Origin of the sequence: Mycolicibacterium duvalii, assembly GCF_010726645.1 — a bacterium.
GTDB lineage: Bacteria > Actinomycetota > Actinomycetes > Mycobacteriales > Mycobacteriaceae > Mycobacterium > Mycobacterium duvalii.
Genome location: NZ_AP022563.1, coordinates 2,279,961 through 2,335,277, shown reverse-complemented (window position 1 = coordinate 2,335,277; position 55,317 = coordinate 2,279,961). Strand labels below are relative to the sequence as shown.

The 55,317-nt window shown below is 69.1% G+C and carries 64 protein-coding genes (2 of these 64 running past the window's edge); 45 read left to right on the top strand and 19 right to left on the bottom strand.

Features of this window, described 5'->3' with window-relative positions:
- From cobA to G6N31_RS10980, 3 genes are all read left to right on the top strand, one after another.
- Nucleotides 1–352, top strand: partial view of a uroporphyrinogen-III C-methyltransferase gene (cobA, locus tag G6N31_RS10990; RefSeq protein ID WP_098001971.1) — the final stretch only. The gene continues 857 nt to the left of window position 1, outside the view; 352 of the gene's 1,209 nt are visible here — the last part of the coding sequence; the start codon falls outside the window, past its left edge; it ends in the stop codon at nt 350–352.
- Nucleotides 353–385: 33 nt separating this feature from the next.
- Entirely contained in the window at nt 386–2,017 is a 1,632-nt protein-coding gene (locus tag G6N31_RS10985) for an MFS transporter (protein ID WP_098001970.1), read from the top strand.
- A 91-nt stretch (nt 2,018–2,108) separates the two neighbouring features.
- Complete coding sequence (locus G6N31_RS10980) at nt 2,109–3,863, top strand: proline--tRNA ligase (RefSeq protein WP_098001969.1); 1,755 nt, start codon at nt 2,109–2,111, stop codon at nt 3,861–3,863.
- Between the two features lie 4 nt (nt 3,864–3,867).
- On the opposite strand, the gene G6N31_RS10975 is transcribed toward G6N31_RS10980, so the two are convergent.
- On the bottom strand, nt 3,868–4,335 hold the full coding sequence (locus tag G6N31_RS10975) for a ferritin-like domain-containing protein (RefSeq protein WP_098001968.1): 468 nt from the start codon (nt 4,333–4,335) through the stop codon (nt 3,868–3,870).
- On the bottom strand, nt 4,332–4,871 hold the full coding sequence (locus tag G6N31_RS10970; protein ID WP_098001967.1) for a hypothetical protein: 540 nt from the start codon (nt 4,869–4,871) through the stop codon (nt 4,332–4,334). The genes G6N31_RS10975 and G6N31_RS10970 overlap by 4 nt, the downstream gene beginning before the upstream one ends.
- A gap of 139 nt (nt 4,872–5,010) precedes the next feature.
- Here G6N31_RS10970 and rimP point away from each other — a divergent pair, with 139 nt between their 5' ends.
- The 8 genes from rimP to G6N31_RS10935 all read left to right on the top strand — a co-directional run bounded on the left by rimP (nt 5,011) and on the right by G6N31_RS10935 (nt 12,996).
- On the top strand, nt 5,011–5,538 hold the full coding sequence (gene rimP, locus G6N31_RS10965) for a ribosome maturation factor RimP (RefSeq protein WP_098002054.1): 528 nt from the start codon (nt 5,011–5,013) through the stop codon (nt 5,536–5,538).
- A gap of 3 nt (nt 5,539–5,541) precedes the next feature.
- Entirely contained in the window at nt 5,542–6,597 is a 1,056-nt protein-coding gene (gene nusA, locus G6N31_RS10960; protein ID WP_098001966.1) for a transcription termination factor NusA, read from the top strand.
- A complete protein-coding gene (locus G6N31_RS27770) occupies nt 6,540–6,896 on the top strand; it encodes a hypothetical protein (protein ID WP_353961774.1) in 357 nt (118 codons plus the stop codon). Before nusA ends, G6N31_RS27770 begins: the two co-directional genes overlap by 58 nt.
- A gap of 8 nt (nt 6,897–6,904) precedes the next feature.
- On the top strand, nt 6,905–7,246 hold the full coding sequence (locus G6N31_RS10955; protein ID WP_098001965.1) for a YlxR family protein: 342 nt from the start codon (nt 6,905–6,907) through the stop codon (nt 7,244–7,246).
- Nucleotides 7,247–7,373: 127 nt separating this feature from the next.
- A complete protein-coding gene (gene infB, locus G6N31_RS10950; protein ID WP_163722138.1) occupies nt 7,374–10,094 on the top strand; it encodes a translation initiation factor IF-2 in 2,721 nt (906 codons plus the stop codon).
- A gap of 60 nt (nt 10,095–10,154) precedes the next feature.
- On the top strand, nt 10,155–10,685 hold the full coding sequence (gene rbfA / locus G6N31_RS10945; protein WP_098002053.1) for a 30S ribosome-binding factor RbfA: 531 nt from the start codon (nt 10,155–10,157) through the stop codon (nt 10,683–10,685).
- Nucleotides 10,645–11,658 (top strand): DHH family phosphoesterase, encoded by a 1,014-nt coding sequence (locus tag G6N31_RS10940; protein WP_098001963.1) that lies wholly within the window; start codon nt 10,645–10,647, stop codon nt 11,656–11,658. The genes rbfA and G6N31_RS10940 overlap by 41 nt, the downstream gene beginning before the upstream one ends.
- An 18-nt stretch (nt 11,659–11,676) precedes the next feature.
- Nucleotides 11,677–12,996 (top strand): MATE family efflux transporter, encoded by a 1,320-nt coding sequence (locus tag G6N31_RS10935; RefSeq protein ID WP_098001962.1) that lies wholly within the window; start codon nt 11,677–11,679, stop codon nt 12,994–12,996.
- Between the two features lie 12 nt (nt 12,997–13,008).
- Here the strand turns inward: G6N31_RS10935 and G6N31_RS10930 are convergent, their stop codons facing one another.
- Nucleotides 13,009–13,626: a class I SAM-dependent methyltransferase gene (locus G6N31_RS10930; protein WP_098001961.1), complete on the bottom strand. Its 618-nt coding sequence runs from the start codon at nt 13,624–13,626 to the stop codon at nt 13,009–13,011.
- A 44-nt stretch (nt 13,627–13,670) separates the two neighbouring features.
- Nucleotides 13,671–14,429, bottom strand: coding sequence for an enoyl-CoA hydratase (locus G6N31_RS10925; RefSeq protein ID WP_098001960.1), 759 nt, complete (start codon nt 14,427–14,429; stop codon nt 13,671–13,673).
- Nucleotides 14,430–14,474: 45 nt separating this feature from the next.
- Here G6N31_RS10925 and G6N31_RS10920 point away from each other — a divergent pair, with 45 nt between their 5' ends.
- Both G6N31_RS10920 and G6N31_RS10915 read left to right on the top strand, forming a co-directional pair.
- A complete protein-coding gene (locus G6N31_RS10920) occupies nt 14,475–14,741 on the top strand; it encodes a DUF2277 domain-containing protein (RefSeq protein WP_163722136.1) in 267 nt (88 codons plus the stop codon).
- A complete protein-coding gene (locus G6N31_RS10915) occupies nt 14,738–15,286 on the top strand; it encodes a DUF1802 family protein (RefSeq protein WP_098001958.1) in 549 nt (182 codons plus the stop codon). The genes G6N31_RS10920 and G6N31_RS10915 overlap by 4 nt, the downstream gene beginning before the upstream one ends.
- Here G6N31_RS10915 and G6N31_RS10910 read toward each other — a convergent pair.
- Nucleotides 15,275–16,912 carry a CocE/NonD family hydrolase gene (locus G6N31_RS10910; protein WP_098001957.1) on the bottom strand — a complete coding sequence of 546 codons (1,638 nt, stop codon included), beginning with the start codon at nt 16,910–16,912 and terminating at the stop codon, nt 15,275–15,277. The two genes, G6N31_RS10915 and G6N31_RS10910, sit on opposite strands and share 12 nt — an antisense overlap.
- Before the next feature lie 10 nt (nt 16,913–16,922).
- Nucleotides 16,923–17,546, bottom strand: coding sequence for a TetR/AcrR family transcriptional regulator (locus G6N31_RS10905; protein ID WP_098001956.1), 624 nt, complete (start codon nt 17,544–17,546; stop codon nt 16,923–16,925).
- Nucleotides 17,547–17,593: 47 nt separating this feature from the next.
- Here G6N31_RS10905 and G6N31_RS10900 point away from each other — a divergent pair, with 47 nt between their 5' ends.
- Nucleotides 17,594–18,721 (top strand): sulfotransferase family protein, encoded by a 1,128-nt coding sequence (locus tag G6N31_RS10900; protein ID WP_098001955.1) that lies wholly within the window; start codon nt 17,594–17,596, stop codon nt 18,719–18,721.
- Between the two features lie 19 nt (nt 18,722–18,740).
- The gene (locus tag G6N31_RS10895; RefSeq protein WP_098001954.1) at nt 18,741–19,805 is read left to right on the top strand and encodes a DUF7064 domain-containing protein; all 1,065 of its coding nucleotides are present in this window, start codon (nt 18,741–18,743) and stop codon (nt 19,803–19,805) included.
- 28 nt (nt 19,806–19,833) lie between these two features.
- On the opposite strand, the gene G6N31_RS10890 is transcribed toward G6N31_RS10895, so the two are convergent.
- Nucleotides 19,834–20,409 carry a DUF3558 domain-containing protein gene (locus G6N31_RS10890; RefSeq protein WP_098002052.1) on the bottom strand — a complete coding sequence of 192 codons (576 nt, stop codon included), beginning with the start codon at nt 20,407–20,409 and terminating at the stop codon, nt 19,834–19,836.
- A 153-nt stretch (nt 20,410–20,562) separates the two neighbouring features.
- Here G6N31_RS10890 and pptH point away from each other — a divergent pair, with 153 nt between their 5' ends.
- From pptH to G6N31_RS10870, 4 genes are all read left to right on the top strand, one after another.
- Complete coding sequence (pptH, locus tag G6N31_RS10885) at nt 20,563–21,507, top strand: ACP phosphodiesterase PptH (protein ID WP_098001953.1); 945 nt, start codon at nt 20,563–20,565, stop codon at nt 21,505–21,507.
- Nucleotides 21,504–22,181: a 4'-phosphopantetheinyl transferase PptT gene (gene pptT, locus G6N31_RS10880; protein WP_098001952.1), complete on the top strand. Its 678-nt coding sequence runs from the start codon at nt 21,504–21,506 to the stop codon at nt 22,179–22,181. Before pptH ends, pptT begins: the two co-directional genes overlap by 4 nt.
- A gap of 65 nt (nt 22,182–22,246) precedes the next feature.
- Nucleotides 22,247–23,086: a tRNA pseudouridine(55) synthase TruB gene (gene truB / locus G6N31_RS10875; protein ID WP_234815177.1), complete on the top strand. Its 840-nt coding sequence runs from the start codon at nt 22,247–22,249 to the stop codon at nt 23,084–23,086.
- Between the two features lie 22 nt (nt 23,087–23,108).
- Nucleotides 23,109–23,528 carry a CBS domain-containing protein gene (locus G6N31_RS10870; RefSeq protein WP_098001951.1) on the top strand — a complete coding sequence of 140 codons (420 nt, stop codon included), beginning with the start codon at nt 23,109–23,111 and terminating at the stop codon, nt 23,526–23,528.
- Between the two features lie 13 nt (nt 23,529–23,541).
- Here the strand turns inward: G6N31_RS10870 and G6N31_RS10865 are convergent, their stop codons facing one another.
- A complete protein-coding gene (locus tag G6N31_RS10865; protein WP_098001950.1) occupies nt 23,542–23,973 on the bottom strand; it encodes a type II toxin-antitoxin system Rv0910 family toxin in 432 nt (143 codons plus the stop codon).
- A 13-nt stretch (nt 23,974–23,986) separates the two neighbouring features.
- The gene (gene mntR, locus G6N31_RS10860) at nt 23,987–24,697 is read right to left on the bottom strand and encodes a manganese-binding transcriptional regulator MntR (protein WP_098001949.1); all 711 of its coding nucleotides are present in this window, start codon (nt 24,695–24,697) and stop codon (nt 23,987–23,989) included.
- A gap of 80 nt (nt 24,698–24,777) precedes the next feature.
- Between mntR and G6N31_RS10855 the strand changes: the two genes are divergently transcribed.
- From G6N31_RS10855 to bla, 6 genes are all read left to right on the top strand, one after another.
- Complete coding sequence (locus tag G6N31_RS10855) at nt 24,778–25,752, top strand: bifunctional riboflavin kinase/FAD synthetase (RefSeq protein ID WP_098001948.1); 975 nt, start codon at nt 24,778–24,780, stop codon at nt 25,750–25,752.
- A gap of 143 nt (nt 25,753–25,895) precedes the next feature.
- Nucleotides 25,896–26,165, top strand: coding sequence for a 30S ribosomal protein S15 (rpsO, locus tag G6N31_RS10850; RefSeq protein ID WP_098001947.1), 270 nt, complete (start codon nt 25,896–25,898; stop codon nt 26,163–26,165).
- Nucleotides 26,166–26,185: 20 nt separating this feature from the next.
- A complete protein-coding gene (gene lppU / locus G6N31_RS10845) occupies nt 26,186–26,701 on the top strand; it encodes an LppU family putative lipoprotein (RefSeq protein ID WP_098001946.1) in 516 nt (171 codons plus the stop codon).
- A 340-nt stretch (nt 26,702–27,041) separates the two neighbouring features.
- Entirely contained in the window at nt 27,042–29,330 is a 2,289-nt protein-coding gene (locus G6N31_RS10840) for a polyribonucleotide nucleotidyltransferase (RefSeq protein WP_098001945.1), read from the top strand.
- A complete protein-coding gene (locus G6N31_RS10835; RefSeq protein ID WP_098002050.1) occupies nt 29,308–30,657 on the top strand; it encodes a M16 family metallopeptidase in 1,350 nt (449 codons plus the stop codon). The genes G6N31_RS10840 and G6N31_RS10835 overlap by 23 nt, the downstream gene beginning before the upstream one ends.
- A 29-nt stretch (nt 30,658–30,686) precedes the next feature.
- Entirely contained in the window at nt 30,687–31,574 is an 888-nt protein-coding gene (gene bla / locus G6N31_RS10830) for a class A beta-lactamase (protein WP_098001944.1), read from the top strand.
- Here bla and G6N31_RS10825 read toward each other — a convergent pair.
- Nucleotides 31,557–32,117 (bottom strand): DUF4334 domain-containing protein, encoded by a 561-nt coding sequence (locus G6N31_RS10825; protein ID WP_098001943.1) that lies wholly within the window; start codon nt 32,115–32,117, stop codon nt 31,557–31,559. The genes bla and G6N31_RS10825 overlap by 18 nt on opposite strands.
- A gap of 43 nt (nt 32,118–32,160) precedes the next feature.
- On the opposite strand from G6N31_RS10825, the gene G6N31_RS10820 reads away from it, so the two are divergent.
- A complete protein-coding gene (locus G6N31_RS10820; protein WP_098001942.1) occupies nt 32,161–32,538 on the top strand; it encodes a YchJ family protein in 378 nt (125 codons plus the stop codon).
- A gap of 3 nt (nt 32,539–32,541) precedes the next feature.
- Here G6N31_RS10820 and ald read toward each other — a convergent pair whose 3' ends face one another.
- Nucleotides 32,542–33,657: an alanine dehydrogenase gene (gene ald, locus G6N31_RS10815; protein ID WP_098001941.1), complete on the bottom strand. Its 1,116-nt coding sequence runs from the start codon at nt 33,655–33,657 to the stop codon at nt 32,542–32,544.
- A gap of 97 nt (nt 33,658–33,754) precedes the next feature.
- Here ald and aldR point away from each other — a divergent pair, with 97 nt between their 5' ends.
- Entirely contained in the window at nt 33,755–34,270 is a 516-nt protein-coding gene (gene aldR, locus G6N31_RS10810; protein ID WP_098001940.1) for an HTH-type transcriptional regulator AldR, read from the top strand.
- A 1-nt stretch (nt 34,271) separates the two neighbouring features.
- Here aldR and G6N31_RS10805 read toward each other — a convergent pair whose 3' ends face one another.
- Nucleotides 34,272–34,658 (bottom strand): hypothetical protein, encoded by a 387-nt coding sequence (locus G6N31_RS10805; protein WP_179964289.1) that lies wholly within the window; start codon nt 34,656–34,658, stop codon nt 34,272–34,274.
- A gap of 9 nt (nt 34,659–34,667) precedes the next feature.
- Complete coding sequence (locus G6N31_RS10800; protein WP_098001939.1) at nt 34,668–36,125, bottom strand: HNH endonuclease signature motif containing protein; 1,458 nt, start codon at nt 36,123–36,125, stop codon at nt 34,668–34,670.
- A gap of 63 nt (nt 36,126–36,188) precedes the next feature.
- Here G6N31_RS10800 and dapB point away from each other — a divergent pair, with 63 nt between their 5' ends.
- From dapB to G6N31_RS10775, 5 genes are all read left to right on the top strand, one after another.
- The gene (dapB, locus tag G6N31_RS10795) at nt 36,189–36,926 is read left to right on the top strand and encodes a 4-hydroxy-tetrahydrodipicolinate reductase (RefSeq protein ID WP_098001938.1); all 738 of its coding nucleotides are present in this window, start codon (nt 36,189–36,191) and stop codon (nt 36,924–36,926) included.
- Nucleotides 36,923–37,390: a tetratricopeptide repeat protein gene (locus G6N31_RS10790; RefSeq protein WP_098001937.1), complete on the top strand. Its 468-nt coding sequence runs from the start codon at nt 36,923–36,925 to the stop codon at nt 37,388–37,390. Before dapB ends, G6N31_RS10790 begins: the two co-directional genes overlap by 4 nt.
- Nucleotides 37,387–37,848 (top strand): flavodoxin family protein, encoded by a 462-nt coding sequence (locus G6N31_RS10785; RefSeq protein ID WP_098001936.1) that lies wholly within the window; start codon nt 37,387–37,389, stop codon nt 37,846–37,848. Before G6N31_RS10790 ends, G6N31_RS10785 begins: the two co-directional genes overlap by 4 nt.
- A 68-nt stretch (nt 37,849–37,916) precedes the next feature.
- Nucleotides 37,917–38,363, top strand: a complete 447-nt coding sequence (locus G6N31_RS10780) for a nitroreductase/quinone reductase family protein (protein WP_264033480.1) — start codon at nt 37,917–37,919, stop codon at nt 38,361–38,363.
- A gap of 11 nt (nt 38,364–38,374) precedes the next feature.
- Entirely contained in the window at nt 38,375–38,830 is a 456-nt protein-coding gene (locus tag G6N31_RS10775; protein WP_098002048.1) for a hypothetical protein, read from the top strand.
- On the opposite strand, the gene G6N31_RS10770 is transcribed toward G6N31_RS10775, so the two are convergent.
- Nucleotides 38,827–39,564: a dienelactone hydrolase family protein gene (locus G6N31_RS10770; RefSeq protein ID WP_098001934.1), complete on the bottom strand. Its 738-nt coding sequence runs from the start codon at nt 39,562–39,564 to the stop codon at nt 38,827–38,829. The genes G6N31_RS10775 and G6N31_RS10770 overlap by 4 nt on opposite strands.
- A gap of 42 nt (nt 39,565–39,606) precedes the next feature.
- Between G6N31_RS10770 and G6N31_RS10765 the strand changes: the two genes are divergently transcribed.
- The 8 genes from G6N31_RS10765 to G6N31_RS10730 all read left to right on the top strand — a co-directional run bounded on the left by G6N31_RS10765 (nt 39,607) and on the right by G6N31_RS10730 (nt 47,516).
- The gene (locus tag G6N31_RS10765; RefSeq protein ID WP_098001933.1) at nt 39,607–40,407 is read left to right on the top strand and encodes a thymidylate synthase; all 801 of its coding nucleotides are present in this window, start codon (nt 39,607–39,609) and stop codon (nt 40,405–40,407) included.
- Nucleotides 40,404–40,883 carry a dihydrofolate reductase gene (locus G6N31_RS10760; protein WP_098001932.1) on the top strand — a complete coding sequence of 160 codons (480 nt, stop codon included), beginning with the start codon at nt 40,404–40,406 and terminating at the stop codon, nt 40,881–40,883. The genes G6N31_RS10765 and G6N31_RS10760 overlap by 4 nt, the downstream gene beginning before the upstream one ends.
- A complete protein-coding gene (locus tag G6N31_RS10755; protein WP_098001931.1) occupies nt 40,880–42,082 on the top strand; it encodes a winged helix-turn-helix domain-containing protein in 1,203 nt (400 codons plus the stop codon). Before G6N31_RS10760 ends, G6N31_RS10755 begins: the two co-directional genes overlap by 4 nt.
- Nucleotides 42,083–42,093: 11 nt before the next feature.
- The gene (locus G6N31_RS10750) at nt 42,094–43,209 is read left to right on the top strand and encodes a GGDEF domain-containing protein (protein WP_234815175.1); all 1,116 of its coding nucleotides are present in this window, start codon (nt 42,094–42,096) and stop codon (nt 43,207–43,209) included.
- A 4-nt stretch (nt 43,210–43,213) separates the two neighbouring features.
- A complete protein-coding gene (locus G6N31_RS10745) occupies nt 43,214–44,110 on the top strand; it encodes a haloalkane dehalogenase (protein ID WP_098001929.1) in 897 nt (298 codons plus the stop codon).
- A 23-nt stretch (nt 44,111–44,133) separates the two neighbouring features.
- A complete protein-coding gene (gene thyX / locus G6N31_RS10740) occupies nt 44,134–44,886 on the top strand; it encodes an FAD-dependent thymidylate synthase (protein ID WP_098001928.1) in 753 nt (250 codons plus the stop codon).
- Between the two features lie 105 nt (nt 44,887–44,991).
- Entirely contained in the window at nt 44,992–45,840 is an 849-nt protein-coding gene (gene dapA / locus G6N31_RS10735; RefSeq protein WP_234815182.1) for a 4-hydroxy-tetrahydrodipicolinate synthase, read from the top strand.
- Nucleotides 45,840–47,516 (top strand): ribonuclease J, encoded by a 1,677-nt coding sequence (locus G6N31_RS10730; protein ID WP_098001926.1) that lies wholly within the window; start codon nt 45,840–45,842, stop codon nt 47,514–47,516. Before dapA ends, G6N31_RS10730 begins: the two co-directional genes overlap by 1 nt.
- Nucleotides 47,517–47,522: 6 nt before the next feature.
- On the opposite strand, the gene G6N31_RS10725 is transcribed toward G6N31_RS10730, so the two are convergent.
- From G6N31_RS10725 to G6N31_RS10710, 4 genes are all read right to left on the bottom strand, one after another.
- Entirely contained in the window at nt 47,523–48,185 is a 663-nt protein-coding gene (locus tag G6N31_RS10725) for a response regulator transcription factor (protein WP_098001925.1), read from the bottom strand.
- 161 nt (nt 48,186–48,346) lie between these two features.
- Nucleotides 48,347–49,222, bottom strand: coding sequence for an SAM-dependent methyltransferase (locus G6N31_RS10720; RefSeq protein ID WP_098001924.1), 876 nt, complete (start codon nt 49,220–49,222; stop codon nt 48,347–48,349).
- Between the two features lie 4 nt (nt 49,223–49,226).
- A complete protein-coding gene (locus G6N31_RS10715) occupies nt 49,227–50,048 on the bottom strand; it encodes a mycofactocin-coupled SDR family oxidoreductase (protein ID WP_098001923.1) in 822 nt (273 codons plus the stop codon).
- 11 nt (nt 50,049–50,059) lie between these two features.
- Nucleotides 50,060–50,374, bottom strand: a complete 315-nt coding sequence (locus G6N31_RS10710; RefSeq protein WP_098001922.1) for a putative quinol monooxygenase — start codon at nt 50,372–50,374, stop codon at nt 50,060–50,062.
- A gap of 182 nt (nt 50,375–50,556) precedes the next feature.
- On the opposite strand from G6N31_RS10710, the gene G6N31_RS10705 reads away from it, so the two are divergent.
- On the top strand, nt 50,557–53,109 hold the full coding sequence (locus G6N31_RS10705) for an FtsK/SpoIIIE family DNA translocase (protein WP_163722134.1): 2,553 nt from the start codon (nt 50,557–50,559) through the stop codon (nt 53,107–53,109).
- 20 nt (nt 53,110–53,129) lie between these two features.
- On the opposite strand, the gene G6N31_RS10700 is transcribed toward G6N31_RS10705, so the two are convergent.
- Nucleotides 53,130–53,651 (bottom strand): amino-acid N-acetyltransferase, encoded by a 522-nt coding sequence (locus G6N31_RS10700; RefSeq protein ID WP_098001920.1) that lies wholly within the window; start codon nt 53,649–53,651, stop codon nt 53,130–53,132.
- Nucleotides 53,652–53,693: 42 nt separating this feature from the next.
- On the opposite strand from G6N31_RS10700, the gene pgsA reads away from it, so the two are divergent.
- From pgsA to pspA, 4 genes are all read left to right on the top strand, one after another.
- Nucleotides 53,694–54,290: a CDP-diacylglycerol--glycerol-3-phosphate 3-phosphatidyltransferase gene (gene pgsA / locus G6N31_RS10695; RefSeq protein ID WP_098002047.1), complete on the top strand. Its 597-nt coding sequence runs from the start codon at nt 53,694–53,696 to the stop codon at nt 54,288–54,290.
- Nucleotides 54,268–54,756 carry a CinA family protein gene (locus G6N31_RS10690; RefSeq protein ID WP_098002046.1) on the top strand — a complete coding sequence of 163 codons (489 nt, stop codon included), beginning with the start codon at nt 54,268–54,270 and terminating at the stop codon, nt 54,754–54,756. The genes pgsA and G6N31_RS10690 overlap by 23 nt, the downstream gene beginning before the upstream one ends.
- Nucleotides 54,757–54,846: 90 nt before the next feature.
- Nucleotides 54,847–55,182, top strand: coding sequence for a transcriptional regulator ClgR (gene clgR, locus G6N31_RS10685; protein WP_098001919.1), 336 nt, complete (start codon nt 54,847–54,849; stop codon nt 55,180–55,182).
- A gap of 113 nt (nt 55,183–55,295) precedes the next feature.
- Nucleotides 55,296–55,317, top strand: the start of a protein-coding gene (pspA, locus tag G6N31_RS10680) for a phage shock protein PspA (RefSeq protein WP_098001918.1). Its footprint extends 812 nt past the window's final position; the window shows 22 of its 834 coding nt (coding positions 1–22); it begins with the start codon at nt 55,296–55,298; the stop codon falls past the right edge of the window.

The following is a 55,317-nucleotide window of genomic DNA, read 5'->3' as shown; positions in this document are numbered from 1 at the left end:
ACTCGCCGGCGTTCCGGTCACGCACCGCGGTCTCAATCATGAGTTCGTGGTGGTCAGCGGCCATGTTGCGCCGGGGCACCCCGAATCGTTAGTGAATTGGGATGCGCTGGCCGCGATGAGCGGCACGATCGTTTTGCTGATGGCCGTCGAACGCATCGAGCTCTTCACCGAGGTTCTGCTCAAAGGCGGCAGACCAGCGGATACGCCGGTGCTGGTGGTGCAGCACGGCACCACCAGCGCGCAACGGACGTTGCGGGCGACGCTGTCGGACGCGCCGGAACGGATCCGCTCGGACGGCATCCGGCCACCCGCGATCATCGTGATAGGAGCAGTCGCAGGCTTCGGCGCTTAGAGGATTCTTAAGATTACTGTAGGGTAGCTCGTTATGACGGCTCTCAACGATGCGGAGCGTGCCGCCATCCACCGTGATGCTGAACGCAGGGACAAGCGGGGTTCGGACCGGACCTCGGGTCGGGCCCTGCCCGCGAAGATCTCGGGTTCGGGTGAGACGGCTGGTGGCCGCGGAGGCGACGGAGCACACGTAGGCAGGACCCCGGCATGGCTGCCCTCGCGGCGCTTCATCGCCGCGGTGATCGCGATCGGCGGTATGCAGCTGCTGGCCACGATGGACAGCACCATCGCCATCGTCGCGCTACCGAAGATCCAGGACGAGCTGAGTCTGTCCGATGCCGGCCGCAGCTGGGTGATCACCGCCTACGTGCTGACCTTCGGCGGTCTGATGCTGCTCGGTGGCCGCCTCGGCGACACCATCGGCCGCAAGCGCACCTTCATCGTCGGCGTCACCCTGTTCACGATCGCGTCGGTGCTGTGCGGAATCGCCTGGGACGAGGCCACGTTGGTCATCGCCCGGTTGCTGCAGGGCGTCGGCGCGGCGATCGCGTCGCCGACCGCACTGGCGCTGATCGCCACCACCTTCCCGAAGGGGCCGGCCCGCAACGCGGCCACCGCGGTGTTCGCCGCGATGACCGGCGTCGGCTCGGTGATGGGGCTGGTGGTCGGCGGTGCCCTGACCGAGGTCTCCTGGCGGCTGGCGTTCCTGGTGAACGTGCCGATCGGTCTGCTGATGATCTATCTGGCCCGCAAAACCCTGCGGGAGACCACCCGGGAGCGACTCAAGCTCGACGCGGCCGGTGCGCTGCTGGCGACGATGGGTTGTACCGCCGCGGTGTTCGCGTTCTCGATGGGTCCCGAAGCCGGGTGGTCCGCGCCGATCACGATCGGTTCGGCGGTCGCCGCGGTGGGCTGTTTGATCGCATTCCTGTGGGTCGAGCGGACCGCCGAGAACCCGGTCGTGCCCTTCGAGCTGTTCTACGACCGCAACCGGGTCGCCACGTTCGCCGCGGTCTTCCTGGCCGGCGGCGTGATGTTCACCCTGACGGTGCTGATCGGTCTCTACGTGCAGGACATCATGGGCTACAGCGCGCTGCGTGCGGGTGTGGGCTTCATCCCGTTCGTCATCGCGCTGGGCATCGGGTTGGGCCTGTCCTCGGCGCTGGTGTCGAAGTTCCCGCCGCGTCTGCTGGTGATCGGCGGCGGGGTGCTGGTGCTCGCGGCGATGATCTACGGCTCGACGCTGGACGCCAACATCCCGTACTTCCCGAACCTGGTCCTGCCCATCACGGTCGGCGGGCTGGGCATCGGCATGATCGTGGTGCCGCTGATGCTCTCGGCCATCGCCGGTGTCGGCTTCGACCAGATCGGCCCGGTGTCGGCGATCGCGCTGATGCTGCAGAACCTCGGCGGGCCCGTCGTGCTGGCGATCATCCAGGCGGTGATCACGTCGCGCACGCTGTACCTCGGCGGGACCAACGGCCCGGTCAAGGACATGAACCCCGCCCAATTGCACGCGCTCGACCAGGGCTATACCTACGGTCTGCTGTGGGTGGCCGCGGTCGCGGTGGTCGTCGGCGGCGTCGCGTTGTTCATCAAGTACACCGCCGAGCAGGTGGCCCACGCGCAGGAAGTCAAGGACGCGATCGACGCCGGAGAGCTCTAGCCGGCAGCGATTTCGGCGTGGTTGTCGTCGCTCAGCGACGAGAATCACGCCGAAGTCGCGGGGGCAGTAGGGGGCAGTAGGGTGGTCGCCTGTGATCACCCGCATGTCCGAGCTGTTCCTGCGCACTCTGCGCGACGATCCGGCCGACGCCGAAGTCCCCAGCCACAAGCTGCTCATTCGGGCGGGCTACGTCCGTCCGGTCGGCCCCGGCCTGTACAGCTGGCTGCCGCTCGGGCTCAAGGTGCTCCGCAAGATCGAGAAGATCGTGCGCGAGGAGATGGACGCCATCGGCGGCCAGGAGATCCTCTTCCCGGCATTGCTGCCCCGGGGCCCGTACGAGGCCACCAACCGCTGGACCGAGTACGGCGACAACCTGTTCCGGCTGCAGGACCGCCGCGCCAACGACTATCTCCTCGGCCCCACCCACGAGGAGATGTTCACGCTCACGGTCAAGGGCGAGTACTCCTCCTACAAGGACTTCCCGCTGCGGCTCTACCAGATTCAGAACAAGTACCGCGACGAAGCCCGTCCGCGGGCCGGGATCCTGCGCGGCCGTGAGTTCCTGATGAAGGATTCCTACTCCTTCGACGTCGACGACGAGGGGCTCGAGAAGGCCTACCGCGCGCACCGCGAGGCCTACCAGCGGATCTTCGACCGGCTCGAGGTCCGCTATGTCATCGTCTCGGCGGTGTCGGGTGCGATGGGCGGCAGCGCCTCGGAGGAGTTCCTCGCCGAGAGTGCGGTCGGTGAGGACACCTACGTGCGCTGCCTGGAGTCCGACTACGCCGCCAACGTCGAAGCGGTCGTCACGCTGGTTCCCGATCCGATTCCGGTCGACGGGCAGCCGCCGGCCACGGTGTACGACACCCCCGGGACACCGACGATCGCCACGCTGGTCGACTGGGCCAACGAGGCCGACCTGCCGCAGTTCGCCGGCCGGACCGTGACCGCCGCCGACACGCTCAAGAACGTCCTGGTGAAGGTCCGCGAGCCGGGTGGCGAGTGGGAGTTGCTGGCCGTCGGGGTGCCCGGCGATCGCGAGGTCGACGACAAGCGGCTCGGCGCGGCGCTGGAACCCGCCGAGTACGCGTTGCTCGACGACGCCGACTTCGCCCGGCATCCCTTCTTGGTCAAGGGGTATATCGGGCCGAAGGCGCTGCAGGCCAACGGTGTTCGCTACCTGGTCGATCCTCGCGTGGTGGACGGAACCTCATGGATCACCGGCGCCGACGAACAGGGCCGCCACGTCGTGGGCCTGGTCGCGGGCCGTGACTTCACGCCCGACGGCACCATCGAGGCCGCCGAGGTCCGGGAGGGGGACCCGTCGCCGGACGGTGCCGGTCCGCTGGTGGCCGCCCGCGGCATCGAGATCGGTCACGTCTTCCAGCTGGGTCGCAAGTACACCGACGCGTTCTCCGCCGACGTGCTCGGTGAGGACGGCAAACCGGTGCGGCTGACGATGGGCAGCTACGGCGTGGGCGTGTCGCGGCTGGTCGCGGTGATCGCCGAGCAGCAGCACGACGAGCTGGGGCTGCGCTGGCCGGGTTCGGTGGCGCCGTTCGGGGTCCACGTCGTGATCGCGAACAAGGACGCCGAGGCCCGGGCGGGGGCGACCGAGTTGGCCGGCGAGCTCGACCGGGTCGGGATCGAGGTGCTGCTCGACGACCGGCAGGCCTCTCCGGGGGTGAAGTTCAAGGACGCCGAACTGCTCGGAGTGCCCTGGATCGTGGTGGTCGGGCGCGGCTGGGCCGACGGCGTAGTCGAACTGCGCAACCGGTTCAGCGGCGAGAAACGCGACCTGCCGGTGGCCGACGCGGCCGCCGAGATCGCCGCCGCCGTCCGCTGAGCCGTTACTCGGTGCCGCCGGGGAACGCGACCGTGACCGGGGTGGTGCCCAGCACGGCGCGCCACCGCGCCGCGGTGACCGCGGTCTCGATCATCGCCGCGACGCCGAACGCCCGTACCGACTCGTCCGCCGCCTGTTCGACGACGGCCCGCCACGCGGTGGCGGTGTCCTGCTCGAGCCGCACGGCGAGCTGCGCGGCTCCGGTCGGATCGTCGACGTCCATCGGCAGTTCGTAGCCGGCGGCGGGCAGCGGAGCGGCCACCCCACGTTCCTCGAGCAGCGCGATGCCCTCCTCGCGGCGTCTCCGGTGCTCGACCATCGCGTCGGCGACCAGATAGTTGATCTCCGGCCGGGAGAACGCCGAGACCATCCCGTACGCGTAGATGGTGGCGTGTTCGGTGGCCACGGCGTCGAACAGCGAGCCGTCGGCGCTGTCGCTGGGCCGGGTCGGGACCGGCTCGGACGACGTCATCGTGGCCCTGCTGCCGGTTCGAGCGCGACGGTGTAGGCGGCCGTGCAGGCGGCGGCGATCGAGGCGAGCAGCCCGGCCCGATACCCGGACAGTGCGGCGGCCGCGGATGCGGAGGTGTCGGCCGACGAGCGCAGTGCACCGGCGACGTCTTTCGCCGTCGGCGGGGCAGGAGCCGGCGTGTTCGCCGCCGCCGACGTGGCGGTGGTGATGGTCACCGATGTCGTGGGTGCGGGTTGGCCGGTCATCCGGATGATCTCGTCGGACAACGCCTCGGCGTGCGCCGCCCGCTGGGCGGCGATCTCGGTGAGCGTGTCGGCGGTCGCGCCGCGCGCGGTAGCCGCAGCGTCGGCGGCCAGGGTGCTGTCGGCCCGGGCCCGGTCCAGGGCCGTGGTCAGGTCGTCGAGGTCGGGCGGTGGAGGGGCGGTGCTGCACCCCGCCGAGGTCAGCGCCGTCGCGCTGAGCAGCGCCAACCCTGCCGCGCCGGTCAGGACCCGTCGGCGGCTGACGATCGGCGGTTGGCTCGACACGTGCCACATATTGCCAGGCGGTCGGCTGCCGGTTGGCCGCAGCATCAGTTCCGGCAGGTGCCCCCGGTTGCTGGCGTATCGTAGGCAGCGGTTCGCGGGAGAGATGCCGCAGACCGGGTCGGTGACAATTCAACACGAGGAGCTCGCCGTGGCTGAGCGGTCTACGGGATTGCCGTCGCAGGGACAGGTGATCGAACTGCTCGAGGCGGCATTCGCGCGCGCCGGGTTCGACATCGAGGACGTTGCGATCGATCCTGCCGCCCGGCCACCCCGCATCACCGTCGTCACCGACAGCGACTCCGGTCTGGATCTCGATGCGATCGCCGAACTGTCCAAGACCGCCTCGGGCCTGCTCGATGAGCTTGACACCCCGGCCTACGTCCTGGAGGTGACGTCGCCCGGCGTCGACCGGCCGCTGACCACTCCCACCCATTACCGGCGCGCGCACGGGCGCAAGGTGGAGCTGACGTTGTCGGACGGGTCCACGCTGACCGGGCGACTGGGACCCGTCGCGGGCGAAGCGGTGCGGCTGGTGGTGCGCGAGGGCGCCCGCAGCCAGTACACGGTGCGTGACGTCGCACTCGAAAGTATTGCCAAAGCTGTTGTCCAGGTGGAGTTCTCGCCGCCCAATCCGCGTGAGCTGGAGCTGGCCGGCCAATCCGGAAAGGAGGGCTAGAGCGTGAACATCGACATGGCTGCCCTGCACGCGATCGAGGCGGACAAGGGGATCAGCGTCGACGTCGTCGTCGACACCATCAAGTCCGCGCTGCTGACCGCCTATCGGCACACCGACGGTCACGAGCCGGATGCGCGGATCGACATCGACCGCAAAACCGGGGTGGTCAAGGTGATGGCCCGGCAGACCGATGCCGACGGCAACGTGCTGCACGAGTGGGACGACACCCCGGAGGGCTTCGGCCGGATCGCGGCCACCACCGCCCGGCAGGTCATCCTGCAACGCTTGCGCGACGCCGAGAACGAGAAGAACTACGGCGAATTCTCCGCGCGGGAGGGCGACATCGTCGCCGGGGTCATCCAGCGCGACGCGCGGGCCAACGCCCGCGGGCTCGTGGTGGTGCGGATGGGCAGCGAGACCAAGGGCTCCGAGGGTGTCATCCCGGTCGCCGAGCAGGTGCCCGGCGAAAGCTACGAGCACGGCGACCGGCTGCGGTGTTATGTCGTCGGGGTCACCCGCGGCGCCCGCGAGCCGCTGATCACATTGTCGCGGACGCACCCCAACCTGGTGCGCAAGCTGTTCTCGCTGGAAGTGCCGGAGATCGCCGACGGGTCCGTCGAGATCGTCGCGGTGGCCCGGGAGGCGGGGCATCGCTCCAAGATCGCGGTCGCGTCGCGCATGCCCGGTCTCAACGCCAAAGGCGCTTGCATCGGCCCGATGGGCCAGCGCGTCCGCAACGTGATGAGCGAGTTGTCGGGCGAGAAGATCGACATCATCGACTTCGACGAGGACCCGGCACGCTTCGTCGCCAACGCGCTGTCGCCGGCCAAGGTGATCTCGGTGACCGTCATCGACGAGGCGACGCGGGCGGCGCGGGTCATCGTGCCTGACTTCCAGCTGTCCCTGGCCATCGGCAAGGAGGGCCAGAACGCGCGGCTGGCGGCCCGGTTGACCGGCTGGCGCATCGACATCCGCAGTGACGACGCGGACGCCGACGGCGAATCCGATCGCCGCCCGTCGCGGTCGGACGCCGCGCGCAACGTGCCGGGGGATCACTGAGCGGGAGCGAAGATCGAGTACTGAGCGGGAGCGAAGATCGAGTACTGAGCGGGAGCGAAGATCGAGTACTGAGCGGGAGCGAAGATCGAGTACTGAGCGGGAGCGAAGATCGAGTACTGAGCGGGAGCGAAGATCGAGTACTGAGCGGGAGCGAAGATCGAGTACTGAGCGGGAGCGAAGATCGAGTACTGAGCGGGAGCGAAGATCGAGTACTGAGCGGAGCGACGATCGGGGGCGAGGACGCCACGCCGATTCGGCCAATCGCACCGGTTTTCCTTCCGCCACCGGGGTGGCGGTAGACTCAGCTGTGATCCAGCGCGAGACATCGGCTCGGATGCGCAGAAGCACCGCCCACCCCTCCGGGGGACCAGTGCGGACGTGCATCGGGTGCCGGAAACGAGAGCTGGCCGTCGAACTGCTTCGGGTTGTCGTTGTCACCGACGGGAACGGTCCGGGGAATGGCCCCGGCACTGTGACCGTTGACGCAGCGAGGACACTGCCGGGGCGGGGTGCCTGGCTGCATCCCGATCCGCAGTGCCTGCACGCGGCGATTCGTCGGCGAGCATTCGGCCGAGCGCTGCGGATCACCGGTTCACCGGACATCACCGCGGTGATGGAGCACGTCGGCGCAGGTGCCGAGGCGCCCTGATCACCCGGCCGCAGAAGAACAGGTAGCGAAGAACATGAGCACACCGTGAAGTCCCGATGACCATGCGTCATAGCTAAACCGAGGCGCGGCGCCAACCACCGCTGTCGCCTCTCGAACAGGAGAAGTAGTGGCAGGTAAGGCCCGCGTGCACGAGTTGGCCAAAGAACTCGGTGTCACAAGCAAAGAAGTGCTCGTCCGACTCAGTGAACAGGGCGAATTCGTCAAATCGGCATCATCGACCGTCGAGGCGCCGGTAGCCCGGCGCCTTCGGGAGTCCTTCGGCGGCGGCAAGCCCGCCGAGAAGGCCCAGCCCAGCGGCAACGGCGCGCCCAAGCCGGCCGCGCCCGAGAAGAAGCCCGCGCCCAAGCCCGCGGCGCCGGCTGCCCAGCAGCCGGCCGCGGCTCCGCCGCCGCGGCCCGCCCCGGCTCCGCCCACGCCGGCCGCCGCCGCACCGCCGGCCGCGCCGGCTGCACCGTCGGCTCCCCGGCCCGGTCCGACTCCGGGCCCGCGTCCGGGACCGGCCGCACCCAAGCCGGGCGCGCCGAAGCCCGCCGCGCGTACGCCGCGCGTCGGCAACAACCCGTTCTCCACCCAGCAGCCCGTCGAGCGGCCGATCCCGAGGCCGCAGGGCCCCGGCGGCCCCCGGCCCGGTCCCGGTGGTCCTCGCCCGGGCGGCGGTCCGCGTCCCGGTGTCACGCCCGGCAACATGCCGCCGCGTCCGCCCGGTGCCCGTCCCGTCCCCGGTGGCGGCCCCCGTCCCGGCGGTGGTCCGCGTCCCGGTAGCGGCCCCCGTCCCGGTCCCGGTGGCGGCGGTCGCCCCGGCGGCGGCGGTGGTGGTGGCAACTACCGCGGCGGCGGTGGCGGTGCTCCCGCCGGCGGTGGTTTCCGCGGTCGTCCCGGCGGCGGTGGCCGTCCCGGCCAGCGCGGCGGTGCGGCCGGTGCGTTCGGTCGTCCCGGCGGCGCGCCCAAGCGGGGCCGCAAGTCGAAGCGGGCGAAACGCGCCGAATACGAGAACATGCAGGCGCCGGTCGTCGGCGGCGTCCGGTTGCCGCACGGCAACGGCGAGACCATCCGGCTGGCTCGTGGCGCCTCGTTGTCCGACTTCGCCGAGAAGATCGACGCCAACCCGGCATCGCTGGTGCAGGCGCTGTTCAACCTCGGTGAGATGGTCACCGCGACCCAGTCGGTGGGCGACGACATCCTCGAGCTGCTCGGCGGCGAGATGAACTACAAGGTCCAGGTCGTCTCCCCGGAGGACGAGGACCGCGAGCTGCTGCAGTCTTTTGACCTCTCCTACGGAGAAGATTCAGGAGACGAGGGCGATTTGGAGTTCCGGCCGCCGGTGGTCACCGTGATGGGTCACGTCGACCACGGCAAGACCCGACTGCTGGACACCATCCGCAACGCCACCGTCCGCGAGGGCGAGGCCGGCGGCATCACCCAGCACATCGGTGCCTACCAGGTGACCGTCGACCTCGACGGCAACGAAAGGCCGATCACCTTCATCGACACCCCCGGTCACGAGGCGTTCACCGCCATGCGTGCCCGCGGTGCGAAGGCCACCGACATCGCGATCCTGGTGGTCGCCGCCGACGACGGCGTCATGCCGCAGACGGTGGAGGCGGTCAACCACGCCCAGGCGGCCGAGGTGCCGATCGTGGTGGCGGTCAACAAGATCGACAAGGAAGGCGCCGACCCGGCCAAGATCCGCGGGCAACTCACCGAATACGGGTTGATCCCCGAGGAGTACGGCGGCGACACGATGTTCGTCGACATCTCGGCGAAGAACAACGTCAACATCGAGGCCCTGTTGGAGGCCGTGGTGCTGACCGCCGACGCGTCGCTGGACCTGCGGGCCAACCCCGACATGGAAGCCCAGGGTGTGGCGATCGAAGCGCACCTGGACCGCGGCCGCGGACCGGTGGCGACCGTGCTGATCCAGCGCGGCACGCTGCGCGTCGGCGACTCGGTGGTGGCCGGCGACGCCTACGGACGTGTCCGTCGCATGGTCGACGAGCACGGCGAGGACGTCGAAGAGGCCCTGCCCTCGCGTCCGGTGCAGGTCATCGGCTTCACGTCGGTGCCCGGCGCGGGTGACAACTTCCTGGTCGTCGACGAGGACCGGATCGCCCGTCAGATCGCCGACCGGCGCAGCGCGCGCAAGCGCAACGCGCTGGCCGCGCGCAGCCGCAAGCGGATCAGCCTGGAAGACCTGGATTCGGCGCTGAAGGAAACCAGCCAGCTGAACCTGATCCTCAAAGGCGACAACGCCGGTACGGTCGAGGCGCTCGAGGAGGCCCTGCTGGGCATCCAGGTCGACGACGAAGTGCAGCTTCGGGTCATCGACCGCGGCGTGGGTGGCGTCACCGAGACCAACGTCAACCTGGCGTCGGCCTCGGATGCGATCATCATCGGCTTCAACGTCCGCGCTGAGGGCAAGGCCACTGAGCTGGCCAACCGCGAGGGTGTCGAGATCCGGTACTACTCGATCATCTACCAGGCCATCGACGAGATCGAGGCCGCGCTCAAGGGCATGCTCAAGCCGGTCTACGAGGAGAAGGAGCTCGGCCGCGCCGAGATCCGCGCGATCTTCCGCTCCTCGAAGGTGGGCAATATCGCCGGCTGCCTGGTGCAGTCGGGGATCATGCGCCGCAACGCCAAGGCCCGGCTGCTCCGCGACAACGTGGTGGTCGCCGAGAACCTCACCGTGTCCTCGCTCAAGCGGGAGAAGGACGACGCCACCGAGGTGCGCGAGGGCTACGAATGCGGTCTGACGTTGACGTACTCCGACATCAAGGAAGGCGACGTCATCGAGACCTACGAGCTGGTCGAGAAGGAACGCGTTTAGTGACCGACGAGCGCTTGCGCGAGGAGCGTGTGACCGACGAGCGCTTGCGCGAGGAGAATGATGGCTGATCCCGCACGGGCGCGTCGGCTGGCCAAGCGGATCTCGACGATCGTCGCGTCGGCCATCGAGTACGAGATCAAAGATCCTCGGCTCGCCGGCGTGACGATCACCGACGCCAAGGTCACCAACGACCTGCACGACGCCACCCTGTACTACACGGTGCTGGGCAGTTCTCTGGACGACGAGCCCGACTACGCGGGTGCCGCCGCGGCGCTGGACAAGGCCACCGGGGTGTTGCGCTCCAAAGTGGGCGCAAGCCTCGGTGTCCGGTTCACGCCGACCCTGGCGTTCGCCCGGGACACGGTGCCCGACGCCGCGCACCGGATGGAGGAACTGCTGGCTCGGGCGCGGGCGGCGGATGAGGATTTGGCCAGAGTCCGTCAAGGCGCCAAGCCTGCGGGGGACGCCGACCCGTATCGTCAGGATCAGGCGGTGGGGACGTCACCCGACGGCGCGGCCGGCGGGGGAGACGAGGCAGGCCGGGGGCCGGATGCTGAGGACGCTGGTGACCGCGACAGATTCGAGGACTGACGCCTCGACCGCAGCTGGGCGGATCGATGCCCGTGACGCCGTGGACCTGCTGTCCTCGGCGCGATCCGTCAGCGTGGTCAGCCACGTGTACCCCGATGCGGACACCATCGGCGCCGGTCTGGCATTGGCGCTGGTACTCCACCAAGTCGGTAAAGACGTCCAGGTCAGCTTCGCGGCCCCCGACGAGCTGCCCGAATCGCTGCACTCCCTGCCCGGCGGCGACCTGCTGGTGCCGCCAGACAAGATCCGCCGCGATGCCGACCTGGTGGTCACGGTCGACATCCCGAGCGTCAATCGGCTGGGCACCCTGGCTGAGCTGGCCGGGCCCGGCCGCGCGGTGCTCGTCATCGACCATCACGCATCCAACACGCTGTTCGGGTCGGCCAACTTCGTCGACCCGTCGGCGGACTCGACCACGATGCTGGTGGCCGAGCTGCTCGATGCGTGGGACAAGCCCATCGACGTCGACGTGGCGCACTGTCTCTATGCGGGCCTGACCACCGATACCGGCTCGTTCCGGTGGGCCACTGCGCGCGCCCACCGGCTGGCGGCCCGGCTCATCGAGCTCGGCGTGGACAACGCCGGGATCAGCCGGACCCTGCTGGACACCCACCCGTTCGCGTGGTTGCCGATGCTTTCCCGGGTGTTGGGGTCGGCGCGCCTGGTGGCCGAGGCCGCCGCCGGCCAGGGCCTGGTCTATGCAGTCGTTCCGCACGACGAGTGGTCGGCGGCGCGCCCCGAGGAAGTCGAGAGCATTGTCGACATCGTCCGCACGACGCAGCAGGCCGAAGTTGCGGCGGTCTTCAAAGAGATTGCGCCGCAACAGTGGTCGGTGTCGATGCGGTCGAAGGCGCTGGACGTGTCCGCCGTCGGCGCGACCTTCGGCGGCGGCGGGCATCGGCTGGCAGCCGGGTACACCGCCACAGGAACGGCCGACGACGTCGTCGCGGCGCTGCGCAGTGCTCTGGGCTGATCGCGGTCCGGCGGCGCCTTGACCGATTCCACCTCGCCGGCGACCAGCCGACGGATCGCCGCGCTGGCGTTCCCGGCCCTCGGGGTGCTGGCCGCCGAGCCGCTGTATCTGTTGTTCGACCTCGCCGTGGTCGGCCGTCTGGGTGCGCTCAGCCTGGCCGGACTGGCGATCGGAGCGCTGATCATGGGGGTGCTCAGCTCACAGCTGACGTTCCTGTCCTACGGCACCACCGCGCGCGCGGCCCGCTTCTACGGCGCGGGCAACCGCACCGCCGCGGTGCAGGAGGGCGTGCAGGCGACCTGGCTGGCAATCGGAATCGGGACCGCCGTCGTCATCGCGGTCCAATTGACGGCCGTTCCGCTGGTCTCCGCGCTCGCCGCCGGCGGCGACATCGCCGATGCCGCGCTGCCCTGGGTGCGGATCGCCAGCCTGGCGGTACCCGCGATCCTGGTGGCGGCCGCGGGCAACGGATGGATGCGCGGCGTACAGGACACCGTGCGCCCGTTGCGCTACGTGGTCTTCGGCTTCGGGGTGTCGGCGGTGCTGTGCCCGCTGTTGGTGTACGGCTGGCTGGGTGCGCCCGAGCTCGGGCTGCCCGGTTCGGCGCTGGCCAACATCGTCGGGCAGTGGTTGGCGGCGCTGTTGTTCTTCCGGGCGCTGATCGTGGAGCGGGTCGCACTGCGGCCGCTGCCGTCGGTGCTGCGCGCCCAGGTGGTGATGGGCCGCGATCTCGTGTTGCGCACCCTGGCGTTCCAGGCGTGCTTCGTCTCGGCCGGGGCGGTGGCCGCGCGCTTCGGGGCCGCGGCGGTGGCCGCCCACCAGGTGGTGCTGCAGCTGTGGAATTTCCTTGCGCTGGTGCTCGATTCGCTGGCGATCGCGGCGCAGTCGCTGGTCGGCGCGGCACTGGGCGCCGGCCAGTTGCCCCACGCCAAGTCGGTGGCGTGGCGGGTGACGGTGTTCTCCGCTGCGGCCGCCGCGGTACTGGCCGCGATCTTCGCGCTCGGCGCGCCGGTGCTGCCGGCGATCTTCACCGACGACCGGACGGTGCTCGACGAGATCACGGTGCCGTGGTGGTTCCTGGTGGCGCAGTTGCCCGTGGCGGGCATCGTCTTCGCGGTGGACGGGGTCCTGCTCGGCGCCGGGGATGCGACCTTCATGCGCAACGCGACCGTGGCCAGCGCGTTGCTGGGCTTCCTGCCGCTGGTCTGGCTCTCTCTGGCGTTCGGCTGGGGTCTGCTGGGCATCTGGGCCGGGCTGAGCACGTTCATGGTGTTGCGCCTGATCTTCGTCGGCGCACGCGTGCTCTCGGGCCGGTGGCTGGTTCCGGGCACGGGCTGACCAGGAGCCCGGTCAGGGCCGGAACGCGCTGACCGCCCACACCTCTCGGCGACCCAGACGCTCGGAGTCCACGGCCACCTCGGTGAAGCCCGCGGTGCGGCACAGTTGCGCGAACGCCTGTGCCTGCGCGGCGGTCCAGCCGTGACTGGCGAACCCGGTGGCGTCGGGACTGACCTGCCGCTCGACCGCCAGCAGCCGGCCGCCGGGCGCGAGCACCCGGTGCGCTTCGGCCAGGCCGGCGCCCACATCGGGCCAGTGGTGCACCGTGGCCAGCGCCCACACGGCGGTCGCCGACGCGTCGGGCAACGGCAGCGCCTCGGCGCCGCCCTCGCGCAGCGTGACGCCGCTGCGGCGCGCGAACATCCGGCCCACCCGCAGCATCGACGCCGACGGTTCGACGCCGGTCGCGCGGGCGCCGCGGCGGGTCGCCTCCCGTGCCGCGGTGCCGGGGCCGCATCCGACATCGACGACGTGGTCATCGGCCGTCACCCCGGTCAGCTCGACGGCCAACCGGCCCGAACGCCGGCCGGTCACCGCGAAGACCAGCGCGCACAGGATTCCGAGGACGCCGCTGAAACCCGGGTGGTCCGCGTGATGGTTGACCACCGGGGCGGCGGGTTCGTCAGTCATGTCTCGACTGTGCCGGGTGGCACCGGGGGGCTGTCAACCGTCGATCAGCGGACCTGGGAACGACCCCGCTCGATCACCGCGCTTCGGCTTTCGGCGATGTCGTCGCCGGTCGCGCTGCTCATCCACTCTCGCGCCGCGGCCGCCTCCTGCCACAGCGCGGCGCCGTTGGCCGCCTCGTCGATCTGGTGATACGAGGCCAGCAGCGCGCGCACCGCCTTCTGGTTGTTGCCGACGATGGAGGAGGCGACCTGGCGGGCGGTGTCGAGGAGCTGGTCGTGCGGGACCACCTGGGTGACCAGCCCGCAGCGCAGCGCCTCGTCGGCCGACAGGTAGTCGCCGGTCATGCTCATCCGGCGGGCCATCCCGACGCCGACCTTCTGCGGCAGCCGTACCGACAGACCCCAGGTCGGCAACAGCCCGACCCGCGCGTGGGTATCGGCGAAGCGGGCTCGCTCGGACGCGATCAGGATGTCGCAGTACAGCGTCAGCTCCAGTCCGCCGGTCACAGCGGGTCCGTTGATCGCACCGATCACCGGCTTGGTCATCGGCGGCCACTTCGGCGAGATGTCAGGTAGTTCGGTGGTGTCGCCGAGTTCCTTGAGGTCCAGGCCGGCGCAGAACACCGGGTCGGCGCCGGTGAGGACCACCACGTCGACATCATCATCGGTCTGGGCCTGCCGCAGCGCGCCGAAGAACCGGGACCGCAGCGCGGCCGAGAGCGCGTTGCGCGCTTCGGGCCGGTTCAGCGTCAGTGTCCGGATGCGGTCGCGGGTCTCGATCAGCAGGATGTCGTCGTGGCTCATCCGCTCACCGTATCGGCCAGCGGTGGGCGGCCTATCGTGGATCCCATGTGCCGAAACATCACCGAGCTGCGCGGTCTGCAGCCGGCGGCCACCGACGAGGAGATCGAGGCCGCCGCGCGCCAGTACGTCCGCAAGGTCAGCGGCATCACCCGCCCTTCCGGTGCGAATGTCGACGCGTTCGAGGCCGCGGTCGCCGAGGTCACCGAGTCGACCCGGCGACTGCTGACCGGGCTGCAGCCGCGCAGACAGCCACCGAAAACCGTTCCGCCGCTGCGCCGTCCCGAGGTGCGCGCGCGGTTGAACATGGCATGACCACCCCGGCGCTCAAGGAGTGGAGCGCGGCGATCCACGCCCTCCTCGCCGGCAGGCAGACCGTGCTGCTGCGCAAGGGGGGCATCCACGAGAAGCGGTTCGAGGTGGCCGCCTCCCGTTTCCTGTTGTTTCCGACCGTCGCGCACAGCCACACCGAGCGGGTCCGGCCCGAGCACCGCGACCTGCTCGGGCCCGCAACCGCGGACAGCACCGACGATGCGATCGTGCTGCGGGCCGGCGCCCGCGTGGTCGCAGCAGTCGAGGTGCAGCGGCCGGCGAATCTGGCCGCGATCGCCGGCCGGCACATCTGGACCGAGGAGTCCGTGCGCACCGATCGGCTGGATTTCCGGCCGCGGCACCGATTGACCGCCCTGGTGGTGTCTGCCGCGCCGTTGGCGCCACCGGTGCGGCTGTGCCGAACCGCCGACTACCGCGGGTGCGCCAGTTGGGTGACACTGCCCGTCGACCCGGTGTGGGGCCCGCCGGTGGTCGCCGACGCCGACCTCGAGGACATCGCCGGGGAGCTGCGCGCCTCAGTCGGCTGACGGGGGGCGCGGGCCGGCGGGCAGGACCAGCCGGGTCGCCGCGCCGAGGTGCACCGTATGCCGCGCGGTCCGGTAGGTGGTTGCTTCGGCCACGGGTTCCCCGGTGCCGAGGTTGCGCAGAAATCGCGGGTGCGACCCGCCGGCGATGAGCACCCGGATCCGCGAGCCCTTCGGGAACGTCCACGCCACCGGGTCGAGCTCGATGCGCACGGTGCCGCTGTCGGGTGCTGATGCCAGATAGCCGTCGCTGATGTTGCGGGATTCGCCGTGCCGGTCGACCTGGCTGATCCGGACGAACAGGTCGTTGTGCGGGTTGGCGCACGAGTGCTCGACCTCCAGCGCGGGTGCGCCGACCACGAAGAGGTCGGCGGCCAGCGGCGCGCCGGTGAACGTCAGCACATCGGCACGGCGGGCGAGTTCGGTGTCGTCGCGGTAACCGCCGGCCGGCGACAGCAGCCGCCCACCCACCGTCGGTGTCGGGTCGGCCGGGTTGTAGACGAAGGTGGCCGTCTCGCCCGCGGCCGGCGCCGCGGGCGCGAGCCGTCCGCCGGGCTGCGGATGCAGCACCTGGGTGGGCATCACCGGCGGCCACTCGGCCATTTCCAGCCAGCCGTGCCCGGCGAGGTGTACGCGCACCGCGGCGCGCCGTTGCGGGGCCGCGTCCGCTAGGTGGGTCGCGAGCCAGTCCAGTGACTCCCGCAGCACCGTCGGTGCGGCCTTGGTCATCATGTCGCCGTGCGTCCACGGGCCGACGGTGAGCCCGGTGGGGACCCCGCGGCCGGTGAGCATGCGGTAGTGCTCGAGGGTCTGCTCGACGAACAGGTCCTGCCAGCCGCTGAGCAGCAGCACCGGCACCTCCGCGCGGTCGAGGAGATCGCGCAGATACAGCTTGGCCCAGAACGGGTCATCGGTGTCGGGGTGCTCGAGCCATGACTCGAACCACGGCGCGCCGTCACCGAGCAATGCGCGGCTGGCGGCCCCCAGCGGCAGCTCCAGCGACGCCTTGGTGACGCGGCGCTGGGCGCCGGCCTGGCGTACCAGTGTGCGCAGCCGGTTCGGGTCCTCCTGCCGTCCCACCAGATCGCTCCAGCCGAGGAAGTCGTTGAGGCCGAAGGATCCGGTGCCCCACCGCGGTCCGCTCACATCGTCGGGGCCGACGGTGATCACCGCGGCGCGCAGCTCGGGTGGCGGGTCGGTCAGCAACGCCCACTGGGTGAACCCGAGATAGGACAGGCCCATGGTGGCGAAAGTGCCGGTGAACCACGCCTGGTCGCGCAGCCAGGCTGCGGTGTCGGCGCCGTCGGCGACCTCGTTGACGAACGGGTCGAACTGTCCGTCGGAACCGAACGTGCCGCGCACACTCTGGATCACGACGTGATAGCCGCGCGCGGCGTACACCGATCCGAACAGCGCCGAGAACGGATATCCGCGACCGTAGGGGCCCCGCACCAGCAGGGTGCCCGCCGGCTTCGCGGTCTGCGGAGCGTAGTGGTCGGCGATCAGTTCGACACCGTCGCGCATCGGCACCCGCAGTGACTTCTCGACGTGGAAGTCGCAGGCCGGCGGCGGCAGATCCAGCACGCGGCTGAGGGTGTGGCGGGCCAGCCGCGAGATTCGGGAGCTCACCGCAGCAACATTACTGGCCGGTGGCGGGCCCTTCGCCGGCGTGGACGGCGGCGATGATCCGACCGGCCAGCCAGGTCAACGACTCCGCTGCGTCGGCCGGGGAGAGTTCCCATGCGTCGACCAGACGTTCGTAGGCGGGCAGGTTCCACAACACGTCGAGCAGACCCGCGACCGCGCGTTGGCGCTGCTCCGGCCAGTTGGATGCCTCCGCGCCAAGTGCGCGCAGCAACGCCCGGCGCCGACGTTCGTCGGCTCCGGCGAACACCGGATCGTCGGGCCGGCGCACGGTCCGCTCGACGGTGAAACGTCGCAGCGAGGCGAAGAACCGGTCCGTGATGTCGGTGAGGTTCGTGAGATCGACGGCCTCGTAGTCGATTCCGGCTTCGTCTTCCAGCCGGCGCATCACCGCGTCGTGCAGCTCGCGTTCGGTGGGGAAATGGCGGTAGACGGTGCGTTCACCGACGCCGGCCCGCTCGGCGACGGCGCGGAAGGTGAGAGCGCGCCAGTCCCAACTCCGGTACTGGTGTACCAGTTCACTGCCGGCGGTGACGATGCGTTCGCGCGTCTGTTCGGCCTGCCTGCGCCGCGTCGGGCTCTGGTAGGTCCGGGCCGTTTTCCTTGACGTCTCGTCCATATTAGTGGCAGTGTACTGTCTCGAATACTTCCGGAAGGAGGTGCAGCGTGGCATCGCCGGACGAGTTGATGCGGACCGCAAGGGATGAGACCGGTCTGGACGACTTCGGGGACGAGACCTTTCGGGAGGGTCTCGAGATCCTGGTGGTCGCACTGGCCCGGGAGGCTCGGCTCAACGACCGCGGTGCCGCGTATCTGTACCCGCGCATCATCGGTCATCTTCGGCAGCGATTGCTGGTCGAGGACTGGTATCACCGTCATCCCGAGATCGACGACGAACCGATCGACGCGCCGCTGTTCGGACTCGGCCTGCCGCGCACCGGTTCCACCGCGCTGTCGTTCCTGTTGGCCCAGGATCCCGCCGTGCGATACCTGCACAGCTGGGAGGCCGCCCGGCCCTGTCCTCCGCCGTCGACGGTCACCCCTCCCGACCCCCGCATCCCGACCGGCCACCGGGTGGTCGCCGGCAGCCGCCACCACGTTCCGACAGACCCGAACGGACCGGCGGAATGTCTGGATCTGATGGCGCTGACCTTCACCTCGCAGATCTTTCAGGCCTTCGCCCATATCCCCACCTATTCGGCTTGGCTGGTGCACCACGCGGACTTCACCGCTGCCTACGCCTACGAGAAGCGGGTGCTCAAGCTGCTGCAGTGGGGACAGCCCAGGCGACCTTGGCGGTTGAAGTCACCCGCCCACGTGCTGTCGCTGCACCATCTGGACCGGGTGTTCCCCGATGCCCGGTTCGTGATGACCCACCGCGATCCCACCGACGTACTGCTATCAGTAGCCGAGGTGTACGCCGACATCGTCGGCGGCTTCAGCGACCACCTCGACCGGAACTACCTGGGTTCACTCAATGTCGAACAATGGTCGATCGGGATGCAGCGGGCGGTGGAATTCCGCGAATCCGGCACCGACGATCGCTTTTTCGACATCGACTTCCGCGCAATGGCCGCAGACCCGGTCGCCGAGGTCCATTCGCTCTACGAATGGCTTGGCGAGCCCGTTGCGGACGCATTCGAGTCCGGCATGCGGTCGTGGTGGGCGCACAACGCGGCACGACGTGAGCCCAAGCCCGCCACGGACCCGTCGGACTTCGGGCTGGATCCCGAGCGGATCAGACCCCTGTTCGCCGACTACGTGGAACGTGCGACACGTTGGACCGATCGGTGAGAGAGGTGAACACTTCGCCATGGCCGTGGATTTGACCGGCGGCATCGAGCCGCAGCGCGAGCTGACCTTCGCCGCCCGTCCCGACGATCCCGAGATGCGCGACTCGGTCAGCTTCTGGGTGTTCGACGACCGCGGCGACCTCGGCCTGCCCCGGGTCGGCATCGAAGCCGTCGCCGAGAGCTGGGAGGCCCATGGGCTGCAGGTCAACCTGGCATTCCCGGACGGCCGGGTGTTCCGGATCCGCGACGACGGTCCTGCTGTGCCGGTGACCGGCGTCGACGGTGCACCGAGGGTGCTGGGGGCCGGTCCGCTGTCGTTCACCTGCGTGCGTGAACTCCACACGTGGACCATGGCTTTCGACGGAAAACTGGTACAGACCAGCGCGTCGGGCCTGGTGGCCGGACGCAAAAACGGACCCCTGGTCGACGTGCGGTTCGAGGTCGAGGCCACCATGGCCGCACCCCCGTGGATACAGGGGGCGTTGCAGCCCGACGCCGCGTCGTCGCTGAGGACCTCCATCACCGGAGATCTGATGGGCGGGCCCCGCTACGAACAACTCTTCCGGGCCACCGGGTCGTTGAGCGTCGGCGCCGAGCGGCACGCATTCACCGGCACCGGACTGCGCATCAAACGCCAGGGTGTGCGCAAGCTCGACGGGTTCTGGGGACACTGCTGGCAGTCGGCTCTGTTCCCCAGCGGCCGCGCGTTCGGCTACATCGCCTACCCGCCGAGGTCCGACGGCCGACCGACCTTCAACGAGGGGTACGTCTTCGACGGTGACGGCGCGCTCGTCCCGGCGCGGGTGGTCGAGGCGCCCTGGCTGAGACGGCTGCAGCCACTCGGCGAAGACGTCCCCGTCGTGTTGGAAACCGCGTCCGGCACGGTGCGCATCGATGGCCGTACCGTGCTGTCCACCCACGACATCACCGATCCGGCCTCCGTGCCGGCCGATCAACTCGCCAAGATGGCCAATTGGACCTTCCCGGCGTTACAGCAGGCCGGTGTCCGCTACACCTGGGATGGCGAGACCACCTACGGCATGCTCGAGCGGTCGATCCCGACCGACCAGCTGGAGCGGCCGTAGGGACCGGTCGGCATTCTCGGGAGGAATATCAGGAGTAGATGTAATGCGGGCTGAGCTCGTGGGCGCGCTGCAGGTTGGTCTGCATGCAGTCCGGATCGGGTTCGCTGTAGATGGGGGAGTAGAACAGCGACTGCTGGATCACGCCGTAGTCGGTCTTGAACGCGACCATGCAGGTGATCCACCAGCGGTTGTTCCAGTCGGTGGGCTTCATGATCCAGTACTGCGCGGCGCGGTGACCGTTGATGTCGAGTTCGACGGCGTCCGGAGGGAGGGTCTGTTCGTAGGTGCGCCACACGAACGCCTCGACCGCCATCTGATAGTTGCCCGCGTCGAACTTGCAGCGCAGGCTGTCCTCTGGAGTGGGCGGTGTGAACGCCAGGCCGATGCGCTGCACAACGTCGAGCGGGATGTCGCGGCACGGGTCGAAGGGGCTGGGGTCGACGGTCTCGATCACCGGGTACTTGATCGTCGTCAGCGGCGCGTCGGTGGATCGCAGTTGCACCGGCGCGACACCGGGACTTCCGGCCGGATCGGTCTGCCACACCACGATCACCGCCGCCAGCAACGCGCACAGCACCGAGAGCAGTCGCAGTTTGGCGATCATCGCCATCCCTTCATCGTGCGGCGGCGAACCGCCGGTGCGTGCACTCCTGCAGCGGAGTGTAACGGTCGGGAAATCCCCCGGGGACGGGAATCTAGAACAGGTTCTAGTTGCCCCGCCGGGCGCGGCTGTTCGCCCCAAGTAGGCTGGGGTGCCGTGACTGACGACCGACGCCCGACGTTGTGGGCGGTCAGTGACCTCCACACCGGGCACACCGGCAACAAGCCCGTCACCGAGTCGCTGTTTCCGTCCTCGCCCGACGACTGGTTGATCGTCGCCGGCGACGTCGCCGAACGCACCGACGAGATCCGCTGGGCGCTGGATCTGCTGCGCAAACGCTTCGCGAAGGTCATCTGGGTACCGGGCAACCACGAGCTGTGGACCACCAACCGCGACCCGATGCAGATCTTCGGCAAGGCGCGCTACGACTACCTGGTCGACATGTGCGACCAGATGGGCGTCGTCACTCCCGAGCACCCCTATCCGGTGTGGACCGAGGAGGGCGGCCCCGCGGCCATCGTGCCGATGTTCTTGCTCTACGACTACTCGTTCCTGCCCGCGGGCGCCGGAACGAAGGCCGAGGGCCTCGCGATCGCCAAGGAGCGCAACATCGTCGGCACCGACGAATACCTGCTCTCCGCCGAGCCGTATGCCACCCGCGATGCGTGGTGCCGCGAACGGATCGCCTACACCCGCGGCCGGCTCGAGGACCTCGACTGGATGATGCCGACCGTGCAGGTCAACCACTTCCCGATGGTGCGCGAACCGTGTGACGCGATGTTCTACCCGGAGTTCTCGCTGTGGTGCGGCACCACCGCCACCGCCGACTGGCACACCCGCTACAACGCGGTGTGCTCGGTCTACGGCCACCTGCACATCCCGCGGACCACCTGGTACGACGGGGTCCGGTTCGAGGAGGTGTCGGTGGGTTACCCGCGGGAGTGGCGGCGCCGCAAACCCTATCGCTGGCTGCGCCAGATCCTGCCGGACCCCAAATACGGTCCCGGCTACCTCAACGAGTTCGGCGGGCACTTCCAGATCACCCAGGAGATGCGCGACCACGCCGTCAAGATGCAGCAGCGCATCAAGGATCGGGCGTGATCGCCGCGCAGCTGCTGGCCGGGGTGCTGCCCGGTGAGATCGACGCGCTGGCCGCGGCCGAGATGTACTCCGACGCTCCCGAACTGGCGCCGCTGCCGGAGGAGGAACCCCTGATCGCCAAGTCGGTGGCCAAGCGGCGCAACGAGTTCATCACCGTGCGGCACTGCGCCCGTCAGGCGCTGGTGGACCTCGGCGAACAACCGGTCCCGATCCTCAAGGGCGAGAAGGGGGAGCCGCGATGGCCCGACGGTGTCGTCGGCAGCCTCACCCATTGTGAGGGCTACCGCGGTGCCGCGGTGGCCCGCCGTGAGCAGGTCCGTTCGGTGGGCATCGACGCCGAGCCGCATGACGTGCTGCCGCGCGGCGTCCTCGATTCGATCAGCCTGCCCGTCGAGCGCGCCGAGTTGGGGGCGTTGCCCGCCGGCGTGCACTGGGACCGGGTGTTGTTCTGCGCCAAGGAAGCGACCTACAAGGCGTGGTTTCCGCTGACCAGGCGCTGGCTTGGGTTCGAGGATGCGCACATCACCTTCACGACCGACACGTCCGGCCGGGCAGGACGCTTCACCTCGACGATCCTGATCGACCCGCAGGCGCTGTCGGGGCCGCCGCTGCTGACACTGACGGGCCGCTGGGCCGTCCGCAACGGGATCGCGCTGACGGCGATCGTGCTGTGAGCCGACGCGCGCCCGGGAAGTGCGCCCCGCCCCCGGGGCTGGTGATCGTCGACAAACCAGGCGGGATGACCAGCCACGACGTGGTCGGCCGGTGCCGGCGCCTGTTCGGCACCCGCAAGGTCGGCCATGCCGGCACGCTGGACCCGATGGCCACCGGGGTGCTCGTGGTCGGCATCGAGCGCGCCACCAAGATCCTCGGTCTGCTCACCGCCACCGACAAGTCCTACACCGCCACCATCCGGCTGGGTCAGACCACATCGACAGAGGACGCCGAAGGCGAAGTGCTGCAGACGGTTTCGACAGCGGGGGTCACCGATGAGCAGGTCACCGCGGCGGTGGGCGAACTGCGCGGCGAGATCGACCAGATCCCGTCGACGGTCAGCGCCGTCAAGGTCGGCGGCACCCGGTCCTACCAACTGGCCCGCGAAGGTCGCGCGGTGGAGTTGGCGGCACGCCGGGTACGCATCGACCGGTTCGACGTGCTCGCGGTGCGCCGCGCAGCAGCCACCGTCGACGTCGACGTGGCCGTGGACTGCTCGAGCGGCACCTATATCCGGGCCCTGGCCCGCGACGTCGGCGCAGCGCTGGGCGTCGGCGGCCACCTGACCGCGTTGCGGCGCACCCGCGTCGGGCGGTTCGGGCTGGAGCAGGCCCGCACGCTCGAGCAGCTGGGCGACAACGCCGAACTGAGCTACAGCCTCGACGAGGCCTGCCTGCTGTCGTTCCCCCGGCGCGACTTGACGGCGCAGGAGACCGAGGACGCCCGCCACGGCCGCCCCCTCGCACCGGCGGGGTTCACGGGCACCTACGCCGCCACCGCCGAGGACGGGCGCGTGATCGCGCTGTTGACCGACGGTGGGGTACGGACCACATCGGTGGTGGTGCTGCGTCCGGCGACGCTGTAGAGCGGCGTGCAACCATGGAGTGATGACTGAGATTCCCGCCGCAGGTTCGATCCAGATCTCCACGATCACCGGCGATCCGGTGGTCCGGGTGGCCGCCGACGCCACCGTCGCCGACGTGGCCAGCGCGATCGTCGACAACGAGGTGGGCGCGATCGTCGTGGGCGACGATCCCCGGCCCGAGGCGCTGGTCACCGAGCGTGACGTGGTGCGGGTGGTCGCCGCCGGCAAGGACCCGTCGTCGGTCCCGGCCGCCGAGGTCGCCAGCACCACCCTGATCTGGTGCGATGCCGATGACACGGTCGCCAAGGTCGCGACGCGGATGATGGACCGCTATATCCGGCACATCCTGGTGGAGCGCCGAGGTGACCTCGTCGGCATGGTCTCCGCGCGTGACCTGCTCGGGATCTACGCGGCCGACGCCGAGCAGAGTTCGCTGGACTGACGGGTCCGCGCGTTCAGCAGTAGAGCTCCTCGAAGCGTCTGATCGACTTGTCGATGTCGCCTTTGACCGCGCGCACGGCGGCCGCACCGATCGGCCCGAACAGCGGAGCGCCGCCCAGATCCATCCGGACGGTGAAGGTGCAGCCGTCACCCGCGGAGGCCACCGTCATCGCCAACTTGTAGCGGGTGCCGCCGACCCCCTCGCCGCTGATCTCCAGCGCCGACGGCGGGTCGAACCGGCGCACCGTCCACGTGACGCGGTTGCGCATGCCCTTCGCGCCGGCCACTCCGACCACCGTGGCGCCCACATCGAGATCCTCGGGCAGTTCGGAACGCCACCCCTGATGCATGGTCATCCAGTCGCCGAGGGTGGACAGATTCGACGCGTGCGTCCAGGCGTCTTCGGCCGGCAACGCCAGCGAGCGCTTCAACTCCAGCTTGGCCATCGGTGCACCTTATCTATGCGACAACCCAGATTGCCTCGGCGGCGGGACTGCCGAGCTCCACGGTGGTCTCCCCGGCGTCCGTACCGGCCGCCCCGTCGGGGGACTGCACGGTCACCGAGATCATGCCCGCGAAGTCGCGCCGGGCCACCACCCGCACCCGGCAATCCAGGGTGATGCCGACGGTGTCGAAGTAGCGCAGCATCTCCGGGTCGGCATCGGAGATGCGAGCCACCGTGCCCGCGTCACCGTCCTGACATGCCGACAGCTGCCGCGCCGGCGGCGTCGGGACCCGCCCGTCCGCGGCCGGAATCGGGTCACCGTGGGGATCGCGGGTCGGGTAGCCGAGTTTGGCGTCGATACGGTCGAGCATCCGGTCGGACACCGCGTGCTCGAGCACCTCGGCCTCGTCGTGCACCTCGTCCCAGCTATATCCGAGCTCACGGACCAGGAACGTCTCCATCAGCCGGTGCCGGCGCACCATCGCCAGCGCAGCGCGCCGCCCGGCCTCGGTCAGCGTGACCGCACCGTACTTCTCGTGGTCGACCAGGCCCTGGTCGGCGAGTTTGCGGACGGACTCCGACGCCGTGCTGGCCGACACCCCGATGCGTTCGGCGAGCAGCTTGGTGCTGACCTTCTCGTGCGACCACTCCTGGGCGGTCCAGATCGTTTTCAGATAGTCCTGGGCCACGGTCGAAAGGTCGGCCGGGTTCGCATCAGGACTCACACCTTGGAAGTTTAGGCAATCATCACCCAAACAGGTGGTGCTGCTGGGCCGATGTTGCGGCGGGGTCGTAGGCTAGCGGCGTGCAGCGCTGGCGGGGGCAAGATGAAATCCCCACCGACTGGGGCCGATGCGTCGTCACGATCGGAGTGTTCGACGGTGTCCATCGTGGACATCAGGAACTGATCAACCGCGCAGTCAAGGCCGGCCGGTCGAGGGGCGTACCGACGGTGCTGATGACGTTCGACCCGCACCCGATGGAAGTCGTCTTCCCCGGTAGCCACCCCGCGCAGCTGACCACGCTGACCCGCCGGGCCGAGCTGGTCGAAGAGCTGGGCATCGACGTGTTCCTGGTGGTGCCGTTCACCGCGGACTTCATGAAGCTGACCCCCGAGCGCTACATCCACGAGCTGCTCGTCGAACGGCTGCATGTGGTCGAGGTGGTGGTGGGGGAGAACTTCACGTTCGGCAAGAAGGCGGCCGGCACCGTCGACCTGCTGCGCAAGGCCGGCGAGCGGTTCGGCTTCGCGGTGGACTCCCTATCTCTGGTCGCCGAACACCACCGCGACGAAACGGTGACGTTCTCCTCGACATACATCCGCTCCTGCGTCGACGCCGGCGACATGGTCGCCGCGGCCGAGGCCCTGGGTCGCCCACACCGCGTCGAAGGTGTCGTGGTGCGCGGCGACGGCCGCGGCAAGGTGCTGGGCTTCCCGACGGCCAACGTGGCGCCGCCGATGTACTCGGCGATCCCGGCCGACGGCGTGTACGCGGCGTGGTTCACCGTCCTGGGGCACGGCCCGGTGGTCGGTACGGTCATTCCCGGCGAGCGCTACCAGGCCGCGGTGTCGGTCGGCACCAACCCGACGTTCTCCGGGCGCACCCGCACCGTCGAGGCGTTCGTGCTCGACACCACCGCCGACCTGTACGGCCAGCACGTGGCAGTCGACTTCGTGGCCCGGCTGCGCGGTCAGGAGAAGTTCGAGTCGGTGTCGGACCTGGTCACCGCGATGGGCGCGGACACCGAACGTGCCCGCACCATTCTGTCGGCGCACTGAGGAGCGGCGTCCGCGATTCGCGGACCGCGCGAACGCGCTGCTAAACTCCCAGCCGACCGGGCGCGTGCTGCAGTTCGCGGTGGCCGCGCCTTCTGGAGATTTCCCAGGCTTTCCCCGCGGACTGGAATAGATGGAGTTGTTTCGTGGCGCTCACCGCCGAACAGAAAAAAGAGATCCTCGGCCAGTACGGCCTGCATGACACCGACACCGGCTCGCCCGAGGCCCAGGTCGCGCTGCTGACCAAGCGGATCATCGACCTGACCGAGCACCTCAAGATGCACAAGCACGACCACCACTCGCGGCGTGGTCTGCTGCTGCTGGTCGGCCGTCGCCGCCGGCTGCTGAAGTACGTCGCGCAGGTCGACGTCGAGCGTTACCGCTCGCTGATCGAGCGCCTCGGTCTGCGTCGCTGACGCGACCTCCGTCGGGCGCCATGCCGACCCGCCTGGTCGCCGCGTCCGCGCTCGCGGCCGCCGCGGCCCTGATCATCGGGCCGGTCGCAGGGTGCACGCCGACGGCTGCCAAGGACGTCGCCGTCGGCGACTGCGTGCAGATGAGCGGTCCGCCCGACCGCGCCGAAACCACGCCCGCGCCGTGCGGTAGTGCGGAGTCGAACTACACGGTGGTCGCCGTCGTGTCCGGGGGCGGCACCGACATCCGCGGCTGCCCCTCCGACGTCGACTCCTCCTACTCGTCGCAGAACGCGTTCTCCGACCAGAGCACCACGATCTGCCTGGACGTCGACTGGGTGGTGGGCGGCTGCATGAGCGTCGACGCCGACAGCGGCCAGGGTCCGTACCGGGTGAACTGCGACGACGCGACGGCTCCCGGCCGGCAGCGCGCGACCGAGATCATGCGGGGCGTCGCGAACGTCGATCAGTGCGCCAGCGGGCAGGGCTACGCCTACGACGAACGCGACTTCACGGTCTGCGTCGAGGACGTGTCCTGACCTCAGCGTCTTCGCGAGCGTCTTCGGTGGGGATTTCCGATTGGGCCCCCACCTGGATGTACCATGGGAGCGTTCGCCAGCCGACCGGGCGCGAACGACCCGGGTGCGGTCCGGTGCCTATCCGCCGCATCGCTCCCGCGTGACACGAAGAGAGCCGCCTGATCGCGCGGTCTTCGGTAGTGGCTGCCGGAGGAGGACTCCGGCCGCTTCGACTGACGGCCGTCGCCGCATCCGGGCCGGGCTTCCCGGGACCAACGGGATGCCCGTGATCTTGTCGCATTCATGCGCGTGTTCACGCAAAACAGCTGAATGATGACCCAGAGAGGCCGCACGGACGTCTATGTCTGTAGTTGAAATTGAAGACGGTGTCTACGAATCCACCGCCACCATCGACAACGGGAGCTTCGGCACCCGCACCATCCGCTTCGAGACCGGCCGGCTGGCCCAGCAGGCCGCCGGCGCCGTCGTCGCCTACCTCGACGACGAGACCATGCTGCTGAGCGCGACCACCGCCGGCAAGGCCCCCAAGGAGCACTTCGACTTCTTCCCGCTGACGATCGACGTCGAGGAGCGGATGTATGCCGCGGGCCGGATCCCCGGTTCGTTCTTCCGCCGCGAGGGCCGGCCGTCCACCGATGCGATCCTGACCTGCCGCCTGATCGACCGGCCGCTGCGCCCGTCGTTCGTCAGCGGCCTGCGCAACGAGATCCAGGTCGTGGTCACCGTGCTGAGCCTCGACCCCAAGGATCTCTACGACGTGCTGGCGATCAACGCCGCGTCGGCGTCGACGCAGATCTCCGGCCTGCCGTTCTCCGGTCCCGTCGGTGGTGTGCGCGTCGCACTGATCGACGGCACCTGGGTCGCGTTCCCGACCGTCGAGCAGCTCGAGCGCGCGGTGTTCGACATGGTCGTGGCCGGCCGCAAAGTAGGCAGCGCCGGTGATTCCGACGTCGCGATCATGATGGTCGAGGCCGAGGCCACCGAGAACGTCATCGAACTGGTCGCCGGCGGCGCGGCCGCGCCGACCGAGACGGTGGTGGCCGAGGGTCTCGAAGCGGCCAAGCCGTTCATCGCGGCGCTGTGCGACGCCCAGGCCGAGCTGGCCGGGGCCGCCGGTAAGGAAACCGCGGAGTACCCGTTGTTCCCGGACTACGCCGAGGACGTGTACTACTCCGTCGCGTCGGTGGCCACCGACGCGCTGTCGGAGGCGCTGACCATCGCGGGCAAGAACGAACGCAACGACCGCACCGACGAGATCAAGGTCGAGGTCCTCGAGCGGCTGGCCGAGCAGTACGCCGGCCGGGAGAAGGAAATCGGCGCGGCCTACCGGGCGCTGACGAAAAAGCTCGTCCGCCAGCGCATCCTGACCGACCACTTCCGCATCGACGGCCGCGGCGTGACCGACATCCGGGCGCTCTCGGCCGAGGTCGCAGTCGTCCCGCGGGCGCACGGCAGCGCGCTGTTCGAGCGCGGCGAGACCCAGATCATGGGCGTCACCACGCTGGACATGATCAAGATGGCTCAGCAGATCGACTCGCTGGGGCCCGAGACCAGCAAGCGCTACATGCACCACTACAACTTCCCGCCGTACTCGACCGGTGAGACCGGCCGCGTGGGTTCGCCCAAGCGTCGCGAGATCGGCCACGGCGCGCTGGCCGAGCGTGCGCTGGTGCCGGTGCTGCCCAGCGTCGAGGAGTTCCCGTACGCGATTCGCCAGGTGTCGGAAGCGTTGGGCTCCAACGGGTCCACGTCGATGGGTTCGGTGTGTGCGTCCACGCTGTCGTTGCTCAATGCCGGTGTGCCGCTGAAGGCTCCGGTCGCGGGTATCGCGATGGGCCTGGTCTCCGACGACATTGAAGTTGAGGGTGGTGGCGTCGAAAGACGCTTCGTGACGCTGACCGACATCCTCGGTGCCGAGGACGCGTTCGGCGACATGGACTTCAAGTGCGCGGGCACCAAGGAGTTCGTCACCGCCCTGCAGCTCGACACCAAGCTCGACGGCATCCCGTCGCAGGTTCTGGCCGGTGCGCTCAGCCAGGCCAAGGACGCCCGCATCACCATCCTCGAGGTGATGGCCGAGGCGATCGACGAACCGGACGAGATGAGCCCCTACGCGCCGCGCATCACCACCATCAAGGTGCCGGTCGACAAGATCGGTGAGGTGATCGGGCCCAAGGGCAAGATGATCAACTCGATCACCGAGGAGACCGGCGCGCAGATCTCGATCGAGGACGACGGCACCGTGTTCGTCGGTGCGGCCGACGGGGTGTCGGCGCAGGCCGCGATCGACAAGATCAATGCGATCGCCAACCCGCAGCTGCCCAAGATCGGTGAGCGCTTCCTCGGCACGGTGGTCAAGACCACCGATTTTGGAGCCTTCGTGTCCCTATTGCCCGGTCGCGACGGCCTGGTCCACATCTCCAAGCTGGGCCGGGGCAAGCGCGTCAACAAGGTCGAGGACGTGGTGAAGGTCGGCGACAAGATTCGCGTCGAAATCGCCGACATCGACAACCGCGGCAAGATCTCGTTGGTTCTGGTGGACGAGAATGACGCCGCCGCAGCCGATGCCGCCGCAGCAACGAAGGATGGCGCAGCCGCACCCGCAGATGCCGCGACCACCGGCAGCTAGTCCGGCGTCGCTGCGCCGGGCACGGCGCAGCGACGCGGCGGACCGGACGGGGTTGCGTCGCACACAGTTGCCCGGCGGCCTGCGGGTGGTCACCGAGCATGTGCCATCGGTGCATTCGGCCTCGGTCGGGGTGTGGGTCGGCGTCGGTTCCCGCGACGAAGGTCGCAGTGTGGCCGGCGCCGCGCACTTCCTCGAACACCTGCTGTTCAAGGCGACTCCGTCGCGCACCGCGGTGCAGATCGCGCAGGAGATGGACGCGGTGGGCGGTGAGCTCAACGCGTTCACCTCACGCGAGCACACCTGCTACTACGCCCACGTGCTGGACTCCGACCTCGCGCTGGCCGTGGACATGGTGGCGGATGTGGTGCTGCGGGGCCGTTGCCTGGCCGACGATGTCGAGGTCGAACGCGACGTCGTGCTCGAAGAGATCGCGATGCGCGACGACGACCCCGAGGACACGTTGGGCGATGTGTTCCTGTCGGCGATGTTCGGCGAGCACCCCGTCGGCCGGCCGGTGATCGGCAGTGTCGACTCGGTGTCGGCGATGACGCGCGCGCAACTGCATTCGTTCCATGTGCGCCGCTACACCCCGGACCGGATGGTGGTGGCCGTCGCCGGCAACGTCGATCACGACGAGGTGGTGGGCTTGGTGCGGGAGCACTTCGGTCGGCACCTGGTGCGGGGCCAGTCCCCGGTGCCGCCGCGGCGGGGTGCCGGGCGGGTGCCGGGCCGTCCGACGCTGCAGGTGATACGCCGCGACGCCGAGCAGACCCACCTGTCGATGGGAGTGCGCACCCCGGGTCGGCACTGGGAGCATCGCTGGGCGTTGTCGGTGCTCAACACCGCACTCGGCGGGGGACTGAGTTCGCGCCTGTTCCAACAGATCCGGGAAACCCGTGGCTTGGCCTACTCGGTCTACTCGACGGTGGACACGTTCGCCGACAGCGGTGCCCTGTCGATCTACGCAGGCTGTCAGCCGGAGCGGTTCGACGAAGTCGTCCGGGTCACCACCGACGTGCTCTCGGATGTGGCACGCGACGGCCTGACCGCCGACGAGTGCCGGATCGCCAAAGGGTCGCTGCGCGGCGGACTGGTACTCGGCCTGGAGGACTCCGCCTCGCGGATGCACCGGATCGGCCGCAGCGAGCTCAACCACGGCGAACACCGAAGCATCGCCGAAACTCTGGACCGCATCGACGCCGTGACCGTCGAGGAGGTCAACGCCGTGGCCCGCCAGCTGCTCACCCGGCCCTTCGGTGCAGCGGTCCTGGGCCCGGTCCGCGCGAAGCGGTCGCTGCCGCGTCCGCTGCAGACGATCGCGGGCTGACAACGGATCTGCGGGTAGGCTCGCCCGCGATGATTCGAATCTCCCGAAGGCAGGTCCTGGTCGGCGGACTGTCGCTGGCCGCTCTCACCGCATGCGCGCCGCCGCGGGCGCGCGCCCAAGTGGGCGTCGAGCAGCGGTTCGAAGAACTGCAGCGTCGCGACAACGCGCTGATCGGTGTCCACGCGGTCAACCTGGATACCGGGAAGACCCTGTCGTTCGGCGACGATCGGATGCTGGCGATGTGCTCGACGTTCAAGGGGTATGCCGCGGCGGCGGTGCTGCAGCGCGCACACCGCGGCGAGTTGGCGCTCACCGATGCCGTCGCCGTCGAGGCTGCCGACCTGCGGCCGCACGCGCCGGCGACCGAGCCGAGGGTCGGCACGACAATGACACTGACCGAACTGTGCGTGGCCGCAGTGCAGCAGAGTGACAACACGGCCGCCAACCTGCTGTTGCGGACACTGGGCGGCCCGCAGGCGATCACCGAGTTCGCCCGCAGCATCGGCGACGACCGAACCCGCTTGGACCGCTGGGAGACCGAACTGAACTCGGCGATCCCCGGCGATCCCCGCGACACCACCACCCCTCGGGCCATCGGCACCGGGTACCGCAACCTGCTCACCGGTGACGCGCTCGCCCCGGGCGACCGTGCGCTCCTCGAGGAGTGGATGCGCGGCAACTGGACGTCGAGCATGCGCGCGGGCCTTCCGGACGGCTGGACGACCGCGGACAAGACCGGCAGCGGGGACTACGGCACCAGCAACGACGTCGGCGTCGCCTACGGACCCGCCGGGCAGCGGCTGCTGCTGTCGCTGATGGTGCGCTCGGCCGGAGAGGATCCCGACGCGCCGTCGCTGCGGCCGCTGATCGGTGAGCTGGCGGCGTTGGCGGTTGCCGAGCTAGACCACCGGCAGTGAGTGATCTCGATGCAGCACAAAGAAATACGGTGAGCTGCTGAAGCCGCGCATGTCCATCGCACCGAGCACGGTGTCGTCGTCGACACGCCGGAACACGTCATTGACGGGCAGCTGGTCGTAAACCATGGTCGCGGTGTCCACCCCGCGATAGCGGGTGGTGCGCAGCCGGGCTTTCGGGCCGCGGGCCTGCAGGACCGGGCGCAGCACGGTGATCATCCGGGCGAAGCGGATGCGTTGGAGCACGGGCAGCCGGGTCATCAGATCCAGGCCGGCGAAGGCCAGCGCCGGGTTCAGCGGCCACAGGGCGCGACCGTCCGCGGTCGGGAACAGCAGGGGATGGACGTGTTCGCCGTCGACGAACTGCTTACCCCACCAGCCGCTGGCGGCCAGCATCCCGTCGAGTCGATGACCGGTCGGCACCTCGGCACCATGCCAGGTGCCGATCATCGCACCGGTGCCGACCGCGGGCAGCGAGTCGAACAACGCCACGGCGTCGGTGGTGGTGGTCGGCGCATCGGCAAGCACGTCGGCGAGGAGGCCCATCCCACGAGGCTACGTCCGCACCGCGGTGAGGCAGACTGCCGGTGTGCGCCCCGACCGACCCTGCCCGTGCGGAAGCACGGCCGACTACGGCAGCTGTTGTCAGCCGTTGCACCTCGGTGAACGTCAGGCCGACACCGCCGAGCAGCTGATGCGGTCGCGGTACAGCGCGTACGTGGCGGGCGACGCCACCTATGTGTGGCGGACCTGGCATCCGCGCACGCGGCCTTCCGACGTCGACGACGACATCTCGGTGACTTGGACACGGCTGCAGATCGTCGACATCGCAGCCGGTGGGATCGACGACGACGTCGGCGAAGTCGAGTTCCTGGCGCATCACCGGCACGGGGTGCTGCACGAGCGCTCCCGCTTCGCCCGCCGCGCCGGCCGCTGGTTCTACCTCGACGGCGACATTCTCGACTGACCGCTAAGCCAGCACGTCGGCGGGATCGGTGAACGGAAGATCGAGATCGCGGGCCACCTCGTGGGACAGCAAGGCGCCCTCGTGGGTGGACAATCCGTGCGCCAGCGTGTTGTTGGTGCGGCAGGCCTGCCGCCAGCCCTTGTCGGCGAGCTCGAGCACGTAGGGCAACGTCGCGTTGGTCAGTGCGAAGGTCGACGTGCGCGGGACCGCTCCCGGCATGTTGGCCACGCAGTAGAAGACGGTGTCGTGCACCAGGTAGGTCGGCTCGTCGTGGGTGGTGGGTCGTGAGTCTTCGAAGCAGCCGCCCTGATCGATCGCGATGTCCACCAGCACGGCACCGGAATGCATGTGTGCCACCGTCGAATTCGATACCAGGGTGGGGGCTTTGGCCCCGGGCACCAAGACCGCGCCGATCACGAGGTCGGCCGACTTGACCGCGTCCTCGAGGTCCAGAGCCGAGGAATAGCGGGTTTCGATCCGACCGCCGAACTCCGCGTCGATGTCGCGCATCTTGGGGATGCTGACATCGAAAACCGTGACATGCGAGCCCATTCCGGCAGCCACCCGAGCGGCGTTGTAACCGGCGGTACCGCCCCCGATGACGACGACCTCGGCCGGTGCGACGCCGGGAACGCCGCCCATCAGGACGCCACGGCCACCCTCGTTGCGCATCAGATGGTAGGCCCCGACCTGGGCGGCCAGTCGTCCGGCCACCTCGCTCATCGGAGCCAGCAGGGGCAGCGACCCGTCGGCGTCCTGCACGGTTTCGTACGCGATGGCCGTGGTGCGGGAGGCCAGCAGCGCGTCGGTGCATGCCCTGGAGGCCGCCAGATGCAGGTAGGTGAACAGCGTCTGGCCAGCGCGCAGGTGCGAATACTCCGCCTCGATGGGCTCTTTGACCTTCAGCAGTAGGTCGGCTTCGGCCCAGACTTTTTCGGCCGTGTCGATGAGCTGGGCGCCGGCGCGTTTGAAGTCGGCATCCGAGATCGACGAGCCGTCCCCGGCGCCGGACTGGACGAGGACGTCATGGCCCCGCCGGACGAGTTCGGCCACCCCCGAGGGCGTGAGGGCGACGCGGTACTCGTTGTTCTTGATTTCGGTCGGGATCCCGACGCGCATGATGTCTCCTGGAGAAAATTTCCTGTTTGCATAAAATTCTGAAGAAATATCAATCATTCGGCAATAGAAACGGCGAATATTCGTTTATTGTGCCGTTGTGGACGCAGGATCATCGGCACAGGCCATCGCTCGCGCGGGTTCGCCGAAGGATGTTCGACCGGTTGCACTCGACGATGTCGACCGGCGCATCCTCGCTGCGCTTCATTCCGACGCCCGGCTACCCAACAACGCGTTGGCGCAGATGGTCGGGATTGCGCCGTCGACGTGTCACGCCAGGGTCCGTCGCCTTCAGGACGGCGGGGTCATCAGGGGCTTCTACACCGACATCGATCCGTCGGCGATCGGGCTGACCCTCGAAGCGATGATCTCGGTCAGCCTGCAGTCCAACGCGCGCGGTCGCATCCGCGACTTCATCCAGCAGATCCGGCGCAAGCCTCAGGTGATGGATGTCTACTTCCTCGCCGGCGCCGACGACTTCCTGCTGCATGTGGCCGCACGCGACACCGAAGATCTGCGCAGGTTCGTGGTCGACAACCTCAACGCCGACTCCGACGTCGCCGGCACGCAGACGTCGCTGATCTTCGAGCATCTGCGCGGCGCGTCACCGCTGTGAGTCAGGCGGGGGTGAGGGTGACGTTGTGCAGGGCGACAGCGACGTCGCTGGGCAGGATGTCGACGAACGTCGGCGCGTTGCGCACCGCCGCGCCGGTGGCGATGATGTTGCCCGGCGATGTTCCGGCGCAGGGGAACTCGCGGCAGCGCAGCCAGAACCCCGGCGGACTCTGATACGGCTGCATGCTCGGTGACTGGTCGACGCGATAACGGCCCGGTGCGATGAACGTCGTCGCCCAGCCCTCGCGCGGCTGCGTCGTCACGCCGAACACCCCGTTGCTGCCATAGGCCGGAGCGGCCGCGACCGGGGTCGCGGTCAACGTCGCGTTCAGCAGCGCGCCGGCCGCCAGGGCGGCCAATGACGTTGCCCGAAACGCGCTGCTGCTCATCGTCCCAGGCTATCCCGATTGCGGCGCGTCGTCCCCATCTTCGGCGAGCAGGTAGCGCTCAGGGTGGTGGTAGCCGTTGACGCGGTGTCGGCCTTTGTCGAGGTCGGGTGGCGGGTGCCATTCGGTTTGGTTCCTGGTGTTTTTGGCTGTCCGCCAGTCGGTGTGGTCGAGCATGCGGTGATCTGACGGGCAGGCCAGGGTCAGGTCGTCGACGTCGGTGTGGCCGCCGCGGGCGAAGTCGTTGGTGTGGTGGGCTTGACACCAGTAGCCCGGGGCGCTGCATCCGGGGCGGGTACAGCCACGGTCGCGGGCGTGCAGCACGATCCGCTGGGCGGTGTTGGCCAGCCGTTTGGAGCGCCCGAGGTAGAGGCTTTGCCCGGTGTGCTGGTCATACACATACAGGTAGTGATGAGCTGGGGCGGCCATCCGGATCAGATCACGCATCGGCAGCAGGCTGCCCCCGCCGGTGACCGCGACCCCGGCGCCTTTCTCCAACTCCTGCAACGTCGTCGAGACGATGACTGTGACCGGAAGCCCGTTGTGGGTGCCCAACTGTCCAGACTCCAGCGCTCGCCGCCCCACCGTTGTGAAGGCGTCGTGGTTGCGTTGGGCCTGAGTCCGGGAATCACGGACCTTCGCCGGAGCGGGCGGTCGAGCGGGCCACTCGGCGGTCGGCTCCACCGGGTCGTCGCCGTCCGTCTCGGGCGCCCCGTCGCCGGCTTCGCCGCCGGCGGTCTCGGGCGGGTCCACGGGTGGGTCCTGGGCGCCGGGCAGGTTGGCGCCGGGGGCGGCTTCTTTGGCGAAGATCACTTCCCAGATCGCCAGGGCTTCCGGTGAGAGGGTGCCCGAGATCGTGGCGGTGCCGTCGGCGCGCTGTTTACCGATTCGGATACCGCACCGGCGGGCGATCTCCTCTTCAGAGGGTTCGGCGCCGTCGGGGTCGATCATCACCAGCAGCATCGCGGCGGCCTCGGCCAGGTTCTCCGGATCCAGACCCGCACCCACGGCGGCGAGATGCCGGTCCGCCTCCGCACGGGTGCCCGCGTCTACATGGGCAGGCAGCTTCTTGTGGAACTTCGCGATCACCGCGACATGCTCCTCATCGAGGGAACCCGCAGCCTGGGCAGAAGCGGTGGCCTCCCACAACGGTGGTAGCGGCTGCCCGGTCAAAGCCCGCCGCGGCCCCAGCGCCGCGGCCCGGTCCAGCCGCCGCTGCGCCGCGGCGCTGCTGACCCGCAACGCCGTGGTCAGCACCCGTTTCCAGGATTTCTCGCCGAGCCGGAAGGGTTCGGTTTCCGCGGTCAGCCGCGCCAGGATCTGATGCTCGAGTGCCGGCACTGCGCGCAGCAGCGTGGTCAGCTCACTCAACAGATCGACCAGATTCCGGTGCGAGAGCTCATCGGCAGCCTTCCCCAACACGGCCAGCTGCTCGGCCATCACCCCCAGTGCCTCCGACACCACATCCATGACTAGAACACTAGTTCGAACCACCGACAGAAATCGGCTGCGCGCGACCGTTAGGGTGTGCCCATGCGAGTCGGAGTGCTGGGCGCCAAGGGCAAGGTGGGCGCGACGATGGTGGCCGGAGTCGAAGCCGCCGAGGATCTGACCTTCACCGTGGGTGTCGACGCCGACGATCCACTGGAGTCGCTGGTGCACGCACAGACCGAGGCGGTCATCGACTTCACCCACCCGAGCGTGGTGATGGACAATCTGAAGTTCCTGATCGACAACGGTATTCACGCCGTGGTCGGGACGACCGGTTTCACCGACGAGCGCCTCGACCAGGTGCGAACCTGGCTGGACTCCGCACCGAGCGTCGCGGTCCTGATCGCGCCCAATTTCGCGATCGGCGCGGTGCTGTCCATGCACTTCGCCCGGCAGGCGGCGCGGTTCTTCGAATCGGTCGAGGTCATCGAGCTGCATCATCCGCACAAAGCCGATGCGCCGTCGGGCACCGCCACCCGCACCGCGCGCCTCATCGCCGAAGCCCGAAAAGACCTGCCGCCCAACCCCGATGCCACCAGCACCGGGCTGGACGGCGCCCGCGGGGCCGACGTCGACGGGGTGCCGGTGCACTCGGTGCGGCTGGCCGGACTTGTCGCCCACCAGGAAGTGCTGTTCGGTACCGAGGGTGAGACGCTGACCATCCGCCACGACAGCATCGACCGCACGTCGTTCGTGCCCGGCGTGCTGCTCGCCGTGCGCAAGGTCGCACAGCGCCCCGGGTTGACGATCGGCATCGAGCCGCTGCTCGACCTGACATGAGCGCCGGGGCGCGCGCACTGCGCATTCAACTGCTGATCGGTTTCATGTGCGTCGCGCTCGTCGTCTACTTCGTGTTGCTCGGCCGGACCGCGGTTCTGCTGATCGCCTCCGGTGAGCCGGCGGCCATCGGGTTGGGGGCCGCGCTGTTGCTGCTGCCGGTCGTCGGCCTCTGGGCGATGGTGGCCACGCTGCGGGCCGGGCTCGCGCATCAGCGCCTGGCGCGCATCGTCGCCCGGGAGGGCCTGGAGCTCGACGTCAGCGACTTGCCGAGGAGACCGTCGGGGCGCATCCAGCGGGACGCGGCCGATGCGTTGTTCGACCGGGTGCGCGACGAGCTCGAAGCGGACCCCGACAATTGGCGCCGCTGGTATCGGTTGGCGCGGGCCTACGACTACGCCGGGGACAGGTCCCGCGCGCGGGAGGCGATGAAGAAGGCCGTGCAGATGGAGGAGGCCACGCGATGAGCAAGACCCTGCTGATCGTGCACCACACGCCGTCACCGCACTGCCAGGAGATGCTCGAGGCGGTCGTGGCCGGGGCGACCGACCCGGACATCGAAGGCGTCGAGGTGGTGCGGCGGCCGGCCCTGACGGTGTCGCCGGTCGACATGTTGAGTGCCGACGGCTTCATCCTGGGCACGCCGGTCAACCTCGGCTACATCTCCGGGGCTCTCAAGCACGCCTTCGACCAGTCGTATTACCAGCTTCTCGACACCACCCGAGGCCGGCCCTTCGGCGCGTACCTGCACGGCAACGAGGGCGCCGAGGGGGCAGAGCGCGCCCTCGACGCCATCACCACCGGATTGGGTTGGGGGCGGGTCGCCGAGACCGCGATCGTCTCGGGCAAGCCGACGGCAGCCGACCTCGAGACGTGCTGGAACCTCGGTGCGACCGTCGCCGCGACCCTCATGGGCGACCCGTGAGTGCCGCTGAAGAGCCCCGCACTTCGCGGCTCTTCAATGCCGCGAGCGACATCCTGCGCCGCCCGTCGATGCGCCGGGTCACTCGCACTCTGAGCGCCCTGCACTCGGCGGTATACCGGTGGACCGGGGGGAGGGCACAGAACCGGAAATATCCCACGATGCTGTTGGGCGTCGTGGGACGAAGGACCGGGAGACGCCGGACGGTGCCGGTCATCTACATCAAGGATGGCGACCGCTTCGTGGTCGCTGCAGCGTACTCCGGAAGTGACACCGATCCCGACTGGTGGCTGAACCTGCGGGCCAACCCGTTTGCCGAGGTGCAGGTCCAGAAGTCGACATTTCACGTCGAAGCCGCCCAGGCGGATGCGGCCGAACGCCCGGAGCTATGGCGCCGGCTGGTGCAGATGTACCCGTACTTCACGGACTATCAGAAGCGGACCTCCCGGGAGATTCCGGTGATCGTCTTGACCCCGGTGCTGCGACGGCGGCACCCTGGCCGCAACCCTGATGGATGACGGAGGACCCCATGCCTGGTATCGCCGAAATCGCCCTCGCCGGTGCGCCGGTCGCCGGAGGTGCGCTGTTGGGATTGGCGGCGGGAAACCTGCGGGGCCCCGACATCCGCGGCACCATCGCCAAGGACATGGACCTGCTGCAACGCCTACCCGAAGATCAGGTCGCGCGCCGTGCCGAGCTGCAGCGCGTCATCGACCTGCGCATTGACGGCCTGATCGCCGGCATCGACAAGAACCGGGAACTGCGCGAGCTGGCCATGTCCTACCGCGGCAACTGGCGCGACGTGGTGGTGTTCCTGTGCGCGATCCTGTTCACCATCGTGTGGTGGAACGTCGACCATGACCGGACCAACTGGCTGGTGATGTTCATCGTGATGATCATGTTGTCGGTGCTCGCGGGCGTCTACGCGGCGCGCGGCATCGCCGGCGGACTCTCGGGATATCTGCGGGCCCGACGATCCCGCTAACTGAGGTGAGCGGCGAAGAACGTGCGCATCGCGTCCCAGTGTCGTTCGGCCGCCGCGTCGTCGAAGGGCGCGTTGTCCGGGACCGCGAATCCGTGATGGGCGGTATACCACTCGATCGTGTGGTGCACTCCCGCGTCGCTGAGCGCCTTGTCCAGCGTCTCGGCATCCGTCTTGGTGAAAGCCCGGTCCTCCTGCGCGCCACCGACATACACCGCAGCGCGAATCTGCTCGGCGAGCAGGTGCGGACTGTCGGCATCCTCGGTCACCAGACCGCCGCCGTGAAACGACATCGCTGCCGCCACCCGCTGCGGGACCCGACCGGCCACGACCAGCGACGTCCGCCCACCCATGCAATAGCCCGTCGTGCCGAACGACTCGCCGCGCACCTCCGGCCGCGCGGCCAGGTAGTCGAACAACGCCTCGGCGTCGGCGGCCATGAACTCCGGCGTCACCTTCGAGATCATCGCGAACAGCCGCTGACGCTCCTTCGGGTCGCCGAACACCGTCGCCATCGAGAACGGCGCCCAGTCGCCGTCGCGGTAGTAGACGTCGGGGACCAGCACGGCATAGCCCAGGCCGGCGAGTCGGTCGGCCATCGTGCGGAACGTCTCGCGTGCGCCGCCGGCGTCCGGATACATGACGACGCCGGGCCAGGGACCCTCGCCGTCGGGTGTGTGCAGGCTGACCGGGCAGGAGCCGTCAGGGGTGGCCACGGCATCGGTGATCGTCGGCATGTGTTCCGTTCTACTCCTGCCCGCCGCACGTAAGCTGAGCGCGTGCCGATCGCCACCCCTTACGAGGACCTCCTGCGCCTGGTGCTCGACACCGGCGTCGCGAAGGCCGACCGGACCGGGACCGGAACCCGAAGTCTGTTCGGTCATCAGATGCGCTACGACCTCTCCGCCGGCTTCCCGTTGATCACGACCAAGAAGGTGCACACCAAGTCGGTGATCTACGAGCTGCTGTGGTTCCTGCGCGGTGACTCCAACGTCCGGTGGCTGCAGGAGCGCGGGGTGACGATCTGGGACGAATGGGCATCGCCCGCCGGTGATCTCGGCCCCGTCTACGGCGTGCAGTGGCGGTCGTGGCCGACCCCGGCGGGGGAGCACATAGACCAGATCAGTGCCGCTCTGGAGCTACTGAAGACCGACCCGGACTCCCGGCGCAACATCGTCTCGGCGTGGAATGTGGGCGAGATTCCGCAGATGGCCCTGCCGCCGTGTCACGCGTTCTTCCAGTTCTACGTCGCGGGCGGCAGGTTGTCCTGTCAGCTGTACCAGCGCAGCGCCGACCTGTTCCTCGGGGTACCGTTCAACATCGCCAGCTACGCGTTGCTCACCCACATGATGGCCGCACAGGCCGGTCTGACCGTGGGGGAGTTCATCTGGACCGGGGGGGACTGCCACATCTACGACAACCACGTCGAACAGGTCACCGAGCAGCTGTCGCGCGATCCGCGGCCATATCCGGAACTGATTCTGGCGCAACGCGATTCGATTTTCGATTACACCTACGACGATGTGGAGATCCGTAACTACGATCCGCACCCGGCGATCAAGGCCCCGGTGGCGGTGTGAACCTGGGATTGATCTGGGCGCAGTCGACATCGGGGGTCATCGGCCGGGACGGGGGGATTCCGTGGCGGCTCCCCGAGGACCTGGCGCGGTTCAAGGAACTCACGATGGGCCACACCGTGATCATGGGGCGGCTGACGTGGGAGTCGTTGCCGGCATCGGTGCGGCCGCTGCCCGGACGCCGCAACGTGGTGGTCAGCCGGCAGGATGACTACCACGCCGACGGTGCCGAGGTGGTGTCCGATCTGCAGGACGCGCCCCTGGATGACGCATGGGTGATCGGCGGCGCGCAGATCTACGGGCTCGCGCTGCCGATCGCGAGCCGCTGCGAGATCACCGAGATCGACATCGACATCCGCCGCGAGGACCTCGATGTGATGGCGCCGGCTCTCGACGAGACGTGGACCGGCACGGAAGGGCCCTGGCTCGACAGCTCCTCGGGGCTGCGCTACCGGTTCTACAGCCTCGTTCGGACGTGAAACTGACCGCTGCGCAGGCACGTCGCATCGCGGTCGCCGCACAGGGCTTCCACGAGAACAAGCCTGCGGCAGGGGTCACCCGCGGCCATCTGAAACGGTTGATCGCCCGGCTGCAGGTGCTGCAACTGGACTCGGTTTCGGTGACAGTGCGCGCACACTACGCGCCGGTGTTCAGTCGGCTCGGTCCCTACGATCGCGAGTTGCTCGACCGTGCCGCGTGGAGTCATTCGGCACGATCGCCGCGCCTGCTGGTCGAGTACTGGGCGCACGAGGCCGCATTGATGGCCGTCGACGACTGGCCGCTGCTGCGGTGGCGGATGCGCGAGTACACCCACGGCCGCTGGGGCACCGAGATCGTCAAGCGCAACGCCAAGCTCGCCGACGAGATCGTCGCCGCGGTCGCCGCGATCGGCCCGGCCACGGCGGGACAGATCGAGGCGTATCTGGAGGCGGAGCCGCGCGGGCGCAAGGGTCCGTGGTGGGACCGCAGCGACACCAAGTGGGTGGCCGAAGCCCTGTGGTCGTCGGGGGTGCTCACGACGGCCACCCGTGTCGGCTTCTCGCGGCACTACGACCTGACCGAGCGGGTGCTGCCCGCGCATGTGGTGGCGCGACAGGTCGACGAAGCCGACGCGGTGCGCGAACTGGCGCTGCGTGCGGCGACCGCGCTGGGTGTGGGCACCGAAGCCGACATCCGCGATTATTTCCGCCTGAGCGCGCGGCAGGTCAAACCCGCGATCGCGGACCTGGTGGCCGCCGGGGAGCTGGAGCAGGTACAGGTCACCGGTTGGAGCGCGCCCGCCTATCTGCGCACCGGACAACCCATCCCGCGCCGCGACCGCGGCACCGCGCTGCTGTGCCCGTTCGACCCGCTGATCTTCTTCCGGCCCCGAGTCGAGCGGTTGTTCGACTTCTTCTACCGGATCGAGATCTACACCCCGGCGCCGAAGCGGCAGTTCGGTTACTACGTGTGGCCGTTCCTGCTCGACGGTCGCCTCGCCGGCCGTGTCGACCTCAAGCGCACCGGCGACGCGCTGCACGTCGTCGGCGCCTTCGCCGAAGACGGTGTCGACAAGGCGCGCGTAGCCGGGGCACTGGCCGGTGAGCTGCGCTCGATGGCGGGCTGGCTCGAGGTCGGCGACGTGACGGTGGGCCAGCGCGGCGATTTGGTCGATCCTCTCGCCCGTTCACTGGTATGACATAGGCAGTGGTGGCGGTGCTCAGACGGTGGTGGAGGCAGGCCGATCAGTTCGACTGGTTCACGGCCTACCTGCACGATCGTGGACTTCAGCTGCGCTGGCGGATGGCCACTTTCGGGTTCACCGCGCTACTGGCAGTGCTTCCGATAGTGCTGCTCTACACCCCGGTGGGGCCCGACCGCACGTCGACCAGAGCGGTAGCGGTCGTTGCCGCCGCGTGCGGGGCTGGGGCGTCGATTCTCTGGCTCCGGCGGTGGCCGACCCGCAGCGAGTCCCTGGTCTTCAACGCGGTGTGCTCGGTGGGCATCGCCGCGACCTGTCTGGCGGTCTCGAATCCGTATCACGGCCTGATGGGCTGCGTAATGTTCGCGGCGGTGGGCGGATTCCTGGCCTACTTCCACGCTCCGAACCACATGCTGGCCAACCTCGCCGTCGCGATCGTGTGCTCAGGGATCACCGCGACGCGGCTTGTGATCGCCACCGGCGACGTGGCACTGACCGTCGCGGCGCTGCTGACGGTGCTGTCGCTCAACGTCGGAGTGCCGTTCGGTATTCAGTCGCTGGTCCACACCCTGCGCGTCGATCTGCGGAACTCCGACCGCGATGCGCTCACCGGGCTGCTCGACCGCCGCGGCTTCTACCGCGCCGTGTATGAGCTGGCGGCGAACCTGACCGCGCACGAATGCCTGAACGTGACGATGGTCGACCTGAATCAGTTCAAGAAGATCAACGACAACCACGGCCATGCGATCGGTGACCGGGTACTCGTCGAGGTCGCCGCAGTGCTGCGGCGAACGTTTCGCGCCGAGGCGGTTCTCGGGCGGCTCGGTGGCGAGGAATTCGTCGTCGCTGACACCGACGGCCCCTCTGCGCACGCGACCACCGTCGAGCGCGTCCGGGTCGGGATCGCCGACGTGGGCATCGGAGTCACCGCGAGCTTCGGCATCTGTTCGGCGCCCGGCGGCTTCGTGGCGGGACGGCGCAGTCCAGATGTCGTCGGACGCCTCCTCCGAATCGCCGACGAGGCGATGTACCGGGCGAAACGCGCCGGTGGAGACCGCGTGGAACATCGGCTTCTCGGCCCGGCCCAATCGAGCGGGACCGCGGGTGCTCCTCTGATTGACTGAGGCCATGGACTTCGTACGCACTCCCGAGGAACGCTTCGCCGATCTGCCCGGATTCGGCTTCAGCCCGCACTACGTCGAGATCGGCGGGCTGCGAGTGCACTATGTCGACGAAGGGCCGCGCGATGGGGCCACGGTGCTGCTCCTGCACGGGGAGCCCTCGTGGAGTTACCTGTACCGCACCATGATTCCGGTGCTCGTCGACGCCGGACTGCGCGCCGTCGCGATCGACCTGGTCGGCTTCGGGCGCAGCGACAAGCCCACCCGCCGGGAGGACTACACCTATCAGACGCACGTGGACTGGACCTGGGGTGCGATCGAGGCGATCGGCCTGTCCGCGATGACGCTGGTCTGCCAGGACTGGGGCGGGCTGATCGGACTGCGGCTGGTCGGGGAGCACTCCGACCGGTTCGCGCGCGTGGTGGCCGCCAACACCTTCCTGCCGACCGGCGACCAGCATCCCGGCGAGGCGTTTCTGGCCTGGCAGCGGTTCAGCCAGGAGACCCCGGAGTTCCCGGTCGGCAAGATCGTCGACGGCGGCTGCGTGTCGACGCTGTCGCCGGAGGTCATCGCCGCCTACGACGCGCCTTTCCCCGACGACTCGTTCAAGGCCGGGGCGAGGCAGTTCCCGATGCTGGTGCCGACCAGCCCCGACGACCCGGCCGCCGACGCCAACCGGGCGGCCTGGGAGGGCTTGCACCGGTTCGAGCGGCCGTTCCTGTGCGCCTTCTCCGATTCCGACCCGATCACCCGTGGCGCCGACGCCCCGCTGCGCAAGCTCATTCCGGGCGCTGCCGGGCAGGCGCACACGACGATCGTCGGTGGCGGGCATTTCCTGCAGGAGGACAAGGGGCCGGAGCTGGCCGCGGTGGTCACCGACTTCGTCGCCGGCAACCCGGTGTGACAGCGACGCTAGGCTAACGCGCCGTGGCCCGGATAGCGCCGCTGCGCGTGCAGCTGATCGCCAAGACGGAATTCGTCGCGCCGACCGACGTGCCGTGGAGCACCGACGCCGACGGCGGTCAGGCGCTCACCGAGTTCGCCGGCCGCGCGTGCTACCAGAGTTGGGACAAACCCAACCCGCGCACCGCCACCAACGAGTCCTACCTGCGCCACATCATCGACGTCGGGCACTTCTCGGTGCTCGAACATGCGTCGGTGTCGTTCTACATCACCGGGATCTCCCGTTCGTGCACCCACGAGCTCATCCGGCACCGGCACTTCTCGTACTCCCAGCTGTCGCAGCGGTACGTGCCCGAGCACGATTCCGAAGTGGTGGTGCCGCCCGGTGTGGAGGACGACCCCGCGCTGACGGAGATCTTCGCCGCCGCGGCCGACGCCAGCCGCGCCGCCTACGCCGAGTTGCTCGCGGCCCTGGAGGCCAAACTGGGCGACCAGCCCAACGCGGTGCTGCGCCGCAAACAGGCGCGCCAGGCCGCCCGTGCGGTGCTACCCAACGCCACCGAGACCCGCATCGTGGTCAGCGGGAACTACCGGGCCTGGCGCCACTTCATCGCCATGCGCGCCAGCGAACACGCCGACGTGGAGATCCGCCGGCTGGCCATCGAGTGTCTGCGGCGACTCACCGACGTCGCACCGGCGGTGTTCTCCGACTTCGAGATCACCGTTCTGGCCGACGGCAGCGAAGTGGCCACCAGCCCGCTGGCAACCGAGATCTGACCCGCTCAATGCATTCGTGGCAGGGCGGATCCACCAGGTAACCTATCGCCCGTGAGCACCAGCGGAATCGACGTCACTGCCCGATTGGGCACTTTGTTGACCGCGATGGTTACTCCGTTCAAGCCGGACGGAACGCTCGATCTGGAGACCGCTGCGCGCCTGGCCACGCGGCTGGTCGAGGCCGGCTGCGACGGCCTGGTGCTCTCGGGCACCACCGGCGAGTCGCCGACCACCACCGACGACGAGAAGATCGCGTTGTTGCGCACGGTGGTCGACACGGTCGGCGACCGCGCCCGGATCGTCGCTGGATGCGGTACCTACGACACCGCGCACAGCGTGCATCTGGCAAAGCGGTGCGCGGAGGCGGGCGCGCACGGGCTGCTGGTTGTCACGCCCTATTACTCGCGGCCGCCGCAGTCGGGCCTGCTGGCGCACTTCACCGCGGTGGCCGACGCCACCGACCTGCCGGTGATGCTCTACGACATCCCGCCGCGGTCGATCGTGCCGATCAACTGGGACACCATGCGCGAGCTGGCTCACCATCCCAACATCGTGGCGATCAAGGACGCGAAGGCTGACCTGCCTGGAGCCGCCCAGATCATGGCCGAGACCGGGCTGGCCTACTACTCCGGGGACGACGCGCTGAACCTGCCGTGGCTGGCCATGGGCGCGGTCGGGTTCGTCAGCGTCTGGGGGCACGTCGCCGCGAGCCAGTTGCGAGAGCTGTTGACCGCCTTCAACTCCGGCGACATCGCCACCGCCCGCAAGATCGCGGTCACGCTGACACCGCTCAACGCCGCGCAGCACCGACTGGGCGGCGTCACGCTGTCGAAGGCCGGCCTGCGACTGCAGGGCTTCGACGCCGGTGAGCCGCGCCTGCCGCAGATGCCGGCCGACGGTCAACAGCTGCGAGAACTGGCCGCCGACCTCCGTGCCGCGGCGGTGCTTCGGTAGTGGACACCGCGCTGACCCCACCCGGACCGCTGGACCCGGGCGGCCTGCGGGTGACCGCTCTGGGCGGAATCAACGAAATCGGCCGCAACATGACGGTTTTCGAGCACCTGGGGCGCTTGCTGATCGTCGACTGCGGCGTGCTGTTTCCCACCCATGACGAGCCCGGGGTGGACCTGATCCTGCCGGATCTGCGCCATATCGAGGGCCGCCTCGAGGACGTGGAGGCGCTGATCGTCACCCACGCCCACGAGGACCACATCGGCGCCATCCCGTTCCTGCTGAAGATGCGGCCCGACATCCCGATCGTCGGCTCCAAGTTCACACTCGCGCTGGTGACCGAGAAGTGCCGTGAGCATCGCATCAAGCCGGTGGTCGTCGAGGTGGCCGAGCGCCAGAGCAGCACCCACGGTGTCTTCGAATGCGAGTACTTCGCCGTCAACCACTCCATTCCCGGCTGCCTGGCCGTGGGTATCCACACCGGCGCGGGCACCGTGCTGCACACCGGCGACATCAAGCTCGACCAACTGCCCCTCGACGGCCGGCCGACGGATCTGCCCGGGATGTCGCGGCTCGGCGACGCCGGGGTGGACCTGTTCCTCTGCGACTCGACGAACTCGGAGATCCCCGGGGTGGGGCCGTCGGAAAGCGAGATCGGCCCGGCCCTGCACCGGCTGATCCGCGGCGCACAGGGGCGCGTGATCGTGGCCTGCTTCGCCTCCAACGTCGACCGGGTACAGCAGATCATCGACGCGGCGGTGGCGCTCGGACGCCGAGTGTCTTTCGTGGGCCGGTCGATGGTGCGCAACATGGGCATCGCCCGCGACCTCGGCTACCTGCGGGTGGCCGACCAAGATGTCCTCGACATCGGGGCCGCCGAGATGATGCCGGCCGACCGGGTCGTGCTGATCACCACCGGCACCCAGGGCGAGCCGATGGCGGCCCTGTCCCGGATGTCGCGCGGCGAGCACCGCAGCATCACACTGACCGACGGCGATCTGATCATCCTGTCGTCCTCGCTGATTCCGGGCAACGAGGAGGCCGTGTTCGGTGTGATGGACGCGCTGGCCAAGATCGGTGCCCGGGTGGTCACCAATCAGCAAGCACGCGTTCATGTTTCGGGACATGCCTACGCCGGCGAACTGCTGTTCCTCTACAACGGCGTGCGGCCCCGCAATGTGATGCCGGTGCACGGCACCTGGCGGATGCTGCGCGCCAACGCCGCGCTGGCCGCCCGCGCCGGCGTGCCCGAGGAGAACATCGTGCTGGCCGAGAACGGCGTCAGCGTCGATCTGGTCGCGGGCCGGGCCCGGATCGCGGGCGCGGTGTCGGTGGGCAAGATGTTCGTCGACGGGTTGATCACCGGAGACGTCGGCGATGCGACGCTGGGCGAACGACTGATCCTGTCGTCGGGGTTCGTCGCCGTGACGGTCGTCGTCCGGCGCGGCACCGGCAAGCCGGCCGCCCCGGCGTACCTGTATTCGCGCGGCTTCTCGGAGGACCCGAAGGCGCTGGAACCCGTGGCCCGCAAGGTCGAGACCGAGCTGGAGAACCTGGCCGCCCAGAACATCACCGACCCGACCCGGATCGCGCAAGCGGTGCGGCGCACCGTCGGCAAGTGGGTGGGGGAGACCTACCGGCGCCAGCCGATGATCGTGCCCACGGTCATCGAGATCTGACCGGCCTCACACCGCTTCGAGGCGGTAACCGAGGCCGCGCAGCGTCACGAACCGGTGGGCGCCGAGCTTGCGCCGCAGATACCGCACATACACGTCGACGACATTGGAGCCGGCCTCCTGGTTGTGCCCCCACACCAGGCGGAGCAGCTGCTCCCGGGTCAGCACCTGGCCGGGGTGGCGCAGGAAGGTCTCGGCCAGCGCGCACTCCCGCGCCGACAGATCGACGACGTAGTCGCCCACATGCGCGCGCCGGGTGCGCAGGTCCAGCCGCAACGTGCCGTACTTGAGCTCGGTGACGGGCCGCGGCCGGGCCGCGGCGAGGTGACGGCGCACCCGGGAGAGCAGTTCCTCGAAGCGGAACGGCTTGCCGAGGCAGTCGTCGGCGCCGCTGGCCATGCTGGCGGCGACGTCGGCCCGGCTGGTGCGCGACGACAGCATGATGACCGGGATCGAGCTGCCTTCCTGACGCAAGCGCCGCAACACGGTCAGGCCGTCCATCTTCGGCAGCCCGATGTCGAGGACCAACAGATCGACTTTGCCGCGGCGCGCCGAACTGTAGGCCGACGGGCCGTCGGCCACCACGGTCGCCGAGTGGCCGTGCGCCTGCAGGCCCCTCTTGACGAACGACGAGATCCGGGGCTCGTCTTCGGCGATCAAAATGGCAGCCATGGTTCCGTGCCCTCGCCCAGTGCGCCCATGACGTAACCCCCGGTGGACGGCGTGCTCGCAAAACCTGATCGTGCCGAGTGTGTCGTGGATCACCCGGCCGCCGATCCCAGCCTACGATATTGACGCGAGCGTTCACGCCGAACGACGGTCACCGGTCGCCGTCAGCGCTCCGCGAGCACGGTCCACTCGATCGCGGACGCGCTCAGCGTGCGGCCGGTGGGCCGGATATAGGTGTCGCGGTAGTAGCTGGGACCGACCTGCTCGCTGAGCCGCCATCCGTACTCGGCCAGCATGTCACCGACCTCTTCGGGCACCAGGCCCGACTTCCAGAGCTCGGTGCGCTGACGGAAGCGGCGGTAGAGCGCCTCCGCACCGTAGCGGTTCGTGCCGTCGATGAAGTCCTGGCGGACATAGGAGAACGCCAGCCGGCTGCCGGGCGCCAACGGGCGCAGCGCGTCGAGCGTCGCGGCCACCGCCTCGGCGCTGAGGTATTGCGTCACGCCCTCCCAGATGACGAAAGCGCGCTGGTCAGGTCGGTAGCCGTGCGACGTCAGCGCGCTTATCAGGTCGTCGTTCTCGAAATCGAGGCCCAGCAGGTGTATCGACGCGGGCACCGCACCGGTCACCCGGCGCAGCACCGTCGCCTTGTGTTCCATGACCTCGGGTCGGTCCACTTCGAAGACCGGCAGATCACCGTGGCGGGCGATGCGGCACCCGCGGGTGTCCAGGCCCGCGCCGAGCACGATCACGGCATCGGTCTCGTTGAGCGGATCCGACAGCCGCTCATCGATGAAACGTTTGCGGCACGCGATACTGGTGGCCACTCCCGGGGCCGCACGCTCCGAGGCCGACCGCACCGCGCGCCGCAGCCACCCGGCGCGCGCCAGCCGCACCAGCATCCGGGCCCGGCCGGGAAGAAACGATTCGGCCAAGTCGTCATCGACCAGGCGCCGGGCCGGCGGCTCGTGGTGCTCGATGGCCGCCAGCGTCATGGGCCCCACTGCCGTGCGCGCCGCCGCGTCTCGCGATCCGGTCATCGACTCACAGTTTGTTCACGAAACCCGCGTCGACCGGCAAGGTGACCCCGGTGACGTAGCGTGCGGCATCGGAGACCAGCCAGAACACCGCGTTGGCGATGTCCTCGACCTCCAGCGCCTGCACCGGGAGCGCGTTGCTCATGTCCGGCCCGCCGAGTTGCTGCTCCTGCGCCGCGCCTTCGAGCCAGGACCGGGTGAACTCGTTGTCGATCATCGGGGTGTTGACCCCGGCCGGGTGCACGGAGTTCACCCGAATGCTGTGCGAGGCCAGGAAGTTGGCATAGACCCGCATCAGCCCGACGATGCCGTGCTTGGCGGCGACGTAACCGACCGAGCCGGCCACCGGGGAACCCAGACCGACCAGGCCGGCCACCGAACTGGTCAGCACGATCGCACCACCGTTGCCGAACTTCATCATCGGCTTCATCGCCACATCGACGGTGTGGTAGACCCCGGTGAGGTTAACGTCGAGCACGTCCTGCCAGGCGTCGGACGCGGCCATCGGCGCGATGCCGGCGTTGGCGACCACGATGTCGAGGCGGTCGCCGAGCTTGGCCGTGCCGTCGCGCACCACGTCCTTGACCGCGTCGCGATCACGGACGTCGGCCTGGTGGGCGACGATGCGCGCGCCGGTGTCCTCGACCAGCTTGACCGTCTCGGCCAGGTCGTCGGGGGTGGCCAGCGGATAGGGCACCGAGTCGATCTGCGCGCACAGGTCCAGCGCGATGATGTCGGCGCCCTCGGAGGCCAACTTCACCGCATGCGCCCGACCCTGACCTCGGGCCGCGCCCGTGATGAACGCGACCTTGCCTGAGAGCTCACCCATGGATGCAGAGACTACGGCCGCAACTGGCCCTTGGCGGGGTCGCCGGCCACCACCGGCTGCAGCATCTTGATATCGGGTGCGCCGTCGAGGTGCTCACCGACGGTGCCGAACAGCGTGGCGATCGCAGGCGCGGTGCTGTGCGCTTGCAGCGCGTCGGCATCGGCCCACTGCTCGACGAAGACGAACGTGCCGTCGGCCTCGTGCAGCGCGTAGAGCTGGCAGCCGGGCTCGCTGTGCACGGCCTCGATGGCCTGCGTGCAGGCGTCCCGGACGATGTCGACGGATTCGGGTTTGGCCTTCATGGAGGCGACGACGACGACGGGCATGGCGGCTCCTCATTGAGCTAGAGCGGATGGGGGAGAGGCAGTGAACGTGAGTGAACAGATCACACCGTACTGTCTGCTCCCGACAGCGCGGCGAGGGTGTCGTTCCGACACCGGCTCGACACCGATTTGTGACTACTGAGGCTGATGGTGCATCTGAGGTAGTTGCGACTAGGCTGACGGGCATGGCTAGTAAGACCACGGCCCGCTCACCTGCCCGTTCGACCAGGTCAAAGGCCGGTTCAGGAGGCAGGGGCCGGGAACGCCGTCCGGCGCGACCGGCCGCGTCGCGCCGTAAGCCGCCGCGTCGCAACCCGTCGGTGGTCTCGGCGGCCGGCACGGCCGTCGGCCGCGGTGTCCGCGCCGGCTGGCTGATGCTGGCGCGCGGAGCGGGGAGCACCGCGCGCTCAGTGGGCCGGGCGCGCGACTTGGAGCCCGCCCACCGGCGCGACGGGCTGGCCCTGGCGATGCTGGGGCTGGCCGTGGTGATTGCCGCCAGTTCCTGGTACGACGCCGCCGGTCCGGTGGGCGCGTGGATCGACTCGTCGATCCGGGTGCTGATCGGCTCGGCGGTGGTGCTGGTCCCGGTCCTGCTCGCGGCGCTCGGGATTGTGTTGATGCGCTCCGAACCCGATCCCGACACCCGCCCGCGCCTGATCCTGGGCGCCACGATGATCGCGCTGCCGGTACTGGGGTTGTGGCACCTGTGGGCCGGCTCGCCGATGGAACCTGGAGCGCGCCGCGACGCCGCGGGGTTCGTCGGATTCGCCATCGGCGGTCCGCTGTCCGACGGCGTCACCGCGTGGATCGCCGCGCCGCTGCTGTTCATGGCCGCCGTCTTCGGACTGCTGCTGCTGACCGGCACCACCATCCGCGAGGTGCCCGAGACATTGCGGGACATGTTCAGCACGCGTTGGCGCGGTGATTACGACGACCACGACGACTACGACTACGACGAGAGCGATGACCACCACGCCGGTGATCTCGACTCGGCGAGCGGGGGCGTCGACGACTTCTCGGACGGCTACTACGACGCCGACCCCCGTGACGCCGCCCAGGCGTGGCCGTCGGCGTCTCAGCCGACCGAGCCCCTGATCGCGCCGGCGGGATCGCCGATGGACAACTACCCGCTCGACGAGGACGTCCCCGCGGTCAGCGAGCCTCCGGCGCCGCGCACGCGCAAGAAGGCCCGCAAGGAACCCGATCTCACCCTCGACCGCGTCGTCGAGGGCCCCTACACCCTGCCGTCACTGGACCTGTTGATCGCCGGTGAGCCGCCCAAGCGACTCACCTCGGCCAACCAGCAGATGACCGACAGCATCACCTCGGTGCTGCAGCAGTTCAAGGTGGACGCCGCCGTGACCGGCTGCACCCGCGGCCCGACGGTCACCCGCTACGAGGTCGAGCTGGGACCCGGCGTCAAGGTGGAGAAGATCACCGCGCTGCACCGCAACATCGCCTACGCGGTGGCCACCGAGAGCGTGCGCATGCTGGCGCCGATCCCGGGCAAGTCCGCGGTCGGTATCGAGGTGCCCAACACCGACCGGGAGATGGTGCGGTTGGCCGACGTGCTGACTGCGCCGGGGACCCGGCGCGACCACCACCCGCTGGTGATCGGGCTGGGCAAGGACATCGAGGGCGACTTCATCTCGGCCAACCTCGCCAAGATGCCGCACCTGCTGGTGGCGGGTTCGACCGGCTCTGGCAAATCCAGCTTCGTGAACTCGATGCTGGTGTCGCTGCTGGCCCGCGCCACACCCGAAGAGGTCAGGATGATCCTGATCGACCCGAAGATGGTCGAACTGACCCCCTACGAGGGCATCCCGCACCTGATCACGCCGATCATCACCGAGCCCAAGAAGGCCGCCGCCGCGCTGGCCTGGCTGGTCGAGGAGATGGAGCAGCGCTACCAGGACATGCAGGCCTCGCGGGTGCGGCACATCGACGTGTTCAACGAGAAGGTGCGCAGCGGGGAAATCACCGCGCCGCTGGGCAGCAACCGCGAATACAAGCCCTACCCGTACATCCTGGCGATCGTCGACGAGCTCGCCGATCTGATGATGACCGCGCCGCGCGACGTCGAGGACGCCATCGTGCGGATCACCCAGAAGGCGCGGGCGGCGGGCATCCACCTGGTGCTGGCCACCCAGCGCCCGTCGGTGGACGTGGTGACCGGTCTGATCAAGACGAACGTGCCGTCGCGGCTGGCGTTCGCGACGTCGTCGCTGACCGACAGCCGCGTCATCCTCGACCAGCCCGGCGCCGAGAAGCTGATCGGAATGGGCGACGGGCTGTTCCTGCCGATGGGGGCGGGCAAGCCGATCCGCCTGCAGGGCGCGTTCATCACCGACGAGGAGATCCAGGCGGTCGTCAACGCGACCAAGGATCAGGCCGAGCCCGAGTTCGTCGAGGGGGTGACCGCGGTCAAGGCCGGCGAACGCAAGGACGTCGACCCCGACATCGGCGACGACATGGATGTGTTCCTGCAAGCCGTCGAGCTGGTGGTGTCGAGCCAGTTCGGGTCCACCTCGATGCTGCAGCGCAAACTGCGCGTCGGCTTCGCCAAGGCGGGCCGGCTGATGGATCTGATGGAGACCCGCGGGATCGTCGGGCCGTCGGAGGGATCCAAGGCGCGCGAGGTGCTGGTCAAGCCCGACGAATTGGCGGGCACGCTGGCGCTGATCCGCGGCGGCTCAGACGCATCGGGCGCCGCAGCGGAGGACGAACCCGACTTCTGACGCGATGCGCCCCGCCGGCGTCAGAGGGTGAGCAGCATCCGGGTGTTGCCCAGGATGTTGGGTTTGACATAGGAGAGGTCGAGGAACTCGGCGACGCCGGTGTCATAGGAGCGGCACATCTCCTCGTAGACCTCTGCGGTCACCGGTGTGCCGTCGATCTCGACGAAGCCGTGGCGAGTGAAGAACTCCACCTCGAAGGTCAGCACGAAGATGCGTCGCAGGTGCAGTTCGGTCGCCACCGCCAGCAGCTGTTCGACGATCGCGTGGCCCACCCCGCGGCCGCGTGCCTTCGGGTGCACGGCGACGGTGCGTACCTCGCCGAGGTCGGACCAGAGCACGTGCAGCGCGCCGCAACCGATCACCTCGCCGGCGTCCTCGGCGACCCAGAACTCCTGGACGGACTCATACAGCGTCACCAGGTTTTTCTCGAGCAGGATCTTGCCGGCATAGATGTCGACGAGGGCTTTGACGGCGGGCACATCGGTGGTGCGGGCGCGGCGCACGACGACACCGTCGGCTGTTGCGTCCCCAGCTACGCTCACACACCGAAGGGTATCGGTATCGGCAACCAGTATTCTGTGTCGGTGCCGGGCCAACCACATACCGATCCGGTGGTCCCTCGCGCTCGGGTGGCGAACCTCGCCAACGCGCTGACCGGTGTACGGTTCGTGCTCGTTCCGGTCTTCCTGCTCGCGTTGTTCGCCGGTGATGGTCATGAAACAGCCTGGCGGGTAACCGCATTCGTCGTTTTCGTCACTGCCGTGGTCACCGACCACCTCGACGGCGCGCTGGCGCGCAGCTACGGCATGGTCACCGAGTTCGGCGCGCTGGCCGACCCGCTGGCCGACAAGGCGCTCATCGGCGCCGCACTGATCGGGCTGTCGATGCTCGGCGACCTGCCCTGGTGGGTGACCGCAGTGATTCTGGTCCGGGAACTCGGGGTGACCGCGCTGCGCTTCGTCGTGCTGCGCCGCGGGGTCATCCCGGCCAGCCGCGGCGGCAAGCTCAAGACCCTGGTGCAGGCGGTGGCGATCGGGCTGTTCGTGCTGCCCCTGTCCGGTGCCTGGCTGACCGGCGCCTGGGTGATCATGCTGGTGGCGGTCGTACTGACCGTGCTCACCGGCGTGGACTATTTCGTCTCTGCTCGGCGGGATGCGCGTGGACGATCCGCTGGTCACTGACGACGCGCGCGCCCTGGTCGCCGATCTGACGGTTCGCCGGCAGACCGTCGCGACGGCCGAATCTCTGACCGCCGGGCTGCTGTCGGCGACGCTGGCCGGAGTGCCGGGCGCCAGCGTGGTGCTGCGCGGCGGCCTCGTGACCTACACGGTCGAGACCAAGATCGCCCTGGCCGGGGTCCCCGCCAGCCTGCTCGACGAGGTCGGCCCCGTCGCGGAGCCGACCGCACGGGCCCTGGCCGTCGGCGCGATGCAGCGCTGCGGCGCGACCTGGGGTGTCGGCCTGACCGGCGTGGCCGGGCCCGAACCGCACGGCGGACATCCGGTCGGCACCGTCTACCTCGGCGTGGCGGGCCCGGTGGAGACCACCGTGGAGCACCTGCGGCTGCACGGCAGCCGCTGGGACATCCGGGTGGCGGCCGCGCAGGCCGCGATCCGGATGCTGCGCGCAGCGCTGGCAGAACGCTGACGCGTACCGGGAACCATCACCGCACCGCCGCGCGTTGGGATTCTTGAGGCACGAGAACCCCCCGTCGGATCCACAGACAAGGAGTGCGCGATGACTTCACTGCTGCGCGAGGTGATCGGCGACGTGCTGCGGCGCGCCCGAGTGGAACAGGGCCGCACGCTGCGCGAGGTGTCCGATACCGCGCGGGTCAGCCTCGGTTATCTGTCTGAGGTCGAGCGCGGGCGAAAGGAAGCGTCGAGCGAGTTGCTCGGCGCCATCTGCGGCGCGTTGGAGGTGCCCCTGTCGCGGGTGCTGACCGAGGCCGGTGACGAGATGGCGCTCGAGGAGTCGCGCGTCGCCCTGACCCGCGAGGATGCCGGCGCGGCCCACATCGACGCCGCCACCAAGGTCGTCATCCCGCACGAGGTGACCATGGCGGTGGCCTGACCCGGCAACCCGCAGCCGACAGGGGTGCGACGAGCTGTGTGGAGCAGATAAGTTGGGGTCAGTGCACGTGCTCAGCCCAGCGGGCAGTCCGACTACGAAGGCGGAATGAACTCATGGCCAATCCGTTCGTCAAGG

Excerpts from the sequence above, each read along its gene's own strand:
- G6N31_RS10985 (WP_098001970.1), top strand. The coding sequence starts at position 386 with ATGACGGCTCTCAACGATGCGGAGCGTGCCGCCATCCACCGTGATGCT.
- G6N31_RS10975 (WP_098001968.1), bottom strand. The coding sequence starts at position 4,335 with ATGACGTCGTCCGAGCCGGTCCCGACCCGGCCCAGCGACAGCGCCGAC.
- G6N31_RS10970 (WP_098001967.1), bottom strand. The coding sequence starts at position 4,871 with ATGTGGCACGTGTCGAGCCAACCGCCGATCGTCAGCCGCCGACGGGTC.
- rbfA (WP_098002053.1), top strand. The coding sequence starts at position 10,155 with ATGGCTGATCCCGCACGGGCGCGTCGGCTGGCCAAGCGGATCTCGACG.
- G6N31_RS10940 (WP_098001963.1), top strand. The coding sequence starts at position 10,645 with ATGCTGAGGACGCTGGTGACCGCGACAGATTCGAGGACTGACGCCTCG.
- G6N31_RS10930 (WP_098001961.1), bottom strand. The coding sequence starts at position 13,626 with ATGACTGACGAACCCGCCGCCCCGGTGGTCAACCATCACGCGGACCAC.
- G6N31_RS10925 (WP_098001960.1), bottom strand. The coding sequence starts at position 14,429 with ATGAGCCACGACGACATCCTGCTGATCGAGACCCGCGACCGCATCCGG.
- G6N31_RS10920 (WP_163722136.1), top strand. The coding sequence starts at position 14,475 with ATGTGCCGAAACATCACCGAGCTGCGCGGTCTGCAGCCGGCGGCCACC.
- G6N31_RS10915 (WP_098001958.1), top strand. The coding sequence starts at position 14,738 with ATGACCACCCCGGCGCTCAAGGAGTGGAGCGCGGCGATCCACGCCCTC.
- G6N31_RS10905 (WP_098001956.1), bottom strand. The coding sequence starts at position 17,546 with ATGGACGAGACGTCAAGGAAAACGGCCCGGACCTACCAGAGCCCGACG.
- G6N31_RS10895 (WP_098001954.1), top strand. The coding sequence starts at position 18,741 with ATGGCCGTGGATTTGACCGGCGGCATCGAGCCGCAGCGCGAGCTGACC.
- G6N31_RS10890 (WP_098002052.1), bottom strand. The coding sequence starts at position 20,409 with ATGATCGCCAAACTGCGACTGCTCTCGGTGCTGTGCGCGTTGCTGGCG.
- truB (WP_234815177.1), top strand. The coding sequence starts at position 22,247 with ATGACCAGCCACGACGTGGTCGGCCGGTGCCGGCGCCTGTTCGGCACC.
- G6N31_RS10870 (WP_098001951.1), top strand. The coding sequence starts at position 23,109 with ATGACTGAGATTCCCGCCGCAGGTTCGATCCAGATCTCCACGATCACC.
- G6N31_RS10865 (WP_098001950.1), bottom strand. The coding sequence starts at position 23,973 with ATGGCCAAGCTGGAGTTGAAGCGCTCGCTGGCGTTGCCGGCCGAAGAC.
- lppU (WP_098001946.1), top strand. The coding sequence starts at position 26,186 with ATGCCGACCCGCCTGGTCGCCGCGTCCGCGCTCGCGGCCGCCGCGGCC.
- G6N31_RS10840 (WP_098001945.1), top strand. The coding sequence starts at position 27,042 with ATGTCTGTAGTTGAAATTGAAGACGGTGTCTACGAATCCACCGCCACC.
- G6N31_RS10835 (WP_098002050.1), top strand. The coding sequence starts at position 29,308 with ATGCCGCGACCACCGGCAGCTAGTCCGGCGTCGCTGCGCCGGGCACGG.
- bla (WP_098001944.1), top strand. The coding sequence starts at position 30,687 with ATGATTCGAATCTCCCGAAGGCAGGTCCTGGTCGGCGGACTGTCGCTG.
- G6N31_RS10825 (WP_098001943.1), bottom strand. The coding sequence starts at position 32,117 with ATGGGCCTCCTCGCCGACGTGCTTGCCGATGCGCCGACCACCACCACC.
- ald (WP_098001941.1), bottom strand. The coding sequence starts at position 33,657 with ATGCGCGTCGGGATCCCGACCGAAATCAAGAACAACGAGTACCGCGTC.
- G6N31_RS10805 (WP_179964289.1), bottom strand. The coding sequence starts at position 34,658 with ATGAGCAGCAGCGCGTTTCGGGCAACGTCATTGGCCGCCCTGGCGGCC.
- G6N31_RS10800 (WP_098001939.1), bottom strand. The coding sequence starts at position 36,125 with ATGGATGTGGTGTCGGAGGCACTGGGGGTGATGGCCGAGCAGCTGGCC.
- dapB (WP_098001938.1), top strand. The coding sequence starts at position 36,189 with ATGCGAGTCGGAGTGCTGGGCGCCAAGGGCAAGGTGGGCGCGACGATG.
- G6N31_RS10790 (WP_098001937.1), top strand. The coding sequence starts at position 36,923 with ATGAGCGCCGGGGCGCGCGCACTGCGCATTCAACTGCTGATCGGTTTC.
- G6N31_RS10785 (WP_098001936.1), top strand. The coding sequence starts at position 37,387 with ATGAGCAAGACCCTGCTGATCGTGCACCACACGCCGTCACCGCACTGC.
- G6N31_RS10780 (WP_264033480.1), top strand. The coding sequence starts at position 37,917 with ATGCGCCGGGTCACTCGCACTCTGAGCGCCCTGCACTCGGCGGTATAC.
- G6N31_RS10775 (WP_098002048.1), top strand. The coding sequence starts at position 38,375 with ATGCCTGGTATCGCCGAAATCGCCCTCGCCGGTGCGCCGGTCGCCGGA.
- G6N31_RS10770 (WP_098001934.1), bottom strand. The coding sequence starts at position 39,564 with ATGCCGACGATCACCGATGCCGTGGCCACCCCTGACGGCTCCTGCCCG.
- G6N31_RS10745 (WP_098001929.1), top strand. The coding sequence starts at position 43,214 with ATGGACTTCGTACGCACTCCCGAGGAACGCTTCGCCGATCTGCCCGGA.
- dapA (WP_234815182.1), top strand. The coding sequence starts at position 44,992 with ATGGTTACTCCGTTCAAGCCGGACGGAACGCTCGATCTGGAGACCGCT.
- G6N31_RS10725 (WP_098001925.1), bottom strand. The coding sequence starts at position 48,185 with ATGGCTGCCATTTTGATCGCCGAAGACGAGCCCCGGATCTCGTCGTTC.
- G6N31_RS10720 (WP_098001924.1), bottom strand. The coding sequence starts at position 49,222 with ATGACCGGATCGCGAGACGCGGCGGCGCGCACGGCAGTGGGGCCCATG.
- G6N31_RS10715 (WP_098001923.1), bottom strand. The coding sequence starts at position 50,048 with ATGGGTGAGCTCTCAGGCAAGGTCGCGTTCATCACGGGCGCGGCCCGA.
- G6N31_RS10710 (WP_098001922.1), bottom strand. The coding sequence starts at position 50,374 with ATGCCCGTCGTCGTCGTCGCCTCCATGAAGGCCAAACCCGAATCCGTC.
- G6N31_RS10705 (WP_163722134.1), top strand. The coding sequence starts at position 50,557 with ATGGCTAGTAAGACCACGGCCCGCTCACCTGCCCGTTCGACCAGGTCA.
- clgR (WP_098001919.1), top strand. The coding sequence starts at position 54,847 with ATGACTTCACTGCTGCGCGAGGTGATCGGCGACGTGCTGCGGCGCGCC.